Origin of the sequence: Streptomyces sp. NPDC058864 (genome assembly GCF_042742985.1) — a bacterium.
Lineage (GTDB): Bacteria > Actinomycetota > Actinomycetes > Streptomycetales > Streptomycetaceae > Actinacidiphila.
Window position 1 is genome coordinate 1 of sequence record NZ_JBHYMQ010000010.1, and the last position, 57,090, is coordinate 57,090.

Annotated in this window: 48 protein-coding genes (1 of these 48 only partly in view); 23 read left to right on the forward strand and 25 right to left on the reverse strand. The window is 72.3% G+C overall.

Annotation, left to right across the window (positions count from 1 at the left end; genetic code table 11):
- Positions 1-73: 73 nt before the first annotated feature.
- Positions 74-736, reverse strand: a complete 663-nt coding sequence (nucS, locus tag ACFW3D_RS10470) for an endonuclease NucS (protein WP_500503532.1) — start codon at positions 734-736, stop codon at positions 74-76.
- Positions 737-922: 186 nt separating this feature from the next.
- On the opposite strand from nucS, the gene ACFW3D_RS10475 reads away from it, so the two are divergent.
- Entirely contained in the window at positions 923-1,315 is a 393-nt protein-coding gene (locus ACFW3D_RS10475) for an SCO5389 family protein (protein WP_018563511.1), read from the forward strand.
- A gap of 53 nt (positions 1,316-1,368) precedes the next feature.
- Here the strand turns inward: ACFW3D_RS10475 and ACFW3D_RS10480 are convergent, their stop codons facing one another.
- Positions 1,369-2,394, reverse strand: coding sequence for an LLM class flavin-dependent oxidoreductase (locus ACFW3D_RS10480; protein ID WP_500503534.1), 1,026 nt, complete (start codon positions 2,392-2,394; stop codon positions 1,369-1,371).
- 212 nt (positions 2,395-2,606) lie between these two features.
- Between ACFW3D_RS10480 and ACFW3D_RS10485 the strand changes: the two genes are divergently transcribed.
- Positions 2,607-2,930, forward strand: coding sequence for an Rv1322 family protein (locus ACFW3D_RS10485; protein WP_500503536.1), 324 nt, complete (start codon positions 2,607-2,609; stop codon positions 2,928-2,930).
- Positions 2,931-2,959: 29 nt separating this feature from the next.
- On the opposite strand, the gene ACFW3D_RS10490 is transcribed toward ACFW3D_RS10485, so the two are convergent.
- The 7 genes from ACFW3D_RS10490 to mce form a co-directional block, all read right to left on the reverse strand.
- A complete protein-coding gene (locus tag ACFW3D_RS10490; RefSeq protein ID WP_500503537.1) occupies positions 2,960-3,835 on the reverse strand; it encodes an ABC transporter permease in 876 nt (291 codons plus the stop codon).
- Positions 3,832-5,085 (reverse strand): ABC transporter ATP-binding protein, encoded by a 1,254-nt coding sequence (locus ACFW3D_RS10495; RefSeq protein ID WP_500503538.1) that lies wholly within the window; start codon positions 5,083-5,085, stop codon positions 3,832-3,834. The genes ACFW3D_RS10490 and ACFW3D_RS10495 overlap by 4 nt, the downstream gene beginning before the upstream one ends.
- A gap of 113 nt (positions 5,086-5,198) precedes the next feature.
- Positions 5,199-5,975 (reverse strand): ABC transporter permease, encoded by a 777-nt coding sequence (locus ACFW3D_RS10500; RefSeq protein WP_500503539.1) that lies wholly within the window; start codon positions 5,973-5,975, stop codon positions 5,199-5,201.
- A gap of 1 nt (position 5,976) precedes the next feature.
- Complete coding sequence (locus tag ACFW3D_RS10505) at positions 5,977-6,963, reverse strand: ABC transporter ATP-binding protein (RefSeq protein ID WP_500503541.1); 987 nt, start codon at positions 6,961-6,963, stop codon at positions 5,977-5,979.
- A 132-nt stretch (positions 6,964-7,095) separates the two neighbouring features.
- Complete coding sequence (locus tag ACFW3D_RS10510; RefSeq protein ID WP_500503542.1) at positions 7,096-8,028, reverse strand: cellulose-binding protein; 933 nt, start codon at positions 8,026-8,028, stop codon at positions 7,096-7,098.
- Between the two features lie 103 nt (positions 8,029-8,131).
- Entirely contained in the window at positions 8,132-12,028 is a 3,897-nt protein-coding gene (gene scy / locus ACFW3D_RS10515; RefSeq protein ID WP_500503757.1) for a polarized growth protein Scy, read from the reverse strand.
- Between the two features lie 178 nt (positions 12,029-12,206).
- Positions 12,207-12,635, reverse strand: a complete 429-nt coding sequence (mce, locus tag ACFW3D_RS10520) for a methylmalonyl-CoA epimerase (RefSeq protein ID WP_500503544.1) — start codon at positions 12,633-12,635, stop codon at positions 12,207-12,209.
- Between the two features lie 172 nt (positions 12,636-12,807).
- On the opposite strand from mce, the gene ACFW3D_RS10525 reads away from it, so the two are divergent.
- Positions 12,808-13,983, forward strand: coding sequence for an acetyl-CoA C-acetyltransferase (locus tag ACFW3D_RS10525; protein ID WP_500503758.1), 1,176 nt, complete (start codon positions 12,808-12,810; stop codon positions 13,981-13,983).
- A gap of 179 nt (positions 13,984-14,162) precedes the next feature.
- Positions 14,163-15,119 (forward strand): methylmalonyl Co-A mutase-associated GTPase MeaB, encoded by a 957-nt coding sequence (meaB, locus tag ACFW3D_RS10530; RefSeq protein WP_500503546.1) that lies wholly within the window; start codon positions 14,163-14,165, stop codon positions 15,117-15,119.
- Positions 15,120-15,163: 44 nt separating this feature from the next.
- Here meaB and ACFW3D_RS10535 read toward each other — a convergent pair whose 3' ends face one another.
- From ACFW3D_RS10535 to ACFW3D_RS10555, 5 genes are all read right to left on the reverse strand, one after another.
- Entirely contained in the window at positions 15,164-15,640 is a 477-nt protein-coding gene (locus tag ACFW3D_RS10535) for a MarR family winged helix-turn-helix transcriptional regulator (protein ID WP_500503548.1), read from the reverse strand.
- Between the two features lie 64 nt (positions 15,641-15,704).
- Complete coding sequence (locus tag ACFW3D_RS10540) at positions 15,705-16,484, reverse strand: AIM24 family protein (protein WP_500503551.1); 780 nt, start codon at positions 16,482-16,484, stop codon at positions 15,705-15,707.
- The gene (locus tag ACFW3D_RS10545; RefSeq protein ID WP_499602445.1) at positions 16,481-17,131 is read right to left on the reverse strand and encodes an AIM24 family protein; all 651 of its coding nucleotides are present in this window, start codon (positions 17,129-17,131) and stop codon (positions 16,481-16,483) included. The genes ACFW3D_RS10540 and ACFW3D_RS10545 overlap by 4 nt, the downstream gene beginning before the upstream one ends.
- The gene (locus ACFW3D_RS10550; protein ID WP_500503552.1) at positions 17,131-17,769 is read right to left on the reverse strand and encodes an AIM24 family protein; all 639 of its coding nucleotides are present in this window, start codon (positions 17,767-17,769) and stop codon (positions 17,131-17,133) included. Before ACFW3D_RS10550 ends, ACFW3D_RS10545 begins: the two co-directional genes overlap by 1 nt.
- 3 nt (positions 17,770-17,772) lie before the next feature.
- Positions 17,773-18,600, reverse strand: coding sequence for a DUF2127 domain-containing protein (locus ACFW3D_RS10555; RefSeq protein ID WP_500503554.1), 828 nt, complete (start codon positions 18,598-18,600; stop codon positions 17,773-17,775).
- Between the two features lie 204 nt (positions 18,601-18,804).
- Here ACFW3D_RS10555 and ACFW3D_RS10560 point away from each other — a divergent pair, with 204 nt between their 5' ends.
- Together ACFW3D_RS10560 and ACFW3D_RS10565 are read left to right on the forward strand one after the other, a co-directional pair.
- Entirely contained in the window at positions 18,805-19,158 is a 354-nt protein-coding gene (locus ACFW3D_RS10560; RefSeq protein WP_500503556.1) for a DUF3817 domain-containing protein, read from the forward strand.
- A complete protein-coding gene (locus tag ACFW3D_RS10565) occupies positions 19,155-19,448 on the forward strand; it encodes an MTH1187 family thiamine-binding protein (RefSeq protein WP_500503558.1) in 294 nt (97 codons plus the stop codon). Before ACFW3D_RS10560 ends, ACFW3D_RS10565 begins: the two co-directional genes overlap by 4 nt.
- 590 nt (positions 19,449-20,038) lie before the next feature.
- Here ACFW3D_RS10565 and ACFW3D_RS10570 read toward each other — a convergent pair.
- A complete protein-coding gene (locus ACFW3D_RS10570; RefSeq protein ID WP_500503560.1) occupies positions 20,039-21,013 on the reverse strand; it encodes an ArsR/SmtB family transcription factor in 975 nt (324 codons plus the stop codon).
- Positions 21,014-21,101: 88 nt separating this feature from the next.
- Here ACFW3D_RS10570 and ACFW3D_RS10575 point away from each other — a divergent pair, with 88 nt between their 5' ends.
- Entirely contained in the window at positions 21,102-22,325 is a 1,224-nt protein-coding gene (locus ACFW3D_RS10575) for an MFS transporter (protein ID WP_500503561.1), read from the forward strand.
- A 96-nt stretch (positions 22,326-22,421) separates the two neighbouring features.
- Here the strand turns inward: ACFW3D_RS10575 and ACFW3D_RS10580 are convergent, their stop codons facing one another.
- Positions 22,422-24,047 (reverse strand): M4 family metallopeptidase, encoded by a 1,626-nt coding sequence (locus tag ACFW3D_RS10580; RefSeq protein ID WP_500503562.1) that lies wholly within the window; start codon positions 24,045-24,047, stop codon positions 22,422-22,424.
- Positions 24,048-24,464: 417 nt separating this feature from the next.
- Between ACFW3D_RS10580 and ACFW3D_RS10585 the strand changes: the two genes are divergently transcribed.
- The 3 genes from ACFW3D_RS10585 (at position 24,465) to icmA (ending at position 27,218) form a co-directional block, all read left to right on the forward strand.
- Positions 24,465-24,971 carry a MarR family winged helix-turn-helix transcriptional regulator gene (locus ACFW3D_RS10585; protein ID WP_319163135.1) on the forward strand — a complete coding sequence of 169 codons (507 nt, stop codon included), beginning with the start codon at positions 24,465-24,467 and terminating at the stop codon, positions 24,969-24,971.
- Positions 24,972-25,030: 59 nt separating this feature from the next.
- Complete coding sequence (locus ACFW3D_RS10590) at positions 25,031-25,366, forward strand: DUF3817 domain-containing protein (protein WP_500503564.1); 336 nt, start codon at positions 25,031-25,033, stop codon at positions 25,364-25,366.
- 151 nt (positions 25,367-25,517) lie between these two features.
- A complete protein-coding gene (gene icmA, locus ACFW3D_RS10595; protein WP_500503565.1) occupies positions 25,518-27,218 on the forward strand; it encodes a coenzyme B12-dependent isobutyryl-CoA mutase large subunit in 1,701 nt (566 codons plus the stop codon).
- A gap of 109 nt (positions 27,219-27,327) precedes the next feature.
- Here icmA and ACFW3D_RS10600 read toward each other — a convergent pair whose 3' ends face one another.
- Both ACFW3D_RS10600 and ACFW3D_RS10605 read right to left on the reverse strand, forming a co-directional pair.
- Positions 27,328-28,464: a DUF3103 family protein gene (locus ACFW3D_RS10600; RefSeq protein WP_500503567.1), complete on the reverse strand. Its 1,137-nt coding sequence runs from the start codon at positions 28,462-28,464 to the stop codon at positions 27,328-27,330.
- 196 nt (positions 28,465-28,660) lie between these two features.
- Complete coding sequence (locus ACFW3D_RS10605) at positions 28,661-29,284, reverse strand: TetR/AcrR family transcriptional regulator (RefSeq protein ID WP_500503569.1); 624 nt, start codon at positions 29,282-29,284, stop codon at positions 28,661-28,663.
- Between the two features lie 190 nt (positions 29,285-29,474).
- On the opposite strand from ACFW3D_RS10605, the gene ACFW3D_RS10610 reads away from it, so the two are divergent.
- The 4 genes from ACFW3D_RS10610 (at position 29,475) to ACFW3D_RS10625 (ending at position 33,640) form a co-directional block, all read left to right on the forward strand.
- The gene (locus tag ACFW3D_RS10610; RefSeq protein ID WP_500503572.1) at positions 29,475-30,434 is read left to right on the forward strand and encodes a tetratricopeptide repeat protein; all 960 of its coding nucleotides are present in this window, start codon (positions 29,475-29,477) and stop codon (positions 30,432-30,434) included.
- A 618-nt stretch (positions 30,435-31,052) separates the two neighbouring features.
- Positions 31,053-31,676, forward strand: coding sequence for a DUF6230 family protein (locus tag ACFW3D_RS10615; protein ID WP_500503573.1), 624 nt, complete (start codon positions 31,053-31,055; stop codon positions 31,674-31,676).
- Between the two features lie 91 nt (positions 31,677-31,767).
- Positions 31,768-32,379, forward strand: a complete 612-nt coding sequence (locus tag ACFW3D_RS10620; RefSeq protein WP_500503574.1) for a DUF6114 domain-containing protein — start codon at positions 31,768-31,770, stop codon at positions 32,377-32,379.
- A complete protein-coding gene (locus tag ACFW3D_RS10625) occupies positions 32,369-33,640 on the forward strand; it encodes a hydrogenase expression protein HypF (RefSeq protein ID WP_500503576.1) in 1,272 nt (423 codons plus the stop codon). Before ACFW3D_RS10620 ends, ACFW3D_RS10625 begins: the two co-directional genes overlap by 11 nt.
- A gap of 136 nt (positions 33,641-33,776) precedes the next feature.
- Here ACFW3D_RS10625 and pyk read toward each other — a convergent pair whose 3' ends face one another.
- From pyk to pta, 3 genes are all read right to left on the reverse strand, one after another.
- Positions 33,777-35,201 carry a pyruvate kinase gene (pyk, locus tag ACFW3D_RS10630; RefSeq protein WP_500503577.1) on the reverse strand — a complete coding sequence of 475 codons (1,425 nt, stop codon included), beginning with the start codon at positions 35,199-35,201 and terminating at the stop codon, positions 33,777-33,779.
- 109 nt (positions 35,202-35,310) lie between these two features.
- Positions 35,311-36,462, reverse strand: a complete 1,152-nt coding sequence (locus ACFW3D_RS10635; RefSeq protein ID WP_500503579.1) for an acetate kinase — start codon at positions 36,460-36,462, stop codon at positions 35,311-35,313.
- Positions 36,463-36,485: 23 nt separating this feature from the next.
- On the reverse strand, positions 36,486-38,564 hold the full coding sequence (gene pta, locus ACFW3D_RS10640) for a phosphate acetyltransferase (protein WP_500503581.1): 2,079 nt from the start codon (positions 38,562-38,564) through the stop codon (positions 36,486-36,488).
- A 158-nt stretch (positions 38,565-38,722) separates the two neighbouring features.
- Between pta and ACFW3D_RS10645 the strand changes: the two genes are divergently transcribed.
- Positions 38,723-39,748: an ATP-dependent 6-phosphofructokinase gene (locus tag ACFW3D_RS10645; protein WP_500503584.1), complete on the forward strand. Its 1,026-nt coding sequence runs from the start codon at positions 38,723-38,725 to the stop codon at positions 39,746-39,748.
- Positions 39,749-39,833: 85 nt separating this feature from the next.
- Here ACFW3D_RS10645 and ACFW3D_RS10650 read toward each other — a convergent pair whose 3' ends face one another.
- Together ACFW3D_RS10650 and ACFW3D_RS10655 are read right to left on the reverse strand one after the other, a co-directional pair.
- Complete coding sequence (locus ACFW3D_RS10650) at positions 39,834-40,517, reverse strand: response regulator (protein WP_500503586.1); 684 nt, start codon at positions 40,515-40,517, stop codon at positions 39,834-39,836.
- Complete coding sequence (locus ACFW3D_RS10655; RefSeq protein WP_500503588.1) at positions 40,514-42,160, reverse strand: sensor histidine kinase; 1,647 nt, start codon at positions 42,158-42,160, stop codon at positions 40,514-40,516. Before ACFW3D_RS10655 ends, ACFW3D_RS10650 begins: the two co-directional genes overlap by 4 nt.
- A 143-nt stretch (positions 42,161-42,303) precedes the next feature.
- Here ACFW3D_RS10655 and ACFW3D_RS10660 point away from each other — a divergent pair, with 143 nt between their 5' ends.
- From ACFW3D_RS10660 to fxsT, 6 genes are all read left to right on the forward strand, one after another.
- Positions 42,304-43,677, forward strand: a complete 1,374-nt coding sequence (locus tag ACFW3D_RS10660) for a cation:dicarboxylate symporter family transporter (protein ID WP_500503759.1) — start codon at positions 42,304-42,306, stop codon at positions 43,675-43,677.
- A 509-nt stretch (positions 43,678-44,186) separates the two neighbouring features.
- Positions 44,187-44,384 (forward strand): FxSxx-COOH cyclophane-containing RiPP peptide, encoded by a 198-nt coding sequence (gene fxsA, locus ACFW3D_RS10665; protein WP_500503590.1) that lies wholly within the window; start codon positions 44,187-44,189, stop codon positions 44,382-44,384.
- Between the two features lie 34 nt (positions 44,385-44,418).
- Positions 44,419-46,776, forward strand: coding sequence for an FxsB family cyclophane-forming radical SAM/SPASM peptide maturase (locus tag ACFW3D_RS10670; RefSeq protein WP_500503592.1), 2,358 nt, complete (start codon positions 44,419-44,421; stop codon positions 46,774-46,776).
- 1 nt (position 46,777) lies between these two features.
- On the forward strand, positions 46,778-47,563 hold the full coding sequence (locus ACFW3D_RS10675) for an AAC(3) family N-acetyltransferase (protein ID WP_500503594.1): 786 nt from the start codon (positions 46,778-46,780) through the stop codon (positions 47,561-47,563).
- 121 nt (positions 47,564-47,684) lie between these two features.
- Positions 47,685-49,028: a TIR-like protein FxsC gene (locus ACFW3D_RS10680; RefSeq protein WP_500503596.1), complete on the forward strand. Its 1,344-nt coding sequence runs from the start codon at positions 47,685-47,687 to the stop codon at positions 49,026-49,028.
- On the forward strand, positions 49,012-52,929 hold the full coding sequence (gene fxsT, locus ACFW3D_RS10685) for an FxSxx-COOH system tetratricopeptide repeat protein (RefSeq protein ID WP_500503599.1): 3,918 nt from the start codon (positions 49,012-49,014) through the stop codon (positions 52,927-52,929). Before ACFW3D_RS10680 ends, fxsT begins: the two co-directional genes overlap by 17 nt.
- A 7-nt stretch (positions 52,930-52,936) precedes the next feature.
- On the opposite strand, the gene ACFW3D_RS10690 is transcribed toward fxsT, so the two are convergent.
- Together ACFW3D_RS10690 and ACFW3D_RS10695 are read right to left on the reverse strand one after the other, a co-directional pair.
- A complete protein-coding gene (locus ACFW3D_RS10690; RefSeq protein WP_500503601.1) occupies positions 52,937-53,827 on the reverse strand; it encodes an alpha/beta fold hydrolase in 891 nt (296 codons plus the stop codon).
- A 77-nt stretch (positions 53,828-53,904) separates the two neighbouring features.
- Positions 53,905-54,840: a DUF4231 domain-containing protein gene (locus tag ACFW3D_RS10695; protein WP_500503603.1), complete on the reverse strand. Its 936-nt coding sequence runs from the start codon at positions 54,838-54,840 to the stop codon at positions 53,905-53,907.
- Between the two features lie 187 nt (positions 54,841-55,027).
- On the opposite strand from ACFW3D_RS10695, the gene ACFW3D_RS10700 reads away from it, so the two are divergent.
- Positions 55,028-55,777 (forward strand): metallophosphoesterase family protein, encoded by a 750-nt coding sequence (locus tag ACFW3D_RS10700; RefSeq protein ID WP_500503605.1) that lies wholly within the window; start codon positions 55,028-55,030, stop codon positions 55,775-55,777.
- Between the two features lie 500 nt (positions 55,778-56,277).
- Positions 56,278-57,090, forward strand: partial view of an acyltransferase family protein gene (locus tag ACFW3D_RS10705; protein WP_500503607.1) — the 5' portion only. 1,290 nt of this gene lie beyond the right edge of the window; 813 of the gene's 2,103 nt are visible here — the first part of the coding sequence; it begins with the start codon at positions 56,278-56,280; its stop codon lies beyond the right edge, outside the window.

The following is a 57,090-nucleotide window of genomic DNA, read 5'->3' on the forward strand; positions in this document are numbered from 1 at the left end:
GCCGGGGGGGTCGCCCCCCGCGGCCGCGCCGTGGTGCTGCCCGCCCATGCGGCGGGGGAGAGGACGGCGTCAGTCAGAAGAGGCGGAGCTTGTCGTCCTCGATGCCGCGCAGCGCGTCGTAGTCGAGGACGACGCAGTCGATGCCGCGGTCCGTGGCGAGGACCCGCGCCTGCGGCTTGATCTCCTGGGCCGCGAAGACGCCCTTCACGGGCGCCAGCAGGGGGTCCCGGTTGAGGAGTTCGAGGTAGCGGGTGAGCTGCTCGACGCCGTCGATCTCGCCGCGGCGCTTGATCTCGACCGCGACGGTGGTGCCGGACCCGTCCCGGCACAGGATGTCCACCGGGCCGATGGCCGTCGGGTACTCGCGCCGGACGAGGCTCCAGCCCTCGCCGAGCACCTCCATGCGGTCGGCCAGCAGCTCCTGGAGGTGGGCCTCGACGCCGTCCTTGATCAGGCCGGGGTCGACGCCGAGTTCGTGCGTGGAGTCGTGCAGCACGTCCTCGATGGTGATGATCAGCTGCTCGCCGGCCTTGTTGGTGACCGTCCAGACCCCGTCCTCGCCCTCCTTGAGCGTGCAGGGCGGCGACATCCAGTTCAGCGGCTTGTAGGCACGGTCGTCGGCGTGGACGGAGACGCTGCCGTCGGCCTTGACCAGGAGCAGCCTGGTCGCCGACGGCAGATGGGCGGAGAGCCGGCCCGCGTAGTCCACGGAGCAGCGGGCGATGACGAGACGCATGGTCGGCAACGTTACTCGCTACCGGGCGCGGTCGGAAAATGGCCTGTTGTGAGCGCTCCCGCCTAGTGTCATGGGACCTCTCCGCCTACGGTTGTGGGTGGAGGCCGTCGTGCGGGAGAACTCTGGGCGGCTTCTCTCCGTAGTCCGTCTGACTCCTCGGACAGGGGGGTCACGAGAGGAGTACTCATGTCGCTCGACGTCTCACCGGCCCTCCTCGAACAGGCCGAGCGAGGCGAGGTCGACGAACGGGAATTCGTCGACTGCGTCCGGACCTCCCTGCCTTACGCATGGGACATGATCAGCTCTCTGGCGGCACAACTCAAGGTGGACGGCGGCGAGTTCGCCGACAACCAGGTACCCCCGCCGGACGAGCACGCGCGCGGGCAACTGCTCCGCGCCCTGGCGAGTGACGCGATACGGGGGGCCCTGCAGCGGCACTTCGGGGTCCGGCTGGCGTTCCAGAACTGCCACCGGGTCGCGGTGTTCCCGCTGGACCCGGCGGTCGACGGGCGTTACGCCACCTTCACCTCCGTACGTGCACAGCTGCTGAACCAGTCCCCGGAACTGCGGGACTGCTGAACCGGGCAGGGTGCTCCCGCCATTGGTCGCACCACTGCTCTTTCAGGTTTCAATCAGGCCAATTGCGGGAGCACTTCGCTGCCGAGCCGCGCCACGTTCTCCTCGGTGGCCGCGAGATCGCCCGAGCCCTCGACGAGCAGGGCGAAGCGGCGGATGCCGGTCCGCTCGGCGGTGGCGGCCAGCCGGTCGGCGCACAGCGCCGGCGGGCCCACGGGGTGGAGGTCGCAGAGGAGTTCGGTGTAGGCGAGCGGATCGCGCATCGTCCGGGGCCGGCCGTCGACGGTGCGGTGCGCGGCGAGGCCCCGCTGGAGCCATCCGGGCATCGCCTTGGTGAGGCTCTCCACCGCGTCCGCACGGCGGTCCGCGATCTGTACGACGCCCGCGGACACATGTTCCGCCGCGGCCACCATTTCGGGTGAAAGCCCCGCATCGCGCGCCTCCGCCTGCCACATTGCGACCATGGCAGCTTTGTCCTCGTCGCCGCAGTGCATGCCGAGCAGCATCGGCAGGCCCCTGCGTGCCGCGAGCCGGACACTGGCCGGCGAGGTGCAGGCGACGACGACCGGCGGCCCGCCGGGCGCCTCGAACTCGTCGGCCCGCGGCACGACATCGACCTCGCGGAAGGCGAATCGTTCACCCGAGGCCGCCACACGGGGCTCGCGCAGCCAGCGCAGCAGCAGGTCGAGCGACTCGGGGAAACCGCTCTCGAAGGCGGCGAGTCCGGCGCCGAAGACCTCCAGGTCCACCCAGGGACCGCCGCGGCCCACGCCCAGCGTGAAACGGCCGCCCGAGGTGATGTGCAGCAGCGCCGCCTGCTCCCCGAGCGCCACGGGATGCGCGGTCGGCAGTACGCTCACGGCCGTCCCGATCCCGATTCGGCGCGTCCTGCCCAGCAGCAGCGCGGCGAGCGTCACTGCGGACGGGCACACGCCGTACGGCACGAAGTGGTGCTCCGCCAGCCATACGGAGTCCAGCCCGGCCTTCTCCGCCGCCTCCGCGGACCGCACCGCTCGGTGCAGTGCCTCCCCCGGTCCCTGCCCCGGGAACTGGGCGGCGAGGACGAAAGTACCGACACGCATCGTGCTTCACACCTTCCTCGGTGGCCGACACGGCTCCCCTACTGGCATTAACGCCTGACACGTGCCAAAGGCACGGCCCGACCACCGCGATTTCATGATTTTCTAGGTGATGGCCGGAATGGGGGACACCCGACCGGGTACCCGGCACCGTGCGCGCTACGCGTACGCTGGGAAGCGGCCCGAGTCCCCCGAACCGCATGAGGTGTGTGCCCGTGTCCCCGCGCCGAAACCGCCCGCAAGGCGCCGCCGGCAGAGCCGAGGAGCCTCCCGAGGCCGGACCGGCCCGAGGCCCGGAGCGCGTGGAGAGCTGGCAGGGAGAGCAGTGGACCGTCCGCCAACTGGCGGGGAGCACGGGCGGCAAGCGTTACCGCTGCCCCGGCTGCGACCAGGAGATCCCGCAGGGCGTCGGCCACTTGGTGGCCTGGCCGGAGTACGGCGGCGTGGAGGACCGGCGCCACTGGCACACCGCCTGCTGGAACGCGAGGGACCGCCGGGGCACTCGGCCCCAGCGGTCCCGCAACGCCCCCCGGTACTGAACGGGGGTCGTGAAGCCCGGTGCCCCGGGTCAGACGTCGCGCTTGGTGAGCGCGGCGTAGGCCGCGCCCAGGGCGACGGCCGTGATGACGGCGAGCACGACCAACTGGCGCACGCCGTCGGCGTCGCCGTTCTCCAGCATCGGCATCTGGTAGAGCGACGCGATGGCGTTGGGGGAGGAGTACTCGATCAGCTTCTCCTGCACCTTGCGGAGGTTGTCCGACTGCATGAAGATCGCGATGATCAGCGGCAGCAGGACCACGCCCATCATCGTGGTGATCGCGCCCGCGGAGTGCCGCAGCAGTGCGCCCACGGCCAGCGAGAGCAGCCCGAGCAGGGCAACGTACAGACCGACGCCGACGGTGGCGCCGAGCCACTGGGTGCCGCTGGCGGTGGTGAGGCCGTTCTCCACGACGAGCCGGGAGCTCTGGTACACGTAGGTGTCGTCGCCCACCGATTTGCCGCCGAAGGTGGCGTAGTTCATCAGCGCGGTGAGCGCGCAGGCCACGGTGGTGACGGTGAAGGTCAGCGCGAAGAAGACGATCGCCTTCGCGGTGAGCACCCGGCCGCGCTGGGGGCACGCGGTGAGGGTCGTGCGGATCATGCCCGTGCCGTACTCGGAGCTGATCACCAGCACACCGAGGGTCATGACGCAGAGCTGGCCGAGGAGCACCCCGAACAGGCCGAAGCCGAGCACCGGGTCGGAGACGTTGTCGGTCGAGGCCAGGCCGACGACGAGCAGGTTGATGCCGAGGATCAGCACCAGCATCACGCCGAGCGTCCAGAGCGTGGAGCGCACCGTACGGATCTTGGTCCACTCGGACTTCAACGCGTGGCCGAGATGGGTCCGCTGCACCGGGAGGGCGGAGGAGAACTGCGGGGCCGGGATCTGCACGGGGGCGGTCATCGGGCGTCCTCGACGGGCTGGGTCGGCTGCGGGGCGGGCGGGACGGCGGGCGCCGCCGGCGCCGCGGCTGCGGCCGGTGCGGCCGGCGGCACGGGCGTGCCGGGCGGGACCGGCGGCTGCGCGTAGGGGTTCACGGGTGCGGTCGTTGCCGCGCCGGGGCCCGGCGGCACCGGCGGAGCGTACGGCTGCACCGGGGGCTGTGGCTGCGGGTGCCCGTAGCCGTACCCGTACGGCGGCTGCTGCGCTGCGGGCTGCGGCCACGGCGCCTGCGGCGGCGTGCCCCAGCCGCCGGGCGCCGGCGCACCGGCGGGCTGCTGCAGGCCCTGCCGCGGGTCGGCCGTGGAGCGGTAGTCCACGGCGCCGTTGGTGAGCCGCATGTAGGCCTCCTCGAGCGAGGCCTGGTGGGGCGAGAGCTCCCACAGCCGTACCTCGGCCTCGTGCGCGAGGTCGCTGATCCGCGGCAGCTCCAGACCGGTCACGCGCAGCGCGCCGTCCTGCTCCTGCTGTACCTGTGCGCCCGCCTCGGTCAGTGCCTTGGACAGCTTCTCGCGGTCCGCGGCCACGTCCGGGGTGCGGACCATCGCGAAGCCGGTGGAGTTGCCGGCGATGAAGTCCTTGACGCTCATGTCGGCCAGCAACTGCCCGCGGCCGATCACGATCAGGTGGTCTGCGGTGAGCGCCATCTCGCTCATCAGGTGCGAGGAGACGAAGACGGTACGGCCCTCCGAGGCGAGCTTGCGCATCAGATGACGCACCCAGTGGATGCCCTCCGGGTCCAGTCCGTTGACCGGTTCGTCGAAGAGCAGCACCTCGGGGTCGCCCAGCAGCGCAGCCGCGATGCCGAGGCGCTGCCCCATGCCGAGCGAGAAGCCCTTGGAGCGCTTGCCCGCGACCTCCTGCAGGCCCACCACGCCGAGCACCTCGTCCACCCGGCGGGCCGGGATCCCGGACAACTGAGCCAGGCACAGCAGGTGCTGGCGCGCGCTGCGCCCGCCGTGCACGGCCTTGGCGTCGAGCAGCGCGCCCACCCGGCGCGGGGCGTTGGGCAGCTGCCGGAACGGCTGCCCGCCGATCGTCACCCGTCCCGCGGTCGGGGTGTCCAGGCCCAGGATCATCCGCATCGTGGTCGACTTGCCGGAGCCGTTGGGCCCCAGGAAGCCGGTCACCATGCCGGGCCGCACCTGGAACGACAGGTTGTACACGGCCGTCTTGCTGCCGTAGGTCTTGGTGAGGCCGACTGCCTCGATCATGCTCCGCCCCTCGACGCACAGTCCGCGGGGCGGCGCTCGCCCCCATGAGGATTAGGAGGCTAGCGGGGCGGGAACGGTTCCCGCCCCGTGAGGCCCGAATTGCCCTGGAGCGGTCAGGCGTCCCGCTTCTTCAGCAGCGCGTAGCCGCCGATCAGCGCCACGATCACCCACAGCGCCATGATGCCGAGTCCGCCCCACGCGCCGTACGGGGCGGGGTCGTCCGGGGCGATAGTGGCCCGCATGATCTTGCTGCCGGCCTGGTCGGGGAAGTACCGGGCCACGTCCTTGGCGCCCGGCACGGCCGAGAGGATCCCGGAGATCAGGAAGAAGAAGGGGATGAGGATGCCCAGTGAGACCATCGGGCTGCGCAGCATCGTCGCGACGCCGACCGCGAAGAGCACCATCAGCGTCATGTAGAGGCCGGCTCCGAAGACCGCGCGCAGTACCCCCGGATCGCTGATCGAGGTGTCGAGGTCACCGCCGAGGACGGCCTGGCCGATGAAGAAGGAGACGAAGCTGACGATCACCCCGAGGACGAAGGTGATGCCGGCGGCGACGGCGACCTTGGAGAGGTAGAAGGTCGCGCGCTGCGGCACCGCCGAGAGCGAGGCCCGGATCATGCCCGTGCTGTACTCGCTGGAGATGATCAGCACGCCGAAGGTGATCAGCGCGAGCTGACCGAGGAAGAGACCGGACAGGCTCTGGCTGGTGGCGTCGAACTGGGCGCGGGCGCCCTCTTCGATGGTGTCCCACTGGGTACGGAAGAGCAGGCAGAACAGGCCGCTGATGACGATGGTCAGGACGGCGGCCGACGCCAGCGTCCACACGGTCGACCGGACGGTCCTGACCTTGGTCCACTCCGACTGCAGAACAGCGGTGGTCGCTGCCATGTCAGGCTTCCTTTCCGGTGTTCGTGTTCCAGGCGGCGCCCCACTGGGGTGCGGGCGCCGCGGCCTCGCCGGCCTCCGCCGCGGGCTCACCGGCGTGGTACTCCACCGACTCGGCGGTGAGTTGCATGAACGCCTGCTCCAGGGAGGCCTGCTGGGGGCTGAGCTCGTGCAGCACCAGCTGGTTCCGGGCGGCGAGTTCACCGATCTTGGCGGATTCCGTGCCCTCGATCTCGAAGGCGCCCTCGTCGCCGATCACCGCGGTGATCGACGCGGCCGCCAGCGCGTCCTTGAACTTCTCCGGCTCCGGGGTGCGGACGCGCACGTAGGAGCGGGAGTTCTCGGCGATGAAGTCCGCCATCGTCGTGTCCGCCATCAGCTTCCCGCGACCGATCACGATCAGGTGCTCGGCGGTCAGCGCCATCTCGCTCATGAGGTGGCTGGAGACGAAGATCGTGCGACCCTGGGCGGCCAGCCCCTTCATCAGGTTGCGGATCCAGTGGATGCCCTCCGGGTCCAGTCCGTTGACCGGTTCGTCGAACATCAGGATCTCGGGATCGCCGAGCAGCGCCGCGGCGATGCCGAGACGCTGTCCCATGCCGAGGGAGAACCCCTTGGAACGCTTCTTGGCGACGGGCGCGAGACCGACGACCTCCAGCACCTCGTCGACCCGGCGGGCCGGAATGCGGTTGGACTGGGCCAGGCACAGCAGGTGGTTGTACGCAGTGCGGCCGCCGTGGATGGCCTTGGCCTCGAGCAACGCCCCGATGTGCTTCAGCGGTTCGTGCAGCTCGCGGTAGTGCTTGCCGTCGATGCGGATGCTGCCACTGGTCGGATTGTCCAGGTCCAGCATCATGCGCATCGTCGTCGACTTGCCCGCCCCGTTGGGGCCGAGGAAGCCGGTGACCACCCCCGGACGCACCGTGAAGGTGAGGTCGTCCACCGCGGTCTTGTCGCCGTACCGCTTGGTCAGCCCCTGCAGCTCGATCATGCCGCATACACTATTTGGCCGCGGCGCGCGATGCACGCGGAATTCCCGCCCCCGTTTGCACTCCCCGGTCACGAACGGGCCCCCCGCCGGGGAGGCGGGGGGCCCGATGTGTGCCAGGGGCGGCGCGGAGCGTCAGCGCTGGGCCGGGACGCCGCGCGAGACGGGCTCGTCGTCGGCGGGGGCGCCGGCCGCGGCGACCGCCGCACCGGTCAGCGTGGCCAGCATCTCGCGGACGTTGGTCAGCTGCGCGTTGATGCTGTCGCGGCGGTTGGTGAGCGCCGCCAGCTCGCGCTCGGATTCGCTGCGGATGCGGTCGGCCTTGGCGTTCGCGTCGGCCACGATGTCCTCGGCCTGGCGCTGTGCGGTCTCCACCGTCTGGCGGGCGCGGCGCTCGGCGTCGGTGCGCAGCTTCTCGGCCTCCAGGCGGAGCTGCTCGGCGCGGTGCTCGATCTCGGCCAGGCGCTTCTCGGCCTTGGCCTGACGGGACGCCAGGTCGCGCTCGGACTGCTCGCGGCGCTTGGCCAGGTTGGTCTCGAAGTCGGCCGCGGCCTGGGCGGCCTTGGCGCGGGTCTCCTCGAAGAGGGCGTCCGCCTCCTCGCGCTTGGCCTGCGCGTCCTTCTGCGCGTCGGCGCGCAGCTGGCCGGCCTCACCCTTGGCCTTCTCGACGATCCGCTCGCCCTCGTCCTCGGCCTTCGCCTTGCGCTCGGAGGCGTAGGACTCGGCGTCGTTGCGCACCTGGGTGGCGGCGGACTCGGCCAGTTCGCGGTGCTGCTCGGCGGCCCGGCGGGCCTCCTCGCGCAGGTCCTTCGCCTCCTCCTCGGCGAGGCGGAGGATCTTCTCGACGCGCGCGCCGAGACCGGCGTAGGACGGTTCCGCGTCGTTGACCTGGGCCTGCGCGTTCTGGGTCTCGAGGTGGAGTTCCTCGATGCGCTTCTCCAGCGCGTTGATCCGCGCCAGTGCGCTGTCACGGTCGGCGACGAGTTTGGTGATGCGGTCGTCCACCTGCCCGCGGTCGTATCCACGCCGCACGAGCTCGAAGCCGAAGGGGGAGGAAGTGTCGCTCATGGGGTTCCTGTCAATTCAGACCGGGTGGGGTGATAGGGGGAATCCTAGGGGCCCAAGCGGCGTGTCTTACAGTCACTGTCCAGTAACTGTGCACAATGACCGCTCAATCGAGTGGCGCATCGTCGGACCGCTTGCTCCCTGTCCGGGTCGTACCGGCCGCTGCACCAGCAGTGACCGTGTTCTTACCGTTCTGCGTGGCGTTCTGACTGTTGCCCTTTCCCCCGTCGCCCGGCTGCTGGAATGACTCCAGTGCCTCGAGGACATCCTGCACACGGGTGATCTCCGCGTTGATGTCCTGGCGGCGCCGGCTCAGCACCTCGAGCTCCTTCTTGCCCTCGGTCACGATGCGCTCGGCCTCGACACGGGCCTCGCTGCGCACCCGCTCCGCCTCGCGCTCCGTGTCGTTCTTCTTCTGCTCGGCACCCTTGAGCAGCTCTTCCGCCTTCTTCACCGCGGCGATGCGGACCTTGCTCGCCTCGGCGCTCGCGTTGGACCGCGTCTCCTCGGCCCTGGCCTCGGCGTCCGTGACCAGCTCGCGGGCCCTGGCCTCCGCCTTCTCCAGCTGCTCCGTGGCGGCCTCGACCAGCTTGTCGACCCGCTCGCCCGCCGACTTCATCGTGGCGGCCGACTCGGTACGGGCCCGCTCGTGCAGTTCCTCGACCTCGGCCTCGACGCGCTGCCGCAGCTCCTGCGCACGTTCGCGGATGGCGGTGGCGTCCCTGCGGGCCTCCTCCAGCAGCGTGTCGGCGTCCGTGCGGGCCCGCTCCACCATGCCGTTGCCCTCCGAGGTGGCCTCGGCGACGATCCGGTCGGCCTCCTTGCGGGCGGCGCCGACCATCGTGTCGGCCTGCTCCTCCGCGGCGGTGCCGATCTTGAGGGCCTCGCCCTGCGCCTGGGAGATGAGCTGGTCCGCCTGCTCCGCGGCCTCGGCGCGGCGCTTGTTGGCGTCCTCGCGCGCCTCGTCCCGGATCCGGTCGGACTCCGCGCGGGCCGCCTCGGCGTCGCGCTCGGCGGAGTCGAGGGCGTCCTTGGCGAGGATGCCCAGCCGCTCCGCCTCGGCGCGGGCCTTGGTGATCAGCTGGTCGGCCTGCTGGGCCGCCTCTGTACGGCGCTTGTTGGCCTCGTCGCGCGCCTCGTCCAGGATGCGGCGGGACTCCGCCTCGGCGGTGCCCAGCGACTCCTCGGCCGCGCGGCGGCGCTCCTCGGCGTCGCGCTCGGCGGAGTCGAGGGCGTCCTTCGCGAGGATGCCCAGCCGCTCGGCGTCGCGCTCCGCCTTGCCCACGGTCTCCTCGGCCCGTGCGGCGGCATCGGCGCGGAGCCGGTCGGACTCCTCGATGGCCTCGGTGAGCAGCCGGTCGGCCTGCTCGGCGGCCTCCACCCGCTGGCGGTTGGCCTCGTCGCGGGTCTCCGCCCGCAGCCGGTCGGCCTCGTCGATCGCCTCGCCGACCGTGCGGTCGGCCAGCTGGCGGGCCTCCTCGGCCTCCTCCTGCGCCTCGCGGCGCATCCGCTGGGAGTCCTCGGTGGCGCGCTCGCGCTCGGCGTTGGCGTCCGCGTGCAGCCGGTCCGCGGCCTCCTGGGCCTCCGACCGCAGGCGCTCCGCGGCGTGCTCGGCCGCCGAGCGCAGCCCGGTGATCTCCTCCTCGGCCTGCTCGTACAGCCCGTTGACCGAGTCGCGTACCTGCTGGGCGGTCTGCTCGGCCGCGCCGACCAGCTCGGCCGCGTGCCGCTCGGCCTCGGCGACCAGCCGCTCCGCCTCGGCGCCGGCCTCCTCCACCCGCTTGCGGGCGGACGCGAGCAGCTCCTCGCCCTCACGGCCGGCCTGCGCGCGCTCCTGCTCGGCCTCGCCGCGGGCCGCGCCCAGCAGCTCCTCGGCCTCCCGGCGGCGCCGCGTGGCCTCCTCCTGGGCGGCGGACAGCGCCTCGGCCGCCTCGGCCCGCAGCCGTCCCGCGGTCTCCTGCGCCTCGGCACGGACCCGGTCGGCGGTCTCCTGCGCCTCGGTGCGCAGCTGCTCGGCCTCGGCGGCGGCGTCGCCCCGCAGACGTACGGCGAGCTGCTCGGCCTCGGCCCGGGTCTGCGACGCGTCGGCGGCGGCCTCGTCACGCAGCCGTACCGTCTCCTGCTCGGCCTGCTCCTGCAGCCCGCGGACCCGCTCGGCGACCTCCGTGCGCAGCGTGGCCGCCTCCTCGGCGGTCTCGCGGCGCAGCCGCTCCGCCTCGGTGCGGGCCTCGCGCAGCGCGTCCTCGGCCGCGGTGATGCGGCGCTCGGCCTCCTCGCGCAGCCGGACGAGATCGGCCTCGGCCTCGTCGCGCAGCCGCTGGGCGGCCCGCTCGGCCTCCTCGCGCAGCAGCACGCCGGCGCCCTCGGCGTCCTCCCGGACCTGCTCCGCCTGCTGCTCGGCCTCGGTGCGGACCTGCTCGGCCTCGCCCCGGGCGCGCTCCAGCAGCTCGTCGGCCTGCCTGCGCAGGCCCGCGGCGCGCTCGATCGCCTCGGTACGGACCTTCTCGGAGTCGGCGGTGGCCTTCTGCCGGTGCTCGGCGGCGTCCGCCTTCGCCTTGGTCAGCAGCTCCTCGGCGGACCGGGCCGCCTCCTCGATCTGCTGCACCGCCTCACGGCGTGCCTCGCCGCGGATGCGCTCGCCCTCGGCGACCGCCTCGGCGCGCAGCTGCTCGGCCTCGCCCCGCAGCCTGCGGGCCTCCTCCTGCAGCTCGACCGTCTTGGCGCGGTACTCCTTGGTGTCGTCCTTGGCGGTGCCGAGCAGTTCCTCGGCCGACTCCTCGGCCTGGCCGCGCAGCCGGTCCGCCTCGGTCTCCGCCTCGCGGCGGATGCGCTCGGCCTCCTCGCTCGCCGCGCGGGTGGTGGCACGGGCGTCCTCGGTGGCCTTGTTCAGGACCTCCTCGGCGGTCCGGGCCGCCTTGGCGAGGGCCGCCGCCGCATCCTCGGCCGCCTCGGACTTGGCGGTCTCCTGCGCCTGGCTGCGCAGCCGCTCGGCCTCGGCGTTGGCGTCGGCGAGGATCTGCTCGGCCTCGGCCTTCGCGGACTCCGCCTCCTTGGTCGCCTCGGCGACCAGCCGGGCCACCTCGGCCCTGGCCGTACGGGTGCGCTGCTCGTTGTCGGCGTCGACGGTGGCCAGCCGCTTGGCGGCGTTGGCGGAGGCCTCCTCGCGGAGCCGGTCGGCCTCGCTCTGCGCCTCGCGCAGCTTCTCGTCGGCCTCGCGCAGCTTCTCCTCGGCCGAACGGGAGAGTTCGCCGGCCTGGGTGCGGGCGTTGTCGGCGTCGCTCTGGGTGGAGGCACGCAGCTGCTCGGCCTGGGTGGTGGCCTCCTGGGCCTGGCTGGCCGCGGCGTTCAGCAGCCGTTCGGCGTCCGCGCGGGCCCGGCGCAGCAGTTGCTCGGCCTCGGCGCGGGCGGTCGATGACTCGGACTCCAGCCGGTCGCGGGCGCCCTCGGCGATCCGCTGCGCCTCGGCGCGGGCGGCGGCCAGCGCGGCGTCCGACTCGGCGCGGGTCTCCTCCATGAGCCGGCGGGCCTGCGACTCGGCGCGGGCGCGCAACTGCTCGGCCCAGGCCACGTTCTCGTTGACGTGGCTCTCGACGTTGGTGCGGCGCTCGGCCAGTTCCTCGTCCAGCCGGCGGCGCCGGCCGACGGCCTCGGCGTGCCACTCGGCCTCCACGCGGGCCTGGTGCTCGGCCTGCTCCTGGAGCAGGCGCTGGGTGGCCGCGCGGGCCTCGCGCAGTTCCCGTTCGGCGTCGGCGCGCAGCTGGTCGGCCTGGATCTGGGCGTTGCGCAGCAACTGGTCGGCCTGGTGGCCGAGGTTGTCGTAGGCAGGGCGGCTCGCGAGGTTGCGGCGCGCCTCGTGCAGCTTGGCGCGCAGCACCTCGACCTGGTAGCCGAGGTCTTCGGCATGCTGGACGACCTTGTCCCGTTCCTTACGAAGCCGCTCCATCTCGGCCTCGAACTGCGAGAGGTGGTCGTCCTCAACCTCGTAGCGGTCGTAGCCCCGCACTCCGCGGTCCCATCCGTCTCCTGGTGTACCCACCCGCCAACCGAGTGAGATTCCCCGGGGCCCCGTTCACCGCGGAGCCTTACGGAGAATTGTGTCCGATCCCACGCCGAGGCGCGGGCAGGTACCCCAGCCCACCCCGGGGTCGCCAGGCCACTCTACCGGGGCGAGTCGTCTCCGGTCAGTGGTCCTTGGCCGAGGTGACGAGCTCGGTGAGCACTCCGTGGCAGTCCTTGGGGTGGAGGAAGGTGATCCGCGACCCCATGGAGCCCTTGCGCGGACTGTCGTAGAGGACCCGCACGCCCTTGTCCCGCACGGCCGCCGCGTCCGCGTCGACGTCCTCCGTGCCGAAGGCGATGTGGTGCACCCCCTCCCCGTTCTTGGCCAGCCACTTGGCGACGGTGGAGTCCTCGCGGGTGGGTTCCAGCAGCTGGAGGTAGGAGGCCCCGCCGTCGGAGGTCTCGTTGATCTTGAGCATGGCCTCGCGCACGCCCTGTTCCTCGTTTATCTCGGTGTGGAACACCTCGAAGCCGTAGGTGGCACGGTAGAACTCGACGGTCTTGTCGAGATCGAAGCAGGCGATGCCGATGTGGTCGATTCGCGTCAGCATGACTCCAGTGGACCGCCGGTCGGCATGGTCACGCAACGTGCGCGCGATCACACCGTCTGCCGGGTGACCGCCGGCTCCACCCCTCAGTACATTGACAGCACCCTCGAAAACCATCGTTAACCTTCCCTCCGTGCAAAGGGGCCGCGTCATGACCAGCCAGGCACGAACGTCCGTGATCGTCGCGGGTGCGCGCACCCCCATGGGCCGGCTGCTCGGCTCGCTGCGCACCTTCTCGGGTGCCGAACTCGGCGCCGTCGCCATCAAGGCCGCGCTGGACCGGGCCGGCATCGGCGGCGACCAGGTGCAGTACGTGATCATGGGCCAGGTGCTCCAGGCGGGTGCCGGGCAGATCCCGGCCCGCCAGGCCGCGGTCAAGGCCGGCATCCCGATGAGCGTGCCGGCGCTGACGATCAACAAGGTGTGCCTGTCCGGCCTGGACGCCATCGCGCTGGCCGACCAGTTGATCCGGGCGGGTGAGTTCGACGTCGTCGTGGCCGGCGGCCAGGAGTCGATGACCAACGCGCCGCACCTGCTGCCGAAGTCCCGCGAGGGCTTCAAGTACGGTGCCGTCCAGATGCTGGACGCCATGGCGTACGACGGTCTCACCGACGCCTTCGAGAACATCGCCATGGGCGAGTCGACCGAGAAGCACAACACGCGACTGGGCATCGGCCGCGCCGAGCAGGACGAGATCGCCGCGCTGTCCCACCAGCGGGCGGCCGCCGCGCAGAAGAACGGCCTGTTCGAGGCCGAGATCACCCCGGTGGAGATCCCGCAGCGCAAGGGCGAGCCGGTGGTCTTCGCCAAGGACGAGGGCATCCGCGCCGAGACCACGGTCGAGTCGCTGGCCAAGCTGCGCCCCGCCTTCAGCCGGGACGGCACGATCACCGCGGGCACCTCCTCGCAGATCTCCGACGGCGCCGCCGCGGTGGTCGTGATGAGCAAGGCCCGGGCCGAGGAGCTGGGCCTGGAGTGGATCGCCGAGATCGGCGCCCACGGCAACGTGGCCGGACCGGACAACTCGCTGCAGTCGCAGCCGTCCAACGCCATCGCGCACGCCCTGAAGAAGGACGGGCTGTCCGTGGGCGACCTGGACCTCATCGAGATCAACGAGGCCTTCGCCGCGGTCTCCGTGCAGTCCATGAAGGACCTGGGCGTGACACCTGAAAAGGTGAACGTCAACGGCGGTGCCATCGCCCTGGGTCACCCGATCGGCATGTCCGGTGCGCGCATCGTGCTGCACCTGGCCCTGGAGCTCAAGCGCCGCGGCGGTGGCGTGGGCGCGGCGGCCCTGTGCGGTGGCGGCGGCCAGGGCGATGCCCTGATCATCCGCGTGCCGGGCAAGTAACACCACCTGTGGGCGAGTGAGCCGAAGGGGAGCGGCCGCTGTCGAGAAGATGGGGGCCCCTCCCAGCGGTAGCTGGGGGAGCGCGGAGCCTGCGAGGAACGAGCAGGCGAGCACGGTCGACTGTCGACAGCGGCTGAGCGAACCGGAGGCGAACCGAGCCCGGAAAGAAATGAGGAGCGATGGACGTCCCCACCCTGGTGGAGCAGGCGCGGCAGGGCCGCCCGCGGGCGGTCGCCCGGCTGATCTCATTGGTGGAGGGGGCGTCCCCGCAGCTGCGGGAGGTGATGGCCGCGCTCGCGCCGCTGACCGGCGGGGCGTACGTGGTGGGCCTGACCGGCTCGCCGGGTGTCGGCAAGTCCACGTCGACCTCCGCGCTGGTCTCGGCGTACCGGCGGGCCGGCAAGCGGGTCGGCGTGCTGGCCGTGGACCCCTCCTCGCCGTTCAGCGGGGGCGCCCTGCTCGGCGACCGGGTCCGGATGAGCGACCACGCCTCCGACCCCGGTGTCTACATCCGCTCCATGGCCACCCGCGGCCACCTGGGCGGTCTGGCCTGGGCCGCGCCGCAGGCGATCCGGGTGCTCGACGCGGCCGGCTGCGACGTGGTCCTGGTGGAGACCGTCGGCGTCGGCCAGTCCGAGGTGGAGATCGCCGCGCAGGCCGACACTTCTGTGGTGCTGCTCGCCCCGGGCATGGGCGACGGCATCCAGGCGGCGAAGGCGGGCATCCTCGAGATCGGCGACGTGTACGTCGTCAACAAGGCCGACCGGGACGGCGCCGACGCGACCGCCCGCGAGCTCAACCACATGCTGGGCCTGGGCGAGTCCCGCCTGCCGGGTGACTGGCGGCCCCCGATCGTCAAGACGGTCGCCGCCCGCGCCGAGGGCATCGACGAGGTGGTCGAGGCCCTGGAGAAGCACCGCGCCTGGATGGAGGAGCACGGCGTGCTCGCGGAGCGCCGGCTGCGCCGCGCGGCCCTGGAGGTCGAGCACATCGCCGTCACCACCCTGCGCGAGCGGATCGGCGACCTCCACGGCGACCGCCGTCTCGGCGCGCTCGCCGAGCGCATCGTCGCCGGCGCCCTGGACCCGTACGCCGCCGCGGACGAGCTCGTCGCGGGCCTCACCGAGCAGGCCTGAGGCCCGCGCCTCGGGGCGCGGGCCCACGGGCCGCGAAGGGGCGGTCAGGCCTTGCCGCGCACCGCGCGCAGATGGTCCGCGACCGGGTTGAGGGCCCTGCGGAGGGCCGCCAGGTCCTCGGCGGGGAGCAGGTCGATGAAGTGCTCCCGTACGGCGGCGACGTGGTGCGGGGCGACCTTGCGCATGGTCTCCCAGCCGTCCTCGGTGAGGACGGCGAACAGTCCCCGCCGGTCCGACTCGCAGTTCTCGCGGCGGACCAGGCCCGCGGTCTCCATGCGGCTGATCTGGTGCGACAGCCGGCTCTTGGACTGCAGGGTGGCGCGGGCCAGGTCGCTCATCCGCATGCGGTGCTCGGGCGACTCCGAGAGGTTCACCAGGATCTCGTAGTCGTTGTAGGTCAGACCGAACGGCTGCAGGTCCCGTTCGAGCTGGTGCGTCAGCAGCTTGCTGACCTCCAGGTGGATGCGCCAGGTGCGCTGCTCGTCGGCGGTCAGCCAAAGGGTGCCGGTCTCTGTCTCCATGCTGGAATTATACCCAGAAAGTTGAAATCCGGATTATTCGGGGTCCCGGTACGTGTCGGTAGGGTCACAGACCGAAGCGGCGCTGCAGGTCCCCGAGCTGCCCCGGGAGCCTCGGCACGCCCTGCGGCGCACCCGGGACGCCCGCGCCGCCGCCCGGGACGCCGGCCTCGTGCGGGACCGCGCCCGTGGCCTGCTCGGGCATGAGAACCTCGGTGGACTGGAGCAGCACCTGCCCCGCGCCGACGAACTCGAACTGGTGCTCCTCGCCGGAGGTCCCGCCGACGCCGGTCAGCGCCCGCAGTCCGCCCAGGACGCCGCGCATGTACCCGTGGTCGTAATGGTGGCAGGGGGACGGGCAGTCCGCCCATCCCACCAGGGCCTGCGGGTCGACGCGGACCGGCGGCTCGACGAAGTGCACGGCGCCGTTGGAGGCCGCCACGAACTTCCCGGTGCCGATCAGCGTGAGGAAGCCGGGGATGATCGACTGCTTGAGCGACAGGCCCGGCTGGAAGGCCAGCAGGTTGCCCGACCGGATGGTCAGGTTGCCGTCCTCCAGGTCGTAGGAGTTCACGTCGAACGCCCGGTCGGCGAGGATCATCTTGCCCTGGCCCTCGGCGACCACCCAGTCCGCGGCGTGCAGCGGGGAGTGGAAGTTGCTGCGGATCAGCCCGTCGAGGGCGCCGTGGCCGATGCCGTGGAAGCTGATCTGCCCGTAGTAGGCGATCATCTTCCCCTTCTGGAGGAACCACTGGCCCTTCAGGTCGACGCTGAAGGCGTACGGGTTGACGTTGTCGTCGACCGGCAGCGTGTACGGGTCGTGGACGACCGGTCCGTTCGGGGTCACAGCTTCTCCTCGCTCGCCTGTACGTAGACCGTGCCGTGACCCGACAGCTCCAGCTGGAACGCCTCGCCGGAGCCGCGGCCCACCATGTCGCGCCAGCCGAGCGCGGTGGACAGCTTGTTGCGGACGTCACCGCGGTGGGCGACGTACGCCTGGGGGTCGACGTGCACCGGGCGCTGCGGGGTGATCGGCAGCTCGATGACGCCGCCGTGCGCCATCACCGCGACCGCGCCCTGGCCCTGCAGGGTCGTGGTGAACAGCCCCTGACCGGTGACCTGGCCGCGGATGACGCCCATGACGCCGCCCTGGGACCCCATGAACATCGTGCCCTGCCGCAGCGAGCCGTCGAAGGCCAGCAGCCGGTCCGCCTCGACGTACAGGGTGTCGCCGGTCAGGTCGACGCAGTGCACGTGGTGGCCGCCGTGCCCGAACATCACCGAGCCGTGGCCCTCGACGGTCATCAGCGGGGTCGCCTCGTTGGCGAGCCTGCGGCCGATCATCGACCCGATGCCGCCCTGTCCGCCCTGCACGTTCGGGGTGAAGGTGACGTTCCCCCGGTAGGCCAGCATCGCGCCGCGCTGGCTGAACAGCCGCTGGCCCGGCAGCACCTGGGCCTCGACCATCTTCGAGTTGATGCGGGTGAACGGCATCAGACCTGCCCCCCGACGGTGTTGCGCTCGCTCGGCTGCACGTACACCAGGCCGTCGCCCTCGAAGCGGATCTGGAAGGACTCGCCGCCCGACTCGCCGATCACCGTCCGCCAGCTGATGCCGGCCTGGAAGTGCTGCTGGAGGTTGCCGGTGTGGGCCACGTACGCGCCCGGGTCCACCTGCAGCGGCAATCCGGGGGCGACGCGGAGCACCACCGCCGGGCCGTCGGAGGTGATCGCCGCCTGGCCCACGCCCTCCACCGTGGTGGTGAACAGGCCGTTGCCCTGCGAGGCGCCGCGCAGCCCGGTGAAGGTGGTGCCGGTGCGCAGCGCCGCCTCGGTGGCCAGCAGGTTGCTGGCCTCGACGTAGAGCTTCTCGCCGTTCAGCCGCACGAGGTTGATCTCGCTCGCGCGGTCGGCGAAGTAGCAGGTGCCCTGCCCCCGCACCTCCATGACCTCCATGGACTCGCCGGTCAGCCGGCGGGTCACCATGCCGCGCAGGCCCTCGCCGCCCCCGGACATCTTCTTGAAGCTCATCTGGCCGTCGTACGCGACCATCGAGCCGTTCTTCGCCTTCACGGCGTCGCCGGACATGTCCACGGCGAGCACCTTGCTGCCCTGCAATCGAAACTGAGCCACGGGTCAGACCGTATCCGTCCGGGAGGAACCCGTCACCAGGGTCCTCGTCTCGTTTTGTCCAGCGGTTCCGTGCGGCGCTCCCGCCGCCTCCTCGACCTCCAGCAGCGAGGCGCCGCGGCGCTCGGCCTCGAAGGCCGCGTGACCGCCGCGCAGCCCGAACAGCCGCTTGGACAGCAGGATGTAGAGGACGGCGAGGACGTTGAGGCCGAGCGTGCCGATCTTGAGGTAGCTCACCTTCTCGGTGAGCTCCCAGACCTCCAGCGGCAGGAAGGCCGCGGTCGCGACCACCGTCAGGTACTCCGCCCACCGCTTGGCCGCCCACAGCCCGACGGCCTCGACGATCTCGATCAGGGCGTACGCGAGCAGCGCCGCAGCCACGATCAGCAGCGTCGAGTGCCTGTACTCGAAGGTGCGGCGGATGGTGTCCACGACGGGGGAGTGGTCGAGGTCGTAGTGGAAGTGCCGGAAGACCGGACGGAAGACGGTGAGGTTCTCCTCGAAGAACCGGCGCACCGAGTCCTGGGAGTTGCTGAACCGCCACACCGCCCAGGCCGCGACGACGACGAACACCCCGCGCAGCAGCCGCTCGACCGCCAGGAAGCGCAGGATGAACAGGTCCCGCAGCGCCCGGCCGCGCGGCACCTCGGGGGCCCGGTCGGCCGGACCCGAGCCGTGCGGCGGACCCAGGGCGAAGTCCCCGCAGCGCAGGCAGCGCCAGACCTCCCCCTGTGAGGTGTCGGCGCGCAGCCGCTCCCGCAGGTGCGCCTCGTCGGGCGCGTACGTGATGTGCCCGCGCCGGGCGCAGTGGCGGCGGTCCCAGTCCAGCTTCATCCCGTTTCTTCCTCGAGGGGGCGGTTCGTCGTGGAGGGGGACGCGTTTGGCCCGTCGATGGTTCACCTGTTCCCCCGGGGGCCCCGGGGGCGGGGCGGCCGGAGGGCCGGGTGATAATGGGTGGACCACTTGTGATCGCATTCACAAACATCCTGATCGCAGTGTCGACGCCCACCGCAGTCCCTGTCCCGATAGTGAGGTCCCGTGGACACCAAGACCGCCTCCGCCCTGAACCGGCTCCGCCTGGTCTCCGCCCCAGAAGCGGTGTCGTTCCTGCTCCTGCTGGTCTGCTCGGTGCTCAAGCGCACCACGGACTTCGACGCGGTCCCCGTGATGGGGATGATCCACGGCATCCTCTTCATCCTCTACGTCCTGTTCTGGCTGGACGCCTGGAACCGCACCAAGTGGCCGCTCGGCCGCGCCGCGCTGTACTTCCTGCTCTCCGTCCTGCCCACCGGCGGCTTCTTCGCCGAGCGCAGGCTGCGCCGTGAGGCCGAGGACAGCGTCATCGCGGCCCGCGCGCGCAAGGAGCTCAAGGAAGGCGTGGTCGAGGCATGATCGTCGCCTTCTCCGTCACCCCGCTCGGCGTCGGCGAGGACGTCGGCGCGTACGTGGCCGACGCGGTCCGGGTGGTCCGTGAGTCGGGACTGCCCAACCGCACCGACGCGATGTTCACCTCCGTCGAAGGTGAGTGGGACGAGGTCATGGACGTCGTCAAGCGCGCCGTCGCCGCCGTCGAGGCCCGGGCGCCGCGCGTCTCGGTGGTCCTCAAGGCCGACATCCGCCCCGGTGTCACCGACGGGCTCACGTCCAAGGTGGAGACCGTCGAGCGGCACCTGGCGGAGTAGCCCCGCCGCGCCTTCGGGCGCGGAAGGACGCCGACTGCGGACGGGGAGGGTGGGGCGGGCCTTCGCGGCGGTGTGCGGGGTTGGTCCTCGGCGGGGGTTCAGGCGCCGGAGCGGTTCGCCTGTCCGGTGGCGGGGTCTCGTCGCCGTCCGCGGGTGCAGGTGGCCGGTTGCGACGCCCACCGTTCGTGGGTGGCGCGCCCGCCGTGACCTGCGTCTGCGGGTGCTTCCCCGACATCGGGCCCTGTTCCGCCGAGTATGTCGGCGAAAGCGGGCCCGATCTCCCGCCCGCCCTTCGGCAGCACCCCGAATCAGCCGCAGTCGCCGGTTACGGCTGGCGCGCCCACCGCCCAGCGAAGGCGTGGAAGCGGCCATCTGCACCCGCGGACGGCAACGAGACCCAAAGCACCGGAAACGCAGTCCGCTCCGGAGCCCGAACCCCCACCACGAACCCACCCGCACACGCCGAGGAGGGTCGCCCCTACCCTCCCCTCCGCAGCCCGCCGCTTTGCGCCCGGAGGGCGCGAGACGGCGGGACAGCCGAACAGCTCACCCCCGCCACGCCCCCCACACCGTCGGGTGCGCCGTGGCGGTCAGTCGCCGGCCAGCGCACTGCCCAGCGGGGTGCGCTCGTAGAGCACCTGGTGGCCGTAGCGGCGCGAGGTGAGCAGGCCCGCCTCCCGCAGGACCGCCAGGTGCGCCGACACCGACGACAGGGCGAGGCCGTGCCGGTGGGCGAGCGCGGTCGTGGTGGCCGGCTCGCCGAGGCCACCGAGGATGGCGGCGCGGTTGGCGCCGAGCAGCCGCACCAGGGCCTCTGAGGCGGCCTGCGGTGCCTGCCACAGCCCGCCGATGCCGCGGGCCGGATAGACGACGGTGCCCTGCCAGGGCGGGTCGAAGCCCGCCGCCAGGTCCGGCCACACGAAGACGCTGGGCGCCAGGACCAGGCCGTCGCCGCCCAGGTCCCGGTCGTGCTCCGTCGGCTTGTGCAGCGTGAGGGTGCCGTCCGCCCAGCTCAGCGAGGGATGGAGGTCGGCGAAGAGCCCGGTCAGCCCGCCGTCCGCGAGCCGCCGCGCACGGAAGGCGATGTCCGCCTCCAGCACGGCGCGCAGCCGGGGCCAGTACGGGGCGACCAGCGCCTCCCAGGTCTGTTCGTACAGGTCCGCCAGCTCCCGCACCGCGCGCGCCGGGTCGGCCAGCATCGCCCGGCCCTGCGGGGTCCCGGCGGCTCCCGGGGTGTCCGCCAGCGAACGGGCCAGGTCCTGCCGGGCGACCTCGGGGTCGGTGGCCCGCACCCGGGCGAGCTCGTCCTCGATGGAGGCCGAAGGGCCCTGCGGGGGCGGGCAGAGGAAGTCCGGGCTGTGGCCGCGGCGGGGCATCAGCAGCCACAGCGGGGTGAGGTCCAGCGCCCGGGCCGCCTCACGGGTCTGCCGCAGCCAGGGCAGGTGGTACGCCTGCAGCCCGGGCTCCTTGAGGGTGCGCACCGCGCCCTCGGTCTCCCACAGCGGGGAGAGCGCGAACCGGCAGCGCAGCAGGTCGTCCGGTCCGAAGCGCATGCGGAACGGCACGGCACACCCCCCGCCCTCGACTCGGCCCGACTTTCGGCTGGAGCCGAAACACTACGGCGTGCCCCGTCCCCGCCGCCAGGCTGCGCCCATGACGCTGAACACCGACACCACCGCGGCCGGACCGGCCGCCGGGCGCGGCTACCGCGCGGTCTTCGCCGTACGGGAGTTCCGGGCCGTCTTCGCGGCGCACGTGCTGTCGCTCCAGGGCACCGTGGTCGCCGAGATCGCGCTGTCCGTGCTGGTGTTCCGGCTCACCGGGTCGCCGCTGCTGACCGCGCTCACCTTCGCGCTCGGCTTCGTGCCGTACGCGCTGAGCGGCACCCTGCTCGCCGGGGTCGCCGACCGCTTCCCGCCGCGCCGGGTGCTCGTCGTGTGCGACCTGCTGTGCGCGCTGTGCGCGGCGGGGATGGTGCTGCCCGGGACGCCGATCGCGGTCCTGCTGGGTCTGCGCTGCCTGATGGCCATGATCGCCCCGGTGTTCACCGGCACCCGGGCCGCGAGCCTGGCCGACATCCTGCCCGGCGACACCTTCGTGCTGGGCCGGTCCCTGATCCGCATGGTCGCCCAGGGCGCTCAGATCGTGGGCTTCGGCGTCGGCGGGTTCCTGCTGGTCCTCGTCCCGCCCCGGGCCGCGCTGGCGATCACCGTGGCGGCCTTCCTCGGCTCCGCCCTCCTGCTGCGCCTCGGCACCGCGCGGCGCCCCGCACGCGGCGGCGACGCGGCTCGCTCCGCCGGCGGCAGCGGCCGGCTGATGCGGGACCCCAGGGTGCGGTACCTGCTGCTGCTCTGCTGGGTCCAGCCGTTCTTCGTGGTCTTCCCGGAGGCGCTCGCCGCCCCGTACACCGACTCCATCGGCGCGGGCACCCCGGGCCTCGGCCTCTTCATGGCGGCGATGCCCGTCGGCACCGTCCTCGGCGAACTCCTCGCGGGCGCCTTCCTGCCCCCGGCCGCCCGTGCCCGCCTCACCGTCCCGCTCGCCGCGTGCTCGCTGCTCCCGTACGCGCTCTTCGCCCTGCGCCCCTCTCTGCCCCTGGCCGTTGCCGCGATGTTCATCACGGGCCTGACGGCCGCCTACACCCTGGGTCTCGATCAGTGGTTCGTGGCCGCGGTGCCGGAGGGGTTGCGGGGGCGGGCGATGACGTTGCAGTCGGCGGGGTTGATGACGATCCAGGGGCTGGGGATGGCGGTGGCGGGTGCGGCCGCGGAGTTCGTGGCGCCGCACGTGGTGACGGCGGTGGCGGCGGGTGCGGGGACGGTGTGCGTGCTGGTGGTGCTGGCGCGGGTGCGGGGGACCGCCGTCGGCGCCGCGTGAGGGGCCGGAACACGTGCTCGTGGTGCCGCGGACCGTATGGGGCGGTCCGCGGCACCACGAGTGATGGGGGTACCGGTCGGGTCAACCGGTCTTGGGTCAGCTGACGTTGACCCCGGTCCATGCGGCGGCGACCGCGTTGTACTCGGCGGAGCCGCTGCCGTACAGGTCCTTGGCCGCGCTCAGGGTCGCGGTGCGGGCCTTCGCGTAGTTGGTGGACGAGGTGAAGTACACCGTCAGCGCGCGGTACCAGACGGCGGCGGCCTTGGCGCGGCCGATGCCGGTGACGGTCGAGCCGTTCTTCGTGGGGCTGTTGTAGCTCACGCCGTTGATGGTCTTGGCGCCGCTGCCCTCGGAGAGCAGGTAGAAGAAGTGGTTGGCCACGCCCGAGGAGTAGTGGACGTCGAGGTTCTTCACCGAGGACGACCAGTAGTCGGCGGAGGCGCCGTCCTTGGACGGCTTGTCCATGTACCGCAGCGGGCTGCCGTCACCGTTGATGTCGATCTTCTCGCCGATGAGGTAGTCGGGTGTGTCCGAGGGCAGGTTCTCGTAGAACTCCACCATGGTGCCGAAGATGTCGGAGGTGGCCTCGTTGAGGCCGCCGGACTCCCCGGAGTAGGTCAGGCCGGCCGTGGCACTGGTGACGCCGTGGGATATCTCGTGGCCCGCGACGTCGAGGGCGGTCAGCGGGTGGGTGTTGCCCGAGCCGTCGCCGTAGGTCATGCAGAAGCAGCTGTCGTCCCAGAAGGCGTTGACGTAGTTGCTGCCGTAGTGTGCGCGCGACAGGGAGCCCTTGCCGTCGCCGCGGATCCCGGAACGGCCGAAGGTGTTCTTGTAGAAGTCCCATGTCGCCGCCGCGCCGAACTGCGCGTCCACGGCGGCCGACTGGCGGTTGGAGGCGGAGCCGTTGCCCCAGACGTCGTCGGTGTCGGAGAAGGTGGTCCCCGTGCCGCTGGTGCGGTTGTTCAGGTCCGTGGTGTAGATGCCGCCGCGGCTCGCGTCCTTGAGCGTGAAGGTGCTGCCGGACTTCGTGGTGGTCAGCTGGACCGAGCCCACGTGGACGCCGGTGCCGCTGCCGGTCTGGATGCCCTCGTAGCGCTGGATGACGGCGCCGGTGGCGGCGTCGGTGATGACGTTGAGCGCGCTCGGGGTGCCGTCGGCCTGGGTGCCGTGGACCACCGTCCGGTACGCCAGGCGGGGCGTGCCGCTGACGGCCCAGACGACCTTCTCGGGGGCCGCGGCCTGCCCGACCGCCTTCAGCGGCTCCTCGCCCTTGACGAGCGGGGTCTTCAGCAGGCCCTTGACCGTGGCCGCGGCCTTCTCCCGGGCGGCGGCGGCCGTGACCGAGGGCGTGAGCGTGGCGGGTGCGATTCTCGCGGTGACCGCGCGCGAGACGGACCGGGTGGCGCCGCTCTTGTCCTGGTGCACCACCAGGTCGCCGCCGAGCACCTCCAGACCGGCGTAGGTGCGGTCGTAGCGCAGGTGACGGGTGCCGTCGGGGTCGACGACGGCGTCCCTGACGGTCAGCTGCTCGCGGTCGCCGAGGCCCAGGCTCCCGGCGAGGCCGGCGGCCGCGCCGCGGGCGTCGGACAGGGCCTGTGCGTGGGAGGCGGCGATGCCCTGGGCGGTGGGGGCGCCCTGGGCGTTCGCGGTGAAGGACTGGAGGCCGCCGGCGAGGAGCGCCGAGGCGGCGGCGAGAGTGCCGATTGCCAGCTTCTTGCGCAATGTGACTCCTTGGGTCCCGTCGCGTGGGGGCGGCGGGCGAGGACCCCGGGCGTGTGGGTGACCGGGGTGGTGTGGGGGGTGCGCGGTGTTCCGCGCGGCAAGGAGCCTCGCACCGAACGGCGGGTGAATGACAGGTGCATTTCATCCTTTGGCCGGTTCGCGCGGCGGCGGCCCCGGCCCATGCGGCCACCTCCCGGCCCAAAGGGTGACAACTCCGTCCCAGGAGTAGGGGAAACCCTCCCCGGGGAGGGCGGCTTTCCGGTCACGATCCGCGGCCCGTGTGGCTGAAACACCGCGGTAATACGTGTGACGGGAACCCGGCGTACGATCACCCGCACCATGGCGCCGGTGGATGGCGCCGTCCCGCCCCGCGAGACGCGGCTGCCCAGCATGTGACCGACGGGTAGGCTCGGGCCTGTGCCCAAGCCGCTGAGCCTGCCCTTCGACCCCATCGCCCGTGCCGACGAGATCTGGACCCGGCGCTGGGGGCGCGTGCCCTCGATGGTCGCGATCACGTCGATCATGCGCGCGCAGCAGATCCTGCTCTCCCAGGTCGACTCCGTCGTCAAGCCGTACGGGCTGACCTTCGCCCGCTACGAGGCCCTGGTGCTGCTGGCCTTCAGCAAGGAGGGCGAGCTGACGATGTCCAAGATCGGCGAGCGGCTCATGGTGCACCCCACCTCCGTCACCAACACCGTCGACCGCCTGGTCGCCGCCGGCTTCGTCGCGAAGCGCCCCAACCCGAACGACGGCCGCGGCACGCTCGCCTCCATCACCGCCAAGGGCCGCGAGGTGTGCGAGGCCGCCACCGAGGACCTGATGGGGATGAAGTTCGGGCTCGGCGCGTACGACGACGAGGAGTGCGCGGAGATCTTCGACCTGCTCCGGCCGCTGCGCATAGCCGCGGGGGACTTCGAGGAGTGACGCGCGCCACGGCCGGGGCCGGGGGAAGCGCCGCAATCGCACCGGTTACGCTCGTCCGCATGAAGCAGAGTGTTCTGACCCGGTACCGCGCGCTCGCCTACGTGACGGGTGTGCTGCTGGTGCTGCTGACCATCGGCGTGATCGCCAAGTACGTGCTGGAGATCGACGGCGCCGCGGGCTTCACCAAGGTCGTCAGCATCGCCCACGGCTGGCTGTACGTCCTCTACCTGGTCTTCGCCTTCGACCTGGGCTCCAAGGCGAAGTGGCCGCTCGGGAAGCTGGCGTGGGTCCTGCTGGCCGGGACGATCCCCACCGCCGCGTTCTTCGTCGAGCGCAAGGTGAGCCGCGAGGTGGCCCCGCTGGTGGCCCCCGCGGGTGAACCCGTCAAGGTCTGACACCTCCCTGACCTGCGCGATCCTCCCCTCCCTCGCGGGACGGGAGGATTCGCCGTCGACAAATACTAGGACGTCCTAGTATTTTCGCCTTGTAGGGGCCGTTCTCGTGGTACGGGACGCGCCCGGTCGGCGAGAGAGGCGGAGACACGGCATGGACGCTGCAGCCATCGAGGAGGGGCGCAGCCGCTGGCAGGCGCGCTACGACGCCGCGCGCAAGCGCGAGGCCGACTTCAGCACGCTCTCCGGTGACCCGGTCGAGCCCGTGTACGGCCCGCCCGCGGGTACCGAGGTGCCCGGCTTCGAGCGGATCGGCTGGCCCGGCGAGTACCCCTTCACCCGCGGACTGCACCCGACCGGTTACCGGGGCCGTACGTGGACGATCCGCCAGTTCGCGGGCTTCGGCAACGCCGAGCAGACCAACGAGCGCTACAAGATGATCCTCGAGGCGGGCGGCGGCGGCCTGTCCGTCGCCTTCGACATGCCCACCCTCATGGGCCGCGACTCCGACGACCCCCGCTCGCTGGGTGAGGTCGGCCACTGCGGCGTCGCCATCGACTCGGCCGCCGACATGGAGGTCCTCTTCAAGGACATCCCGCTCGGCGACGTCACGACCTCCATGACGATCTCCGGCCCCGCGGTGCCGGTCTTCTGCATGTACCTGGTGGCCGCCGAGCGCCAGGGCGTCGACCCCGGAGTGCTCAACGGCACCCTGCAGACCGACATCTTCAAGGAGTACATCGCGCAGAAGGAGTGGCTCTTCGCCCCCGAGCCGCACCTGCGTCTGATCGGCGACCTGATGGAGCACTGCGCGGCGGGCATCCCCGCGTACAAGCCGCTGTCGGTCTCCGGCTACCACATCCGCGAGGCCGGCTCCACGGCCGCGCAGGAGCTCGCCTACACCCTGGCCGACGGCTTCGGCTACGTGGAGCTGGGGCTGTCCCGCGGGCTGGACGTCGACACCTTCGCGCCGGGCCTGTCCTTCTTCTTCGACGCGCACCTGGACTTCTTCGAGGAGATCGCCAAGTTCCGTGCCGCGCGCCGGATCTGGGCCCGCTGGATGCGCGAGGTGTACGGCGCGAAGACCGACAAGGCGCAGTGGCTGCGCTTCCACACCCAGACCGCGGGCGTCTCGCTGACCGCCCAGCAGCCGTACAACAACGTCGTCCGCACCGCGGTGGAGGCCCTGGCCGCGGTCCTCGGCGGCACGAACTCGCTGCACACCAACGCCCTGGACGAGACGCTGGCGCTGCCCAGCGCCCAGGCGGCGGAGATCGCGCTGCGCACGCAGCAGGTGCTGATGGAGGAGACCGGCGTCGCCAACGTGGCCGACCCGCTGGGCGGCTCCTGGTACGTCGAGGCGCTGACCGACCGCATCGAGGCGGACGCGGAGAAGATCTTCGACAAGATCAAGGAGCTCGGCGCCCGCGCCGTGCCGGACGGCAGGCACCCGGTCGGCCCGATCACCTCGGGCATCCTGCGCGGCATCGAGGACGGCTACTTCACCGGCCGGATCGCGGAGGCCGCCTTCGAGTACCAGCGCGCCCTGGAGAAGGGCGACAAGAGGGTCGTCGGCGTCAACTGCCACACCGGCTCCGTGACGGGCGACCTGGAGATCCTGCGGGTCAGCCACGAGGTCGAGCGCGAGCAGGTCAGGGTGCTCGCCGGCCGCAAGGGCGAGCGGGACGACGCGGCCGTCCGCAAGGCGCTGGACGCGATGCTGACCGCCGCCCGGGACGGCAGCAACATGATCGAGCCGATGCTGGACGCGGTGCGCGCGGAGGCCACCCTCGGCGAGATCTGTGGCGCCCTGCGCGACGAGTGGGGCAGTTACACGGAGCCCGCCCGCTTCTGACGCGTCCCACGACGCGGGACGCGGGGCACGGCGGGAACAGTGCGTGTTCCCGCCGGGCCCCGCTGCCGTGCCCGCCGCCCCCGGAGGCCGGAGGCGGCGGGCGCACTGCTCAGAACTGCTCGACGAAGTACGGCTGCAGGGTCATCCAGCCGTTGCCGCGGGCGCCGTAGCGGGTGCCGTTGTCGCTCTGTGCCAGCGTGTACCAGGAGTCGACGTAGTCCGGGTCGTCCGTCCACCAGTCGTCCGGGATGGCGTCCAGGACCGCGTTCACCAGCGGGATGTAGGTGCCCTGGTCGGCGATGGTCAGCAGGATCCCCGCGATGGCCTTGGCCAGGTCGCGGTAGTTGGTGCTGCCGTCGTCCTCCATCATCACGGCGTCGGCGAGGTTGTACTTGTACAGCGACCAGTTGACCAGGATCTGGTTCGGGCTGTACGTCGTCCCGTCGTTGTCCAGGTACGGCATGTCGACGGGGTCGACGCGCACGGTGCCGTCCTGGCCGAACCCGGTGACGAGGGTGTAGATCTCGGCGTCGCCCTTGACCCACGGCTCCTCGTCGTCGGAGAGCCGGACCTGGGTGATGCGCGTGGTCCAGAAACCGGCCGCGGCCGCCGAGGCCGACGAGGACTTCGCCGCGGAGCTCGGGGAGGCGGAGGTCAGGCCCTGGCGGTCCAGCTCGCCCTGGAGGACGTCCAGGCCCGCGGCCAGCGCTTTGGAGCCGTCGATGTCGACGACGTACACCGGGTGAGCGGGGGCGGTGCGGGCGTCGAGACGGTGGGCCCGGCCCCGGCTGTCGTAGGCGGTGACGGTGCGGACGTCCTCGTCGGAACTGGCCGCGGCCACCCAGGGGGTGACGCCGGAGGCCAGCGCCCCGCGCATCGAGTCGTCCCCGAGGCGCAGCCGCAGCAGGGAACCGACGTCCGCGCCGAGGCCCTTGGCGGCCGCGATCCGCCGGTCGGCGTCGGCGAGCGCCGGCCGCAGCCGCGGGCCGGCGAGTTCGGTGACGGCCACCTCGTCCGAGGCCAGTGCCGCGTGGCGGACCCGGGCGCGCCACGAGGCGTCGGAGAGGGAACCGGCGATGGCGCGCGCCGCCTGGTCCTCCGCCACGGTGACGGCGGACGACGGGGCGTGGGCGCGCGGGGTGGCGGTCGCCGGGAGCGCGGTGGCGCTCTGGGCGGCCGTCAGGGCGATCAGCGAGGCGGCGACGGTGGCGACGACGCCGCGCCGACCGGGGTGAGGGTGTCTCACGTGGATCGATCCTCCTGGGGGCGAGCGATCAAAGGACGCGCTGACAGGGTGGAACGATGGAACGCCGAACAACGGCCATGCCTGGCCGCCGGGTTGTCTATGCGAGTAGATGACCCGCCGGTAAGCATGACGATGACATGCCATGCGGGCAAGAGGTGTTGAGGCTCCGTAGCGGAAAGAGAAGCCCAACTCCCGGCTACGGCTCGATCGTCGGGGTTGCCGCGAGGCCGCCCAGCAGGACGGTGGTGAAGCGGGCCGCCCAGTCGGCGTCCACCGGTTCGCAGGAGACGAGCGCGCGGTGCACCACGGCCCCCGCGATGACGTCGAAGATCAGGTCGATCTGCGGTGTCGGGTCGCCCTCGTCCGGCGGGATCTCCCCGCGCTCCTGGGCCCGCCGGCGGCCCTCGACAACCAGGCGCTTCTGCCGGTCGACGATCGCCTCCCGGATCCGCTGCCGCAGCGCCACGTCGTGGGTGGCCTCGGCGACCACCGCCATGAGCGCGGTCTTGGTGGCGGGCTGCTCCAGCAGGGCCGCGAACTGCAGGACCACGCCCTCCACGTCGGCCCGCAGGCTGCCGCGGTCGGGCAGTTCGAGCTCGTCGAAGAGCGCGGCGACCGCGTCCACGGCGAGCTCGTTCCTGTTCGCCCAGCGCCGGTAGAGGGTGGTCTTGGCGACCCGCGCGCGGGTCGCCACGTCACCCATGGTGAGCTTGCCCCAGCCGAGCTCGACCAGGGCCTGCCGCGCGGCGTCCAGGATCGCCCGGTCGGCCTCCGCACTGCGGGGGCGTCCGGTCCTTCTGCCTGTTTCACGCGCGCACATGGCTGGGAACCCTATCCCCGTTGCGCAGGGCGAGACCGTACAGTTACGCTACGGGTCGTATCGAAACGATGGCGCCCGGCGCGCGAACAGGGGACCTCGCGCGGGGCGGCGCGTCATCGCCGCGTGCCGTAGGTGGCGCTTTCGGGGGGCGATTCCCCGGGAACCGCGACGAGGGGGGAGGATTGGTCTCATGCAGCCACGGAACATGTCCATGAGCGGCGTGGTCGACCTCGCCGCGGTGAAGGCGGCCGGAGAGGCCAAGGCGAAGGCCGAGCAGGCCCGCGCCGAAGCCGCTCGCAACGGGGGAGAAGCCGCCGCCCCCGCCCTGGTGACCGAGGTCACCGAGGCCACCTTCGAGAGCGATGTCCTGCAGCGCTCCACCGAGGTCCCGGTCGTCGTCCACTTCTGGACCGACCGCGCGGACGCGAGTGTGCAGTTGCAGGAGACGCTGGAGCGGCTCGCCGCCTCCTACGCGGGCCGGATCGTCGTCGCGAAGATCGACGTCTACGCGAACCAGCTGCTGGTGCAGCAGTTCGGCGTGCAGGGCATTCCCGCGGTGTTCGCGGTGCTGGCCGGCCAGGCGATGCCGCTCTTCCAGGGCGCCGCTCCCGAGGAGCAGATCCGCGAGGTGCTGGACCAGCTGGTCGCCGTGGCCGAGCAGCGCTTCGGCATCACGGGCGTGCCGGTCGAGGAGGGCGCCGAGGTGCCGGTCGCCGAGGAGCGGCCGCCCACCCCGCAGGAGATCGCGCTGTCGGCGGCGCACGACGCGCTGGACCAGGGCGACCTCGGTGGCGCGATCCAGGCGTACCGCAACGTGCTCTCGGACGACCCGGCCAACGCCGAGGCCAAGCTGGGCCTGGCGCAGGCCGAGTTGCTGCAGCGCGTGGAGGGTGCCGACGCGCAGGCCGTCCGCAAGGCCGCGGCGGACGCCCCGGCGGATGTGGCGGCGCAGATCGCCGTGGCCGATCTGGACCTGGTCGGCGGTCATGTCGAGGACGCCTTCGGCCGCCTGGTGGACACCGTGCGGCGCACCGCGGGCGAGGACCGCGACACCGTACGGCTGCGGCTGCTGGAACTGTTCGAGGTGATCGGGGCCGACGACCCGCGGGTGGCGGCCGCGCGCGCCGCCCTCGCACGGGTGCTGTTCTGACCTGATCACGTAAGGTGGCCGTGCCTCGAAAGCCATTTCGAGCCCGGTGCAGGACCGGCCGCGCTTTACCAAATCTTGATGAAGCGCGGCCGCTGTTACTTCCGGTAAGAGAGTGACGGGACTCTGTCCGGATCTATCACCCGATGGGTGATTTTCACACCCTCATCGCAACTACGCAGCGTAGCCGTTGTGGTCTAGACCATATCTTCTGGGTTATCGCACCGTTACCCGCTAGTAACGACGCCCCTTGTGCAGCGGCGCCGAATGGACCACGATCGGCCAAGCCCGGTCCGTCGCCGAGAAGTCGGCATCCAGCCGTCCGATCGCGAGCGGGTCCCCACCGGGCCGGAACGCCGAAGCTGTGCCAGCAGTGGACGCGGACCGCGGACAGGGGGGTCTCTGCCGTCCGGCAGGGCCTGTCCAGCAGGTTGCGCGAGAGCGTGGCCGTGTGGTTGTCGCTCGGGGGTGATCGCCGATTTTCGGACAGTGTCGTCCGCTCTTTCCCGCGTGACGGCCGTCGATACGGCGCTCTCCTTCCCGAGGACGTAGCACTTCTCCCATCCCGCCGCAATCCCCACGATTCCGGCCGGAGATGTACGTCCGAGAAGGAGGAAAGTCATGGAGTCGCTCATCCGCGGCGGTACCAGATGGAAGCGGTTCGCCGTCGTCATGGTGCCCAGCGTCGCGGCCACCGCGGCGATAGGCGTGGCCCTGGGTCAGGGTGCGCTCGCCGCGTCGTTCAGCGTTTCGGGCCAGCAGTTCAAGGTCCAGGCCCAGGACCTGCAGGGTGAGGGCTTCGTCCAGTACGGAGCCATCGACGTCCAGCACGGCGGCAAGCCGATCCCGGTCGCGGTCTCCGCGTTCGACTCGGCCACGATCACCGGTCTGTGCCAGTCCGTGGTCGTGCCGACGCCGATCGGCGACGTCACGCTGAAGCTGGGTGCCGGCAACGGTGGCAAGAAGGTCGAGGCGAAGAACCTCTACATCGACCTCGACCAGCTCGACGCCGATGCGGAGTTCACCGACATCAACATCGGTGTCGCCGCCGGTGACACCACGCAGGGCCCCGGCATCAAGGCCGGTGACAAGACCGACCCCGGTTCCTTCGCCCAGGAGGCCCGGAAGGCTCACCTCACCGGTGTGCAGCAGACCGCGTGGGCGACCAGCGCGGGCACCTTCAAGCTCAGCGGGCTGAGCATGTCGGTGAAGATGGGGTCCGGCGCGAAGTACGAGTGCTTCTAGCCTGACCGGAGGGGGTGGGGGGCACCGGATGCCCCTCACCTTCCTCACCCCCGACTCTTTCCAGAAAGCCAGTCCCAGGGAGCTGTTTTCCATGAGCGCCGAGACACACGGACTGAGGGGCCGGTTCGGCTATTGGCGGTTCCGCTTCCGCGTATGGCGCGGACAGCGGCCGTTCTGGGCGGGCCTGCTGACACTGCTGGCAGGACTGCCCATCGCGTACTTCCCGTACGCCCATCTCTCGCTCGGCGCGCTGAGCCTGACCATGGCCACCACGGCCGGGTCCGGTTCGCTCATCATCGGCGTGCTGCTGGTCGTACTCGGCCTGACCATGTGGTACCAGTCGGCGGTGCGCGTCTTCTCGGGCGTCGCGTCGATCCTGCTGGCGCTGGTGTCGCTGGTGGTCTCCAACTTCGGCGGCTTCCTGATCGGCTTCCTGCTGGGCCTGATCGGCGGTGCCCTCGCCGTCTCCTGGGCTCCGGGCGTACCGCCCGCCGACGGCGGCGCGGACCCGGCGGAACTGCCCGGCAGCGGCACGGGCGACGACGGCGACACCGGCTACGTGCCGCCGCCCGGTTCCCCCTACGCGGCGGCCTACGGCGAGTACCCGGCCGACCCGGCCGCCGACCAGGCGGGGACCGCCCCGCAGCACCCGGTGGACGGCGCCGAAACCGTAGACGCGAACGGGAGGCACAGTGCGGGGTGATGAGGTTCAGCCCGCTTCCGGGGTCGCCGCCGGCAGCGGCACCCGTGAGAGAACGGGGCCGCGGCACGCGGCACCGAGGAAGTCGCTGCTGACCAAGCTGCAGATGCCCGCGGGCAAGGCGATAGCCCTGGCCGCGATGCCGACGGCGGTCCTGATGGGCATGGGACTGACCCCGAGGCTGGCCTCTGCCGACGAACTGCCGAAGAACCCGTTCTCGGGCACGAAGTGCGTCGAGCAGCCCGACGAGCCGCCGGAGTCGGCGACGCCGAGCACCACCCCGTCGAGCGGCGGCACCAAGAGCCCGACCGCGACCCCGACCCCGACTCCGTCCGCGAGTTCCCCGTCGCACGACTCCTCCTCCGGTGACGGGGGCGGCAAGGGCGAGGAGAGCGGTGGCGGTTCCTCCGGCGGCTCGGGGACGACGGCGCCCGCCCCGTCCGCCTCGCCGTCGGCGACCGGGCAGAGCGACCCGCTGGACCCGCTGGGCGTCGGTGACGCCCTGGGCGACCTGCTGGGGCTCAACAAGCAGAGCGAGGAGGCCGCCACGGCGACCCCCTCGGCGACCTCGACGCCCGCCCCGGGCGCGACGTCGGCCGCTCCCGAGCCGAGCGCCTCCACGGGCACGGTGAAGACGAAGGCCGAGGACACCACCGCCGCGCTGAAGAAGACCGTGTCGGAGGCGGCCGAGAAGCTCTCGGAGACCACCGCGAAGGCAGCGGACACCCCGGACCCCGCGCAGAGCTCCCCGGCCGTGCCGGCGGACGGCAAGACCCCGTTCCCGTGCCCGACCCACGACGCGCAGGCCCTGGCGGACGCCGCCTACCAGGAGACGCAGTCGCTGCTGCCCGACGACCCGTGGGTCCTGCGCAGCAGCCTGCTGACCCTGACCGGGCTCGACTACAAGGGCATCGTCGAGGTCAAGACCTGGAGCGGGAAGGTCAAGAAGGTCCTGAAGTTCACCGCCACCGGCGTGGACATCAAGGACCTGCAGCAGGAGGTCGTGGGGCCGAACGGCACCGTCGGGCACGTGGACGCCCGCAAGGGCAGCACCTCGACGATCCGCAACGGCACGGTGACGATGTACACCGAGTCGCTGAAGGGCAACCTCTTCGGGCTCATCCCGATCGAGTTCACCCCGGACACCCCGCCCCCGATCAACGTGCCGGCCGCCTTCTTCACCAACGTCAAGGTCGTGCAGGCCGGCCAGTTCGGCGGCACGCTGAAGCTGCCGGGCATGCACGTGTACAACACCGCGGACTGAGCCCGGCCGCACAGGACCCCTCCGGGAGCCGCACACGAGAAACGGCGGAGGGCGCCGTCCCCGCAAGGGGAGGTGTCCTCCGCCGTTCCTCGTGTTCCGGGTGGCCCCGCGGCCGGCCGGGCCGCGCGGTGGCCGGTCAGACCGCGCGGTGGCCGAGGTGGTGGACCCGCACCAGGTTGGTGGTACCGGGGATACCGGGCGGGGAACCGGCCGTGATGATCACGGTGTCGCCCTCGGTGTAGTCGCTGAGCTTCAGCATCTCCTGGTTGACGATCTCCACCATCTCGTCGGTGGTGTTCACGTGCGGGACCACGGTGGTCTGCACGCCCCAGGTGAGCGCCAGCATGTTGCGGGTCGACTCGTCGGTCGTGTACGCCACCACCGACTGCGGCACGCGGTAGCGGGCCAGCCGGCGGGCGGTGTCGCCGGACTTGGTGAAGGCGACCAGGGTCTTGGCGTCCAGGTAGTCCGCGAGTTCGGCGGCGGCACGCGCGACGGCGCCGCCCTGGGTGCGCGGCTTGCGGCCGTTGAGCGGCCACAGGCCCTGCTTGAGCAGTTCCACCTCGGCCGCCTCGATGATCCGCGACATCGTCTTCACGGTCTCGATCGGGTACTTGCCGACGCTGGACTCGGCGGACAGCATGACCGCGTCCGTGCCGTCCAGGATCGCGTTGGCGACGTCGGAGGCCTCGGCGCGGGTCGGCCGGGAGTTGGTGATCATCGACTCCATCATCTGGGTCGCGACGATCACCGGCTTGGCGTTGCGGCGGCAGAGCTCGATCAGCCGCTTCTGCACCATCGGGACCTTCTCCAGCGGGTACTCGACCGCCAGGTCGCCGCGGGCCACCATGACGCCGTCGAAGGCCGCGACGACGTCCTCCATGTTGTCGACCGCCTGCGGCTTCTCGACCTTGGCGATGACCGGCACGCGGCGGCCGACCTCGTCCATGACGCGGTGGACGTCACGGACGTCCTTGGCGTCGCGGACGAAGGAGAGCGCCACCATGTCGACGCCCATGCGCAGCGCGAAGCGCAGGTCCTCGATGTCCTTCTCGGACAGGGCGGGCACGTTGACCGCCGCGCCGGGCAGGTTGATGCCCTTGTGGTCGGAGATGACGCCGCCCTCGACGACGAGGCAGCGGACCCGCTGGCCCTCGACCTCGATCACGCGCAGCGCGACGTTGCCGTCGTTGATCAGGACGGGGTCGCCGGCGCGGACGTCGGCGGGCAGGCCCTTGTAGGTGGTGCCGCAGATGGTCTTGTCACCGGGGACGTCCTCGGTGGTGATGACGAACTCGTCACCGGCGACCAGCTCCACGGGACCGTCCGCGAAGGTCTCCAGGCGGATCTTGGGCCCCTGGAGGTCGGCCAGCACGCCGATGGCACGTCCGGTCTCCTCGGAGACCTTGCGCACCCGCTGGTAGCGCTCCTCGTGCTCGGCGTGGCTGCCGTGGCTGAAGTTGAAGCGGGCCACGTTCATACCGGCCTCGGCCAGCGTCTTCAGCTGGTCGTAGGAGTCGACGGCGGGACCCAGGGTGCAGACGATTTTCGCTCGGCGCATGAGGACGATCCTATCGGGTTTGTTCCGCTCCGGAATTTTCCCGTGCGGGGGAGGCATGGACGGTGCGGACGGCGGCCATAGAGTAGAGCCTCCGGGTGGCCTCAACGAGTCACCGGCCGGTGACCAGCGAGTACGTCTGCTGTGCGATCTCCAGTTCCTCGTCGGTGGGGACGACCGCGACCGCCACCCGGCTGCCCCCGGCCGACACCACGCGGGCGGCGCTGCCGCGCACCGCGTTGCGCACCGGGTCCAGCTCGATGCCCAGCCCCTCCAGCCCGCCCATGGCGGCGGCCCGGACCGCGGCGGAGTTCTCTCCGACGCCCGCCGTGAAGGCGATCGCGTCGACCCGCCCCAGCACGGCGGTGTAGGCGCCCACGTACTTGCGCAGCCGGTGGACGTAGACGTCGAAGGCGAGCTGCGCGGCCTCGTCGCCCTCGGCCATCCGGCGGGCGATCTCCCGCATGTCGTTGTCGCCGCACAGGCCGAGCAGGCCCGAGCGCTTGTTGAGCAGGTCGTCGATCTCCGGCACCGCCATTCCGGCCACGCGGGCCAGGTGGAAGACCACGGCCGGGTCCAGGTCCCCCGAACGGGTGCCCATCACCAGGCCCTCCAGCGGGGTGAGCCCCATGGAGGTCTCCACGCACTCCCCGCCGCGCACGGCGGAGGCGGAGGCGCCGTTGCCCAGGTGCAGGACGATGACGTTGACCTCGGCCGGGTCCCTGCCCAGCAGCCGCGCGGTGGCGCGGGAGACGTAGGCGTGCGAGGTCCCGTGGAAGCCGTAGCGGCGCACCTGGTGGGCGTCGGCGGTCTCCCGGTCGATCGCGTAGCGGTAGGCGTGCTCGGGGACGGTGGAGTGGAAGGCGGTGTCGAAGACGGCCACCTGCGGCAGGTCCGGGCGCAGGTCGCGGGCGACCCGGATGCCGGTGACGTTCGCCGGGTTGTGGAGCGGGGCCAGCGGCACCAGCTCCTCGACGGCGGCCAGCACCTCGTCGTCGATCAGCGTCGGCGCGGTGAAGCGCGTGCCGCCGTGCACGACGCGGTGGCCCACCGCGGCCAGTTCGGGGGAGTCCAGGCCGAGGCCGCGGGCGGCGAGCTCCTCCGCCACGGTCTTCAGCGCCTCGGCGTGGTCCGCGACCCCGCCCGGCTCGCCGATCCGCTCGACGATCCCGGCCGCCGGCCGGCTGCCGTCGGCCATGTCCAGCAGCTGGTACTTCACCGACGAGGAGCCGGAGTTGAGGACGAGGACGCGGGTAGCGGTCACGGTGCCTTCCCTGTGGTGGCCGGTCACCGGTCGCCCTGGGCCTGGATGGCCGTGATGGCGACGGTGTTGACGATGTCCTGGACCAGCGCGCCGCGCGACAGGTCGTTGACGGGCTTGCGCAGGCCCTGCAGCACCGGGCCGACCGCCACCGCGCCCGCCGAACGCTGCACCGCCTTGTAGGTGTTGTTGCCGGTGTTGAGGTCCGGGAAGATCAGCACGGTGGCGTTCCCGGCGACCTTCGAGTCCGGCAGCTTGGTGGCCGCGACCTTGGCGTCGACCGCGGCGTCGTACTGGATGGGACCCTCCACCAGCAGCTCCGGGCGCCGCTGCCGGACCAGTTCGGTCGCCCGGCGCACCTTGTCCACGTCGGCGCCCGAACCGGAGGTGCCGGTGGAGTACGACAGCATCGCCACCCGCGGCTCGACCCCGAACTGGGCGGCGGTCTCCGCGGACTGGATCGCGATGTCGGCCAGCTGCTCGGCGTCCGGGTCCGGGTTGACCGCGCAGTCGCCGTACACCAGCACCCGGTCGGCCAGGCACATGAAGAACACGGAGCTGACGATGGACGCGCCCGGGGCGGTCTTGATGACCTCGAAGGCGGGACGGATGGTCGCCGCCGTGGAGTGGACGGCACCGGAGACCATGCCGTCGGCGAGGCCCTGCTCCACCATCAGCGTCCCGAAGTAGGAGACGTCGGCCACGACGTCGTACGCCAGCTCGTAGCTGACGCCCCGGTGGGCGCGGAGCCTGGCGTAGAGCTCGGCGAAGTTCTCGCGCAGCGGCGAGGTCTGCGGGTCGGTCAGGGTGCAGCCGGGCACGTCGACGTTGACGCCGAGCTCTCCGGCCCGCTTGCGGATGGCGTCCTCGTCGCCGAGCAGGACGATGTCGCAGACGTCGCGGCGCAGCAGGACCTCGGCCGCGTGCAGGATGCGCTCCTCGGTCCCCTCGGGCAGGACGACCCGGCGGCGGCCGGAGCGGGCCCGCTCGATCAGCTCGTGCTCGAACATCATCGGGGTGACGCGCTCGCCGCGGACCACCGAGAGCCGCTCGGTCAGCTCGGGGCCGTCCACGTGCTTCTCGAAGAGCCCGAGCGCCGTCTCCGCCTTGCGCGGGGTGGCCGCGCCCAGCCGCGCCTCCAGGGCGAAGAGCTCGGCGGCGGTCGGGAAGCTGCCGGCCGGCACCGACATCACGGGCGTGCCGGGGGCCAGCCGGGCCGCCAGGGCCATGATCTCCGGGCCCGGCACCTCGTCCAGGGTGAGCAGGATGCCGGCGATGGGCGGGGAGCCGGCGGAGTGCGCGGCCAGCGAACCGATGATCAGGTCCGCCCGGTCGCCCGGGGTGATCACCATGCAGCCGGGGGTCAGCGCGCGGATGAAGGTCGGCAGCATCGCGCCGCCGAAGACGAAGCCCATCACGTCCCGGGACAGTCCGCCGTGGTCCCCGAGGAGCACCTCGGCGTGCAGCGTCTCGACGACCTGGGCGACCGTGGGGGCGGACAGCGCGGGCTCGTCGGGCAGCACGTACGCGGGCACCGGGAGCCGGCGGCGCAGCCGTGTCGCGGCCTCCTCCAGCACCTCCGGGGGCACCCGGTTGGCGATCATGGCGATGATGTCGCAGCCCAGCCCGCTGTATGCCTGGTGCGCGTTGCGGACCTCGTCCACGACCGAGTCGGCGGTCTGCTCGCGGCCGCCGACCACCGGGATCACCGAGGCGCCGAACTCGTTCGCCAGCCGGGCGTTGACGCCCAGCTCGCCGGGCAGGTTGGTCTCGTGGAAGTCCGAGCCGAGGACGAGCACGGTGGGGAACTCCGCGGCCACCAGGTGGTACCGGTCCACGAGGCGGGCGATGAGCGCGTCCCGGCCCTGCTCGGCCTGGAGCGCGGCGGCCTCCTCGTAGCTCAGGCCGTAGGCGGTCGCCGGGTCCTGGGTGAGCCGGTAGCGGCTGCGCAGCAGCTCGAACATCCGGTCGGGCGTGTCGTGGACGAGCGGCCGGAACACCCCGACGCGGTCCACCTGCCGGGTCAGCAGCTCCATCACGCCCAGCTCGACGACCTGGCGGCCGTCCCCCCTGCCGATACCGGTTACGTACACGCTGCGCGTCACGCGCTCTCTCCGTTCCTGCCCGGCGTGATCCACCCAGACGGGTGGCGGATATCTGTTGACATTACCGTTCGGTGTGCGTATGGCGCGCGGCGGGTGCGGTGCGGACCTACGATGCGAAAAGGCGACCGTACACGCGACCGGAGGGAGCGTGGAGCGCCATGCGCATCGGAGTCCTCACCGCCGGCGGCGACTGCCCCGGACTCAACGCCGTGATCCGCTCGGTGACCCACCGCGCGCTGACGTTCCACGACGACGAGGTCATCGGTTTTGAGGACGGCTTCAAGGGGCTGCTGGAGGGCCGCTACCGCCCGCTCGACCTGAACTCCGTCAGCGGAATCCTCGCCCGGGGCGGCACCATCCTGGGCTCCTCCCGGCTGGAACGAGCCCGGCTCCACGAGGCCGCCGACAACTGGCGCACCCTCTGCGCGGGCTACGCCCTCGACGTCCTGATCCCCATCGGCGGCGAGGGCACGCTCACCGCGGCCCGGCTGCTCGCCGAGGCCGGCATGCCGGTGGTCGGCGTCCCCAAGACGATCGACAACGACATCTCCGCCACCGACCGCACCTTCGGCTTCGACACCGCCGTCACCGTGGCCACCGAGGCCATCGACCGCCTCAAGACCACCGCCGAGTCCCACCAGCGGGTCATGGTCGTCGAGGTCATGGGCCGGCACGCCGGCTGGATCGCCCTGGAGTCCGGCATGGCCGGCGGCGCCCACGGCATCTGCCTGCCGGAGCGGCCCTTCGACCCCGCCGACGTCGTCGCGATGGTCGAGGAGCGCTTCGCCCGCGGCAAGAAGTTCGCCGTCATCTGCGTCGCCGAGGGCGCCCACCCCGCCGAGGGCACCATGCCGTACGCCCACGGCGAGATCGACGCCTACGGCCACGAGCGCTTCGCGGGCATCGGCACCCGGCTCGCGGGCGAGCTCGAACAGCGCATGGGCAAGGAGGCCCGCCCCGTCATCCTCGGCCACGTCCAGCGCGGCGGCGTCCCCACCGCGTACGACCGCGTGCTGGCCACCCGCTTCGGGTGGCACGCCGTGGAGGCCGCGCACAAGGGCGCCTTCGGCTGCATGACGGCGCTGCGCGGCACCGCGGTGGAACTGGTGCCGCTCGCCGACGCGGTGATGGTGCTCAAGCGGGTGCCCGAGGACCGCATGCAGGAGGCGGAGTCGGTCTTCTGACGATGCGTCGACCCGACGCGTCGACCCGATGCGCCGACCCGGTGTGCCGATCCGATGTGGGCGGACGGGTGCCCGGACGGACGGCTCAGGGGCGGCGCTGCGGTGCCCAGCGGTAGGTGAGCTCGGGCCTGCCGACCTGGCCGTACTGCGGGGCGCGGACCGCGCGGCCGGTCTCCACCAGGTGCTCCAGGTAGCGGCGGGCCGTGATCCGCGAGACGCCCACGGCCTGGGCCGCCGCGTTCGCCGACAGGCCCTCGGCCGCCTCGCGCAGTGCCGTGGTCACCGCCTCCAGGGTGGGGCCGCTGAGACCCTTGGGGAGCACGGAGCCCTCCGGGTTGCGCAGCGCCGCCAGGGCGCGGTCCACCTCGTCCTGGCCCGAGGCCTCGCCGCCGGCGAGCTCGTCGCGGTAGCGCGCCCAGCGCTCCAGCCGGTCGCGCAGGGTGGGGAAGGTGAAGGGCTTCAGCAGGTACTGCACGACCCCGACCGAGACGGCCTGCCGCACCACCCCGAGATCGCGGGCCGAGGTCACCGCCACCACGTCGGCGGTGTGCCCGGCCGCCCGCAGCGTGCGCACCACCTGCAGCCCGTGCCCGTCGGGCAGGTTGAGGTCGAGCAGGATCAGGTCCACCTGGTGGCGTTCGAGGGCGCGCAGCGCCGCGCCCCCGGAGTGGGCCACCGCGGCCACCGTGAACCCCGGCAGCCGCTCCACGTACAGCCGGTGGGCGTCCGCCGCCACCGGGTCGTCCTCGACGACCAGCACCTTGATCATGTCCGCACCTCCCCGCGCAGCGGCAACCGTACGGTGAAGGCGGCGCCGCCGCCCACCGCCCGGTCCAGGTCCACGGTGCCGCCCATGCGCCGGGCGGTCTGCTCGACGAGCGCGAGCCCGAGGCCGTGCCCGTGGCTCTTGGTCGTCCAGCCGCGCCGGAAGACCTCGCGCACCACCGCCGGGTCCACCCCGTGCCCGCTGTCGGTGACCCGCAGCAGCAACTCGCCCTCGTCGGCGCGGGCGGTGACCTCGACGTGCGGGCGCGCCGCCGACTGCGCGGCCCCCTCGATGGCGGCGTCCAGGGCGTTGTCGATCAGGTTGCCCAGGAGGGTGACGAGGTCCCGGGAGGTCAGCGAGACGGGCAGCACCCCGTCGTCGATGCGGCTGTCCTCGGTGACCGTCAGCTCCACTCCGCGCTCGTTCGCCTCGGCCGCCTTGCCCAGCAGCAGCGCGGCCAGCACCGGTTCCGCCACCGCCGCCACCACACGGTCGGTCAGCGCCTGGGCCAGCTCCAGTTCGGCGGTGGCGAACTCCACCGCGTCCCGGGTGCGGCCCAGTTCGATGAGCGAGACGACCGCGTGCAGCCGGTTGGAGGCCTCGTGCGCCTGCGAGCGCAGTGCCTCGGCGAAACCGCGCACGGAGTCCAGTTCGCCGGTGAGCGACTGCAGGTCGGTGTGGTCCCGCAGGGTCACCACGGTGCCGCGGCGCTCCCCGCCGCGCACCGGCGAGGTGTTGACCACCACCACCCGCTCCGCGGTCAGGTGCACCTCGTCCACCCGCGGCTCGGCCGCCAGCAGCGCACCGGTCAGCGAGGTGGCCAGCTTGAGGTCGGCGACGTACGAGCCCACCACGTCCCCCGGGAGGCCGAGCAGTTCACGGGCGGCGTCGTTGCACAGCGCGACCCTGCGGTCGGCGTCCAGCAGGATCAGGCCCTCGCGCACCGCGTGCAGGGTCGCCTGGTGGTAGTCGTACATGCGGCTCAGCTCGTCCGCGGCCATGCCGTGCGTGTGGCGGCGCAGCCGGGCGTTGGCGAGGTAGGTGCCCAGGCCCCCGACCGCCAGGGCCGCCGCGGCGATGCCGATGAGCGCCGCCAGTTGGTCCCGTACCCGGTCGGTGATGGCCTCGACCGTGATGCCGACGCTGACCAGGCCGACGATCCGGCCGTCGTCGTGGACGGGGGTGACCACGCGCACGGACGCGCCCAGCGTGCCGGTGTAGGTCTCCGTGAAGGTGCCGCCGCGCTGGGCGCCCTCTATGTGCCCGAGGAAGCGGTGGCCTATCTGCCGGGTGTCGGGGTGCGTCCAGCGGATGCCGTCCGGGCTCATGATCGTGATGAAGGAGACGCCGGTGTCCCGCCTGACCTGCTCCGCGTACGGCTGGAGCGCGGCGGTGGGGTCCTCGCCGCGGATCGCCGCCGCCACCGAGGGGGCGTCGGCCACCGCCCGCGCGGCGGCCGTGACCCGGTCCTCCGCGGCGTCCTCCGCGCGCTCGGCGGCGTTGACGTAGACGAGCACCGCGATGCCCGCGACCACCATGGCCACGATGACCACCTGCACCGCGAACAACTGGCCCGCCAGACTGCGCGCACGGCGGCGCTGCCCAAGGCGCGGCCGGGGGTGGCGGAGGAGGGTCGGGAGCGGCATGCCCACCAGTGTGCACAGGTCCCGCGAACACAATGAACGCAAACGTGACCTGGCTCACGGTGCGGGCGCATAGTCACCGGGACCTATCCAATCGCGGACGCCCCGGGACGGCGTCCGGATGGACCGAGGAGACGAAGGTGTCAGTGCCGGTACAGAGCCGTACCCAGGGTCGCAGGGACCGCACCCATTTCCTGTACATCGCGGTGCTCGTCGCCGCGGTCGCCGGCGCCGTGCTCGGCATGGTCGCGCCCGACGCGGCGATCGAGCTGAAACCCATAGGCACCGGGTTCGTGAACCTGATCAAGATGATGATCTCGCCGATCATCTTCTGCACGATCGTGCTCGGCGTGGGCTCGGTCCGCCAGGCCGCCAAGGTCGGCAGGGTCGGCGGCCTCGCCCTCGGCTACTTCGTGGTGATGTCGTTCGTCGCCCTCGCCATCGGCCTGGTGGTCGGCAACATCCTCCAGCCCGGCGACGGGCTGCAGTTGACCGACGCGCTCAAGGACGTGGGCCAGGCGCAGGCCAAGGACGCCCCGGCCGAGACCCTGCCGGACTTCCTGCTGGGCATCATCCCGGTCACCCTGGTCTCGGCCTTCACCGAGGGCCAGGTGCTGCAGACCCTCCTGGTCGCGCTGCTGGTCGGCTTCGGCCTGCAGGCCATGGGGTCGGCGGGCGAGCCGATCCTGCGCGGCGTCGGTCACATCCAGAAGCTGGTCTTCCGTGTGCTGTCCATGATCATGTGGGCGGCCCCGATCGGCGCCTTCGGCGCGATCGCTGCGGTCGTCGGCTCGGCGGGCGTGGACGCCCTCAAGGCGCTCGCCACGATCATGTTCGGCTTCTACGTGACCTGCCTGATCTTCGTGGTGGTCGTGCTCGGCCTGATGCTCCGCTTCTTCGCCGGGGTCAACCTCTTCCAGCTGCTGAAGTACCTCGGCCGGGAGTTCCTGCTGATCGTCTCCACCTCGTCCTCGGAGTCGGCGCTGCCCCGCCTGATCGCCAAGATGGAACACCTGGGCGTCAGCCGTCCGGTCGTCGGCATCACCGTGCCGACCGGCTACTCCTTCAACCTCGACGGCACCATGATCTACCTGACCATGGCCTCGCTGTTCATCGCCGACTCGATGGGCCAGCCGCTCTCCATCGGCCAGCAGATCACCCTGCTGCTGTTCATGATGGTCGCCTCCAAGGGCGCCGCCGGCGTCACCGGCGCGGGCCTGGCGACCCTCGCCGGAGCGCTGCAGTCGCACAAGCCGGCCCTGGTCGACGGCGTCGGCCTGATCGTCGGCATCGACCGCTTCATGAGCGAGGCGCGCGCCGTCACCAACTTCGCGGGCAACGCCGTCGCCACGGTGCTGATCGGCACATGGACCAAGGAGTTCGATCGCGAGAGGGCCCAGCGGGTGTTCGCCGGTGAACTGCCCTTCGACGAGACCACGCTCGTCGACGACGGCCACGGCGCGGCCCCCGAGCCGGCCGCCCCGGCGAGCACCGGCAAGGAGCCGGTGACGACGGCCTGACCGGCCGTCACCCCCTGAACGGTCCCGCCGGGCGGATCCCCCCTCCGCCCGGCGGGACCCGTTTTCGTACCGGGAAGAGGCTGTTCACCCGATCGGCCGAGGGGCCCGGAGCGAGTTCCGGAAAGTGCGCCGAGCGCGCTGGAGCGGGTCGGTGCGCGGGCGTACGGGGCTTTTGCGCCGCGTGCGCGGCGTACCGCACGACACGCCGGAAGCCGTGAAGGGCAGGTGGTCGCAGTGCGGCGCACGAAGGGCTTCAGAAACTTCGTCTCGGTTCGTGGATATGGCCAATTCCCGTTCCCTGTAAGGGAGATAATCACACGGCCCGGCGTTGGGGATGGGGGAGCGCAGGCGTCTGCTGCATTTGGCGTATTTGGCACCACTTGCAGCAGCAGTGGCTCGTTGTCACTGCTGCGCCGCGACTTTCAAGGTCCGGGATGAGAGGATTTTTTTACAGCATTCCGGACATATGGTGTGCGCCCCTGACGCACCTTACTGAACAAGGACCCGCTATGACTGCCACCCCCACCGTGAACGCCGGCCATGACGCTCCGACCCGGCGCCCGCAGACGCGGCGGAGGATCCCGCTGGCGGAGCTCGCCTCCCGCGGCAGCTCCGTGGCCTCTCCGGCCCTCGACCGCGTGATGCCCGCCGCGGCCTCCGCCGGGAACGTCCCGGTCGCGGCCTTCCAGTCGTTCAGCAGCAAGTAGGCCGGGCAACTCGGGGGTTCCGGGCGCCGCAGTCATGAAGGCATCAGCGCCGAACAGGCCGCTGTCGCAATTCGTTCTGAAATTGCACAGTCGGTGTGATTTGGCGTGCGATCACTGTTACGTGTACGAGCACGCCGACACCAGCTGGAAGACGCGGGTCCGCGCCACGCCGGACGAGGTGTTCGAACGTGTCGCGGCACGGATCGCCGAACATGCCGCGGCGCACCGGCTCCCCGCCGTCCAGGTGGTCTTCCACGGAGGAGAACCCCTGCTGGCCGGCCCGGCGCGGATCCGCCGGGCCGCGGCGGCGTTACGCGGGGCGCTCGACGGCGTGTGCGCACTGGAGCTCGGCATCCAGACCAACGCCGTCCTCCTGGACGAGCGGTTCTGCGACGTCTTCGACGAGTTCGGCATCTCGGTCGGCGTCTCCCTGGACGGCGGCCGGGCCGAGAACGACCGCCACCGGCGGTTCGCGGACGGGCGCGGCAGCTACGACAAGGTGGTGGCCTCGATCGGGCTGCTCCGCCGGCCGCGCTACCGCCATCTGTTCGGCGGGCTGCTCTGCACCATCGACGTCGAGAACGACCCGCTGGCGGTGTACGAGGCCCTGATGGCGCTCGAACCGCCCCGCATCGACTTCCTGCTGCCCCACGCCACGCACGACGCCCCGCCCGCGCGCCCCGGCGGCGCCCGGGCGCCCTACGCTCAGTGGCTGCTGACCGTCCACCGCCGTTGGGTGGCCGAGGGACGACCGGTGCCCGTGCGGGTCTTCGACTCCGTGCGCCGGATGCTGCGCGGCGGGAGCAGCCTCGTCGAGTCGATCGGCACCGACCCGGTCGACCTCGTCGTCATCGAGACCGACGGCACCTTCGAGCAGGCCGACTCGCTCAAGACCGCCTACGACGGCGCCCCGGCCACCGGGATGGACGTGTTCGCCCATTCCCTGGACGACGTCGCCGCCCACCCCGGCATCGCGGCACGGCGGCAGGGCAAGGAGGGGCTGTCCGGCGAGTGCCGCCGCTGCCCGGTCGTCGACGTGTGCGGCGGGGGACTGTACGCGCACCGCTACCGCACCGGGACCGGATTCGCGAATCCGTCCGCGTACTGCGCCGACCTGATGGAGTTGATCCTCGGCATCCGCGAGGCCGAGGAGACGGAACGGGAGAATCCGGTGAGCACCGCGTCGGGGCAGCAGCCCCAGTCCCCGCTGACCGAGGAGCAGCTCGACCAGCTGGCCGCCGGCTACGGCGACGCCGCGACGGTCGCCGCGCTCGCCGCCGAGCAGCTGGAGATCACCCGAGGTCTGCTCACCGCCGTCTGGGAGCGCGCTCCCCGGGACGGCAGGACCGCCGCCGTCTGGCGGGTGCTCGCCGAGGTCGACCAGGCCGCGCCGCAGGCCCTGGACGAGGTGCTCGCCCACCCGTACGTCCGGCCGTGGGCCCGGCGCTGCCTGGAGACGGGCGGCGCCGGCGGGGCGGACGTCGCGGGGCTCGCCGAGTTCGCCGCCGCCGCCATGGTGCGGGCCGCGGGCCGGTACGGGGCGACCGTGCGGGTGCCGGTGCGCGACGGCGCGGTACGCCTTCCGGGGCTCGGCCGCGTCCTGGTGGGCGCCCCCGACGGCGAGGACGCCGAGGTCACCGCCACCGCCGACGGATTCGGCGTGAGCGCCGCGGGCAGCACCGTGCGGATCGCGCCGCACGACCCGGGGGACGCGCGGTGGCACCCCGTACGGCGGGTCGGCCCGGCCGGGTGGAGCGTGGCGCTGGAGGACACCGACCCCTGCCGCGACGCCCACCAGTGGCCCCCGGTGCCCCGGCAGGACGAGGCCGAGGTCAAGGCCTGGCACGAGGACCTGGTCGCCGCCTGGGACTTCCTCCGCCGTGAACTGCCCCGCTACGCACCGGGACTGGCCGCCGGGCTCGGCACCGTCACCCCGCTGGTCCCGCCGGGCGACGGCAGCGACGTCAGCGGTGCCGCCCGGCAGGCGTTCGGCGCGGTCGGCATCGCGCGGCCCGCCGCCCCGGAGACCCTGGCGCTGCTGGTCGCCCACGAGTTCCAGCACGTGAAGCTCGGTGCCGTACTGGACCTGATGGATCTGTACGACCCGCAGGACACCCGGCTCTTCCACGCCCCGTGGCGCCCCGACCCGCGCCCGCTGGAGGGGCTGCTGCAGGGCACGTACGCGCACGTCGCCGTCGCCGAGTACTGGCGCGCACTGGCCCGCCGGGGCGTCCCGGAGGCGGCCGAGCCCTTCGCCCGCTGGACCCGCGAGACGGCGGAGGCCGTCGACCGGCTGGCCGGCAGCGGATCGCTCACCCCGCTCGGCGAGCGGTTCGCGGACGGGATGGCCCGCACCGTCGCCCCCTGGCTCTCCGAACTGAACGGGGTCTGAGGTGCACACCCTGCAAAGCCTGACCCGGGACCTGCGCGCGCTGGGCGTCGAGCCGGGCGATGTGCTGCTCGTCCAGGGCTCGCTGAAGTCGATCGGCCCGGTCGAGGGCGGCGTACGCACCGTGGTCGCGGCCCTGCGGGCGGCGCTCGGCGACCACGGCACCCTGGTCGCGTACGCGGCGACCCCGGAGAACTCGGTCACCTCCCGGGTGGACCGGCAGCGCACGGAGGGCATGGACGAGGCGGAACTGGCCGTGTACCGCGCGGAGATGCCCGCCTTCGACCCGCTGACCACCCCCGTCTCGCCCACCGTGGGGCGGCTCGGCGAGGAGGTCCGGCTGCTCCCGGGCGCGCTGCGCAGCGCGCACCCGCACACCTCCTTCACCGCCTTCGGCCCGGCCGCGCGCTTCGTCACCGACGGCCACGCGCTGGAGAGCCACCTGGGCGAGGACTCGCCCACGGCCCGCCTCTACGACCTGCGGGCCCGTGCCCTGCAGATCGGCGTGGACCTGTGGGTCTGCACCGCGTACCACCTCGCCGACTACCGGGCGGTCCCGCCGCCGGACCGCCCCTACCAGGCCATGGTGCGCACGGAGGACGGCGGCAAGGAGTGGGTGCACTTCGAGGCGCCCGACATCGACGACCGGCACTTCCCGGGGCTGGTCCCGGTGGTGGCGAGCGAGTGCGCGGTGCTGGACGGTCCCCTCGGCGACGCGTCCTGCCATCTGGTGCCGATCGCCGACGCCGTGGATGCCATCGCCAAGTGGCTCGTGGACAACGGCCGTTGACGGAACCCGGGCAAAATTGATGGTCATGCGCTATTCCGCCGGAGAATCGGCGGTTCCTACACTGAGGTTCCCTCACGAGGGGCGGAGCGGGGTCGTGTAGGTCGGGCGGGGGAGATGGCGCATGGCATTACCCGTGGGGCAGGGAGACGCCTCGGACAAGCCCTATTTCTTCCTCAGTTATGCGCACACCCCCAGGAACGACCCCTCGGACCCCGACCCCGACCTGTGGGTCGCCAAGCTCTACAACGACCTGTGCGCGCACATCCTGCAGATGACGACGCTGCCCGCCGGGGTGAAGGCGGGCTTCATGGACCGGGGGATGAACGTCGGCGAGGGCTGGCCGGAATCGCTCGCCGAGGCGCTCGCGCACTGCCGGGTCTTCGTCCCGCTCTATTCGCCCCGCTACTTCCGCAGCCAGCAGTGCGGCAAGGAGTGGTTCGCCTTCTCGCAGCGCGCCGTCCACCACCGGTCCCTGCACGACCGCCCGATATCCGGCATCGTGCCCGCGCTGTGGGTGCCGGTCGCCGCCACCGACATGCCGGGCCCGGCCGAGGGACTGCAGTTCAACCACGCGGACTTCGGCGAGGACTACGCCGCCGAGGGCTTCTACGGACTGATCAAGCTCAGCTACCTCAAGCACGAGTACGAGCGGGCCGTCTACCGCCTGGCGCAGCGCATCGTGCAGGTCGTCGAGGACACGAAGATCGCCAAAGGGCGCCACTTCGACTACCACCACGTCCCCAGCGCCTTCGGTCCGCCGGGTGCCAGCAGGCCCCTGCGGGTGACGGTGCTCGCCTGCTGCGACACCGAGGACCTGCCCGCGGGCCGCAGCCCCACCTGCTACGGGCCCTCGCCGCGCGACTGGAACCCGTACCGCCCGCAGAGCAGCCGGCCGCTGGCCGACCACGCCGCCGACCTGGCGCGCAACCTCGACTACCGGGTCAGCGTCGGGGTGTTCGAGGAGGAACTGGACCGCCTGCTGGACCCCACCCCCACCGCCCCCGGGCTGCTGCTGCTCGACCGCTGGGCCCTGGAGTCGGCCGACCGGCGGGAGATGCTCAGCCGCTTCGGCAGCGAGCGCCGGCCCTGGGTGAGCGTCCTGGTGCCGTGGAACCGCGCCGACCCGGAGTCCAACGGCCACGAGGAGACGCTGCGCCGCCTCGCCGACGACGCGCTCGACCCGAGCCGTGCCGACGGCTCCGGTGGGCCCTACATCCGCAACAACATCCCCAGCCTCGAGGCGTTCAGCGACGACGTGCCCCGGGCGGTGGGACGCGCGGCCAAGCACTACGCCGCCCACGCCCCCGCCTTCCCGCCCCAGGGCCCGCACACCTCGCGCCCGAGGCTGCGGGGTCCGTCCGCCGGGGCGTACGGATCCGACCGCCCCTCCCCGCACGGCCTGCACGACGACCGCGGCACCACTGAACCCGACAAGCCGGAGGGCCAGGATGACCGAGAGCCGTAACGGACGTGTGATCACGTTCTACTCGTACAAGGGCGGCACCGGACGGACCATGGCCCTGGCGAACACCGCCTGGATCCTCGCCGCCAACGGCCACCGGGTGCTGACGGTGGACTGGGACCTGGAGGCGCCGGGCCTCTTCCGCTTCTTCCACCCCTTCCTCGACCCCTCCGCGCTCGCGGCCACCACCGGCATGATCGACCTGATCACCGAGTACCGCGAGGAGGCGCTGCGCGACGTGCCGCGGCCGCCGGACTGGCACCGCCAGTTCGCCCGGGTCCGCCCGCACGCCATATCCCTCAACTGGGCCTTCCCCGACGGCGGCAGCCTGGACTACCTGTCCGCGGGCCGGCAGGACCGCAACTACTCCACGGCGCTCACCGGCATCGACTGGGACGTCTTCTACGACCGCTTCGGCGGCGGCCAGTTCCTCGACGCCATGCGCGCGGACATGCGGCGCCACTACGACTACGTCCTCATCGACAGCCGCACCGGCCTCAGCGACATCGCCGACATCTGCACCGTCCACATGCCCGACGAGCTGGTGGTCTGCTTCACCCTCAGCGACCAGAGCATCTTCGGCGCCGCCGCCGTCGCCCGCGACATCGAGGAGCGCTACAACGGCCGCGGCATCCGCATCTTCCCCGTGCCGATGCGCATCGACGACGGCGAGAAGGAGAAGGCGGACGCCGGACGGGCACTGGCCCGCGCCCGGTTCGACGGCCTGCCCGCCGGGCTGGACGACGAGGAACTCGTCTCCTACTGGGGGTCGGTGGAGATCCCGTACCGCCCCTTCTACGCCTACGAGGAGATCCTGGCGACCTTCGGGGACGCCCCGGGTCTGTCCAGCTCGATGCTGTCGGCCTGCGAACGCCTCACGTCCGTGGTCTCCGGCGGTGCGGTGACCTCGCTGCCCCCGATCCCGGAGTCCGAAAGGCTGCGCTGGGCATCGGAGTTCACCCGGCGCAGGCCCGTCCCGCCGTCCGGACTGGTGCTGGCGTACGTGCCCGAGGACCGGATGTGGGCGGACTGGATCGAGTGGACCCTGACCCGGGCCGGCTTCCGGGTCGTCCCCTGGGACGTGGAGACCCACACCGCCCCCGCGGAACAGCCCGCCGTGGCCGGGGCCTCCTCCCGCACCCTCGTCGTGCTCTCCGCCGCCTACCTGCGGTCCCGGCGGGCCGTGCGGGTGTGGGAGTCGAGCGCGGGCACCGACCCCTCGGGCCCGCAGCACCAACTGCTGCCGATCAGGGTCGGCGACGTACGCCCCGGCCCGCCGCTCGCCCAGCGCAGCCCGGTCAGCCTGGTGCGGCTCGACCACGCCGCGGCCGCCACCACACTGCTGCGCGCCCTCGGCCGGGACGAGGCGGACCTCAACCCGACCGCCATGGCCAACGGCCCGCGCTACCCCGTGGGCGACCCCAAGGTGTCCAACCTGCGGCCCCGCAACACCTTCTTCACCGGCCGCTCCACCGTCCTGGACCGGCTGCGCGACCGTCTGGGCGGCGGCAACCCCTCCGTCCAGCCCTTCCCGCAGACCCTCCACGGCCTCGGCGGCGTCGGCAAGACGCAGGTGGCGCTGGAGTACGCGCACCGCTTCAAGGCCGACTACGACCTGGTGTGGTGGATCGAGGCGGAGCAGGAGGACCGGATCGCGCCCTCCCTCGCCGAACTCGCCCGCCGTCTGGAACTGCGGGTCGGCGACAGCGTCTCCGAGGCCGCCGAGGCGGCCCGCGAGGAACTGGCCACCGGCACCCGCTTCCCGCGCTGGCTGCTGGTCTTCGACAACGTCGAGGACCCCGAGCGGGTGCGCCGCTTCTTCCCCGGCGGGCGCGGCCACATCGTGGTCACCGCCCGGAACAAGCCGCCGACGGGACCGACCGAGCCCCTGGAGATCGAGGTCTTCAACCGTTCGGAGAGCGTGGAGCACCTGCGCCGCCGGGTGGGCGGCATGAGCCGGGAGGACGCCGCTCAGGTGGCCGAGGCGGTCGGCGACCTGCCGCTGGCCGTCGAGGTGGCCGCCGCGTGGCTCGCCGAGACCGCCACCCCCGTCGACGTCTACGTGCACCAGCTCAAGGAGCAGACGACCAAGGCGCTGTCGGTCACCACCGCCGCCGGCTACCCGCGGGAGGTCGGGGCGACCTGGAGCATCTCCATCAGCCGGCTGCGCAACCAGTCCAAAGCCGCCGTCCGGCTGCTGGAGCTGTGCGCGTTCTTCGCCGCTGAGCCGATCTCGATGACGCTGATCGAGAGCGACTCCATGATCCAGGCGCTGCTGCCCCACGACCCCGAACTGCGCGACCGCTACATGCTCGGCAAGGTCATCCAGGCGCTCAACCGCTTCGCCCTGGCCAAGGTCGACCCGGCCGACAGCAGCATCCAGGTGCACCGGCTGGTGCAGGCGGCCGTGCGCGCGGAGATGTCGGAGGACGACCGGCAGGACACGATGCACGAGGTACACCGCATCCTCGCCGAGGCCCGGCCGCCGGAGGACGCCATCAACGACCCGGCGAACTGGCCGGGGTTCGAGCTGATCTGGCCGCACCTGGCCCCCTCGCAGGCCGAGGACTGCCGGGAGGAGAAGCCGCGCCAGCTGCTCGTCAACCGCGTCCGCTACCTGTGGAAGAGCGGTGAGCTGGAGCAGGCCCGGCTGCTGGCCGAGCAACTGCTCGGCGTGTGGAAGCAGTCCCTCGGCGAGGACGACCTGCAGACCCTCAACCTGCAGTTCGAGCTCGCCAACGTGCTCCGCTCGCAGGGCAAGTACCCGGAGGCCCGGCAGTACGACGAGGACACCCTGGCCCGGCAGACCGCGCTGCTGCCCTCCGGCCATCCGCACACCCTGATCACCGGCGGCAGCCTCGCCGCCGACCTGCGGGCGCTCGGCCTCTTCCAGGAGGCCAGGGAACGCGACGAGGAGATCTACGCCGGCTTCAAGGACATCTTCGGCGAGCAGCACCCGCGCTCCCTCGTCGCGGCCAACAACCTCGCCATCGACTACCGGCTCACCGGGGACTCCGAACTCGCCCGCCGCCTGGACCAGGAGACCGTGGACCGGCGCAGCCCGATGCTCGGCGACCGCCACCCGTACACCCTGTCCACCAAGGCCAACCTCGCCCGCGACCTGCGGGAGATCGGCGACTACACCGGTTCCGTCGCGATGCTCGAGGAGGTGATGGACGTCTTCCAGGACGTCCTCAACCCCGACGTGCCCGAGACGCTCCGCAACGCCAAGAGCCTCGCGGTCTCGCTGCGCAAGGCGGGCCGCGCCGCCGAGGCGATGCGGCTCACCCAGGTGACCTACGACCGTTACCTGGAGCGGTACGGACCCGACGTGCCCGACACGCTCGCCTGCGCGCTCAACCTCGCCGCCGACTACTCGGCGGCCGGCAACAAGGAGAAGGCCCGCGACCTGGCCGCGGACGCCCTCGTCTCCTACCGCCGGATGCTCGGCGACGACCACCCGTTCACCCTGGCCTGCCGCAACAACCTCGCCATCTACCTGCGCGGCAGCGGCAACGCCGAGGAGGCCGTGGCGGTCGGCAACGACACCCTGGCCCGGCTGGAACGCGCGGTGGGCCCCCGCCACCCGTACACCCTCAACTGCACGATCAACCTGGGCAACGCGACGGGTGAACTGGGCGACAACGACCGGGCCGTGACACTGCTGGAGACCGCCCTGCGCGGCCTCACCGAGCGCTACGGCCCCGAGCACCCGGACGCCCTGGCCTGCGAGATCAACCTGGCCTACGCCCTGCGGCAGTCGGGCCGGCACGCGCGGGCGCAGGAGATCCGCGGCAAGGTGCTCCCGGAGTGCGTACGGCTGCTCGGCGAGGAGCACCCGCTCAGCCGGGCCGCCCGCGAGTGGTACCGGGTCAACCGGGACCTGGAGCCGCAGCCGGTGTGAGCGGCGGTCAGGCGGGCACCGACCGCCCCCGGCCGCCCCCGGCGGCCGCCCAGGCCAGCACCCGGGGCAGTACCGACAGGGCCGCGAAGTGCGCGGCCCCCGGCTGCACCACCATGGTCGCGCCGGGGATGTGCTCCGCCAGCCAGCGGGAGTGCGCCACCGGTGAGAACACGTCGTCCTCGCCGTGCCACAGCAGCACCGGCACCGCGATGCGGTCCAGGCCGAACCCCCAGCTCCGGTTGAACGCCAGCGTGTCGTCGATCCAGCCGTCGGCCGAGGTGCGCAGCGCCTCCGCGTAGGTGCGCAGCAGCATCGTGCGCAGGCCCGCGTCCGCGATCACCCGCTGGTCCGGCACCGGCATCTCCTCCCGGAGCACGGCGAGCAGGGTGGCCGGGTCGTCGCGGATGGCGCGGGAGCGCAGCTCCAGCCGGGCGGCGAGCCGGCGGTGCGCCGCGTCGGCGGTGGTGTGGTCGCGGACGTTGGACCTGGCCATCCCCGCGTGCCAGGCCAGCCCCTGCGCGTCCCGCGGCGCGAGGCCCACCAGCACCGCCACCCGCGTCACACGGTCCGGCAGCAGCGCGGCGCACGCCAGCGAGTGCGGCCCGCCGCCCGAACGGCCGACCACCGCGAACGCGTCCAGGCCCATGGCGTCGGCGATCGCCACGACATCGGCGGCGGCGTCCGCGACCCGCCGGCCGGGCAGCCGCTCGGAACCGCCGTACCCGGGACGGTCGAAGGAGATCAGCCGCACCCCCAGCCGGTACAGCACCGCGCTGCGCGGCACCGGGCCGAGCCGGCTGCCGGGTGTGCCGTGCAGCAGGAACACGGGCCTGCCCCGCGGATCTCCCCGGGTCTCCACCGCCAGTTCCCGCCCGTCCCTCGCCCGTACGACACGCACCCGAGCGGCCCCCTCTCGTGTGTCCTGCGGCCCGTCCCAGTCCGCGGCCCCGGCCCGTCCCCGGAGCCGCCCCGTCCTCACACGCGCATCTCGCGCCTCGCCTGCCAGGTGGTGTGCTCCCGGGACACCGCGTCCTCGGCGTCCCGGGTCAGCTGGGACCACAGGTGCTCGGCGTGCTGGTCGTCCAGGTCCAGCGACGCCAACTGCACCCGGATCAGCTCCAGTTCGTCCGCCGCCAGCCGGTACGCCGCGGCCAGCGGGCTGTACTGGCGCAGCTGCGCCCAGGCCGCGACCGAGGCCGTGATGGCGGACACGAAGCCCAGGGTGTCGAAGGGGGACCAGCCGCCCGCCCGCAGGACCAGGAAGAGGACGCCGAGCAGCGGGAACGCCATCGCCAGGCGTCCCGCCCGGCGCCCGTTCAACTCGCAGCGGGCCGCCTTGAGCGTGTACCACTCGTGCTGCACCCGGATGCGTTCCCGCAGGTACACGTCGTGCCGCACACGCAGCGGCGCGTCCCGCAGCCGCCGCATCGCCGCGGTGATGCCCGAGTCCACGTACGAGGGCAGCGCCCTGCTGCGCCGGAAGGTGTGCAGGACGTCGCCGAGCTGCAGCCGGTACAGGGCGTCCGGGTCGCGTTCGTCGCCGGGCGGGGTGAAGGGGTCGGCCCGCACCGAGTACTTCCAGGCGAGCGTCTTCATGGACTCCGCCAGCGCCCGGCCCTCGTACCAGAGCGCCTGCGGGTTCTGGCGGTGGATCACCCAGGTGGTCCACGCGGCGAACGCGAACAGGGCGGCCGCGAGCCATGAGGCCCAGTGCAGGCGGCCCGCGGTGGCGTCAAACGAGCTGAAGACGGAGGCCACGGTGAGCAGGCCGAGCTGCTGGCGCGACAGCCGTACGGTCTGTCGCTGGCCCCGCAGTGAGGCCCGGTCGGCGGACCGGAACAGGTCCGGGAGCAGATCCCGTTCGCTCACCATCGGCAGCGGCCCCCCGTACTCGCTGAATCCCGCAGTCACCCCAGTATGGGCGTGCCGGGGGCGGCCGCCCAGTAGGCGTCCGGCCGAACTCCCGCTTCCGGAAGGCGCCTTGTCCGCGCGGGCGGCGCCCCTGGCCGGTGGGCCCGGCACGCCCGGTCGGTGTGCCCGTCACGCCCTCGGCGAACGGGGCGGCGCGGCGTCCGGGAGGGCGGGCAGGGTGGCGGATGTGCTGAGACGAGTCGCGGTCCTGTCCGACGTCCACGGCAACCTGCCGGCCCTGGAGGCCGTGCTCGCCGAGCCCGACGTCCGCGCCGCCGAGCGGGTGGTCCTCACCGGGGACCACGCGGCGGGGCCGATGCCGGTGCCCACCCTCGACGCGCTGCGCGGCCTCGGCGGGCGCGCCCTGTGGATCCGCGGCAACGCCGACCGGGAACTGGTCGAGCACCGCCGCACGGGCACGACCACCGGGTACCCGGAGTCCGACTGGGCGGCGCGGCGGCTCCGCGAGGACCAGGTCACGATGCTGGCCGGACTCCCGGACACCGCGGAAGTGGACGTCGACGGCGCCGGCCGGACGCTGTTCTGCCACGCCACCCCGCGCGACGACGAGGAGATCGTGCTCGTCGACTCCCGCGCCGAGCGCTGGGCCGAGGTGATGTCCGGCGTCGCCCCGGAGGTGGAGACCGTCGTCTGCGGGCACACCCACATGCCCTACGCCCGGATCGCCCACGGCCGCCTCGTCCTCAACCCCGGCAGCGTCGGCATGCCGTACGGCCGCGCCGGCGCCCACTGGGCCCTGCTCGGCACGGACGGCGTCCAGCTGCGGCGCACTCTCTACGACCGCGAGGCGGCGGCCGCCCGCATCGTCGCCGAGTCGGGCTTCGACGGCGCGGAGCAGTGGGTACGGGAGTACGTCCTCGGCTGCCACCCGGCGGAGGCCGTGATCGACGCGTGGGGCCCGCGCGACGGGCGCTGACGCCACCGCGTGACGGGGCTTCCGGGCGGTGCCCGGTCGGCCGGGGGCCGTTGGCCGTTCGGCCGTCGTCGCGTGGTGGCCGTGAGCGGGGTGTGGGGCCTACGCGGAGGGGGTGGTCTCTCACCGTGCCCGGCATTGGCCGTGCGAGGGGCGCCGTGTCGCAGAGCACGTGTCACGGCGGCCGACGCCAGACCGTCGCTCGCGCGGCGGCTTCCGGGCGGTGCCGAGCCGGCCGGGGCCGTTGGCCGTTCGCGTTGTCGCGGGGTGGGCTTCGGCGGGGAAGCGGGCCGTTCGGCCGTCGTCGCGTGGTGGCCGTGATCGGGGCGTGCGGCCCGCGCGACGGGGGTTCCGGGCGGTGAGTCGGTCGCCATGGCGCGGGCTTCCGCGGGGGAGTACGCCGTCGGCTGTCATCGGGCGGCGGCCGTGATCGACACCGGGGCAAGCGCAACGGTGTGGCGCGGCTCACGCGAATGCGTGGGTCCGTGCGGACAGTACATGGCGTGACCGAGCTCCGTACCGCATCGCGGCAGATCCCCCGAACGACCGAACCCGCGCGAGCCGGGCGGGCCGGCACGGGGGCGTGGCGACCGGACATCCAGGGGCTGCGGGCCCTGGTGGTCACGCTCGTCGTGCTGGGGCACGCCGGGGCGCCGTATCTCGCCGGCGGCTACGTCGGCGTCGACGTCTTCTTCGTCATCTCGGGGTTCCTCATCACCGCCTCCTTGCTGCGCGGCGGCACCCTGCGCGCCTTCTACGCCCGGCGCGTGCTGCGGCTGCTGCCCGCCGCCACGCTGGTCGTCGCCGTCACACTCGCCGGCGCCTGGTTCTTCCTGTCCAAGATCCGCTCCGGCGAGTACGCGGGCGACGCACTGGCCAGCGCCCTGTACGCGGTGAACCTGAGGCTCGCGGCCACGGGCACCGACTACCTCTCCCAGGGGGCCCCGCCCTCGCCCTTCCAGCACTTCTGGTCGCTCGCCGTCGAGGAGCAGTTCTACCTGCTGTGGCCTGCCCTGCTGCTCGGCCGGCGGGCGGCACGAGGGCGGCGCGGGCGCGTGCGGCAGGCGGTGCCGCTCGCCGTCCTGTGCCTGCTGTCCCTGGGGCTGAGCGTCCGTCTGACGCCGGAGTCGCCGTCCTGGGCGTACTTCGGGCCGCACACCCGCTTCTGGGAGCTGGGCACCGGGGCGGTGCTCGCCTTCGCCGCCGGCCGTCTGCGCCGGCATCTGCCGTCCCGCCTCGCCGGGGCACTGACCTGGGCCGGACTGGGCTGCGTCGTCCTGGCCGCAGTGCGCTTCGACGCGGGTACGGCCTACCCG

What these genes read in the sequence shown, in the direction of transcription:
- nucS (WP_500503532.1), bottom strand. Translation starts at nt 736, where the DNA reads ATGCGTCTCGTCATCGCCCGCTGCTCCGTGGACTACGCGGGCCGGCTC.
- ACFW3D_RS10475 (WP_018563511.1), top strand. Translation starts at nt 923, where the DNA reads ATGTCGCTCGACGTCTCACCGGCCCTCCTCGAACAGGCCGAGCGAGGC.
- ACFW3D_RS10480 (WP_500503534.1), bottom strand. Translation starts at nt 2,394, where the DNA reads ATGCGTGTCGGTACTTTCGTCCTCGCCGCCCAGTTCCCGGGGCAGGGA.
- ACFW3D_RS10490 (WP_500503537.1), bottom strand. Translation starts at nt 3,835, where the DNA reads ATGACCGCCCCCGTGCAGATCCCGGCCCCGCAGTTCTCCTCCGCCCTC.
- ACFW3D_RS10495 (WP_500503538.1), bottom strand. Translation starts at nt 5,085, where the DNA reads ATGATCGAGGCAGTCGGCCTCACCAAGACCTACGGCAGCAAGACGGCC.
- ACFW3D_RS10500 (WP_500503539.1), bottom strand. Translation starts at nt 5,975, where the DNA reads ATGGCAGCGACCACCGCTGTTCTGCAGTCGGAGTGGACCAAGGTCAGG.
- ACFW3D_RS10505 (WP_500503541.1), bottom strand. Translation starts at nt 6,963, where the DNA reads ATGATCGAGCTGCAGGGGCTGACCAAGCGGTACGGCGACAAGACCGCG.
- ACFW3D_RS10510 (WP_500503542.1), bottom strand. Translation starts at nt 8,028, where the DNA reads ATGAGCGACACTTCCTCCCCCTTCGGCTTCGAGCTCGTGCGGCGTGGA.
- mce (WP_500503544.1), bottom strand. Translation starts at nt 12,635, where the DNA reads ATGCTGACGCGAATCGACCACATCGGCATCGCCTGCTTCGATCTCGAC.
- meaB (WP_500503546.1), top strand. Translation starts at nt 14,163, where the DNA reads ATGGACGTCCCCACCCTGGTGGAGCAGGCGCGGCAGGGCCGCCCGCGG.
- ACFW3D_RS10535 (WP_500503548.1), bottom strand. Translation starts at nt 15,640, where the DNA reads ATGGAGACAGAGACCGGCACCCTTTGGCTGACCGCCGACGAGCAGCGC.
- ACFW3D_RS10545 (WP_499602445.1), bottom strand. Translation starts at nt 17,131, where the DNA reads ATGCCGTTCACCCGCATCAACTCGAAGATGGTCGAGGCCCAGGTGCTG.
- ACFW3D_RS10555 (WP_500503554.1), bottom strand. Translation starts at nt 18,600, where the DNA reads ATGAAGCTGGACTGGGACCGCCGCCACTGCGCCCGGCGCGGGCACATC.
- ACFW3D_RS10565 (WP_500503558.1), top strand. Translation starts at nt 19,155, where the DNA reads ATGATCGTCGCCTTCTCCGTCACCCCGCTCGGCGTCGGCGAGGACGTC.
- ACFW3D_RS10575 (WP_500503561.1), top strand. Translation starts at nt 21,102, where the DNA reads ATGACGCTGAACACCGACACCACCGCGGCCGGACCGGCCGCCGGGCGC.
- ACFW3D_RS10590 (WP_500503564.1), top strand. Translation starts at nt 25,031, where the DNA reads ATGAAGCAGAGTGTTCTGACCCGGTACCGCGCGCTCGCCTACGTGACG.
- icmA (WP_500503565.1), top strand. Translation starts at nt 25,518, where the DNA reads ATGGACGCTGCAGCCATCGAGGAGGGGCGCAGCCGCTGGCAGGCGCGC.
- ACFW3D_RS10605 (WP_500503569.1), bottom strand. Translation starts at nt 29,284, where the DNA reads ATGTGCGCGCGTGAAACAGGCAGAAGGACCGGACGCCCCCGCAGTGCG.
- ACFW3D_RS10610 (WP_500503572.1), top strand. Translation starts at nt 29,475, where the DNA reads ATGCAGCCACGGAACATGTCCATGAGCGGCGTGGTCGACCTCGCCGCG.
- ACFW3D_RS10615 (WP_500503573.1), top strand. Translation starts at nt 31,053, where the DNA reads ATGGAGTCGCTCATCCGCGGCGGTACCAGATGGAAGCGGTTCGCCGTC.
- ACFW3D_RS10620 (WP_500503574.1), top strand. Translation starts at nt 31,768, where the DNA reads ATGAGCGCCGAGACACACGGACTGAGGGGCCGGTTCGGCTATTGGCGG.
- pyk (WP_500503577.1), bottom strand. Translation starts at nt 35,201, where the DNA reads ATGCGCCGAGCGAAAATCGTCTGCACCCTGGGTCCCGCCGTCGACTCC.
- ACFW3D_RS10645 (WP_500503584.1), top strand. Translation starts at nt 38,723, where the DNA reads ATGCGCATCGGAGTCCTCACCGCCGGCGGCGACTGCCCCGGACTCAAC.
- ACFW3D_RS10650 (WP_500503586.1), bottom strand. Translation starts at nt 40,517, where the DNA reads ATGATCAAGGTGCTGGTCGTCGAGGACGACCCGGTGGCGGCGGACGCC.
- ACFW3D_RS10655 (WP_500503588.1), bottom strand. Translation starts at nt 42,160, where the DNA reads ATGCCGCTCCCGACCCTCCTCCGCCACCCCCGGCCGCGCCTTGGGCAG.
- fxsA (WP_500503590.1), top strand. Translation starts at nt 44,187, where the DNA reads ATGACTGCCACCCCCACCGTGAACGCCGGCCATGACGCTCCGACCCGG.
- ACFW3D_RS10670 (WP_500503592.1), top strand. Translation starts at nt 44,419, where the DNA reads ATGAAGGCATCAGCGCCGAACAGGCCGCTGTCGCAATTCGTTCTGAAA.
- ACFW3D_RS10680 (WP_500503596.1), top strand. Translation starts at nt 47,685, where the DNA reads ATGGCATTACCCGTGGGGCAGGGAGACGCCTCGGACAAGCCCTATTTC.
- fxsT (WP_500503599.1), top strand. Translation starts at nt 49,012, where the DNA reads ATGACCGAGAGCCGTAACGGACGTGTGATCACGTTCTACTCGTACAAG.